Genomic DNA, 41,647 nt, shown 5'->3' on the forward strand with positions numbered 1-41,647 from the left:
TCAAGCCCGCCACCTGTCACACCTTGCGGCATTCCTTTGCCACCCACTTGCTGGAGGCCGGGCAGGACATCCGCACGATCCAGGAACTGCTCGGCCACAAGGACGTGGCCACCACGCAGATCTACACGCACGTGCTCAACCGCGGCGGACACGGTGTGTTGAGTCCGCTGGATCGGAACTGAGCGGCGTCCGCGCGACGAACGCCTCGGGCACCTTCAATGAAACTGGTCGCTCGCCGGCACCCACGAGCTGGACGATGACGCCGGCCCGGCGGGTTTCACCGGCAGCGTGATCACTTCGCAACCCGCTGGCGGCGGGCTGCCGGCGACGCGGGCGGCGGCGCACTCGGCGCTGTTGTCGAACTTCACCATCGGCGCGGGTTGCGCGCTGCTGGTGGCGGCAACGGGCGCGGGCGCAGCCAACGGATTGGCCGGAGCCAGGTTCAGGCGGTCGTAGATCTTCTGCTGCAGCGGTTTGGCCGGTGGATCGGGATTGCCGCAGCCGAACAAGGCGATCGGCAGCAGTGGGGTCACCGCGCACTTGATGCGGATGCCGCGCGGCAGATGGAAGGTGTGGCTGACGCGGGTTTTCTCCACCGCACGGCGCAGCGCGGTGTCGACCGAGCTTTCGCCTTCCGGCGCCCAGTCCTGCTCGAAGCGGGTCGGCTTGTAGCCGATGTTCGGCGCGCCGTGATTCATGATCTGCGTATCGCCATGCGGCTTCAGCTGCACGTAGCTGCCGGGCTGACCCTGCGGCTCGCCTTCCAGCGCACCCTTCAGCGCGCCCTGCGCCGCCCCGGGCTGGTTGCCGCCGGGCTGGCCGAGGCCAGTCTGGTCCTTCGCCGCCGCTTTGCCATGGTCATCCGGCTGCTTGCCCTGGCTGGTCGACTCGGCGGCGGTTGCGGTGCTGGTCGATGGGCGGGTCGCGGCATCCGGCTTGCCGGGGTCGCCCAGGTCGCTGCCCTGCGGCGTGGCATCGGGCGCCCGACTGACGTCGCGGCCGGATGCGGCATCGGCCGGGGCGGGCGCGGGTTGTTCGGCTCTTTCGCTGGCGTCCGGTGCGGGAGCATCAGTCTTCGTGCTGGCGCTTGGCGACGTTGGCGCGGCCGCGGCAACGACTTGCGGTGCGCTCAGCTGGGGGCGTTCGATGGACGGCTGGACGGCTTTCTGCTTCGCGGTATCGGCCACTTCAAGCTTTTCGCTGGGCGTCTGCGGCTCGATCCGCGCCGGTGCCGACGGCGCCAATGGCACGGCCTCGAGTTCGGCTTCGGCCACCTCGATCGCCGGCGCCTGGATCTGCGGCTTTTCGTTCGGCACGGTCGGGCTCGGCACGCTCAACTGGGCCTGCAGGTTCACGCTGGGCGCAGCCTGCGCGGGCAGCGGCACCGGCTGCAGTTCGGGCACCGGCGGTGCGGCGGGAAGCTCGGCGCGCATCGGCGTCACGCTGGCCGGCGCATTCGACTTGGGCACGATCGTGTCCAAGGCGATGCTTGGCGCGCTGATCGGTGGCGCCGCCTGCGGTGGAACTTCCGGCATCGCCAGCGAGGGCGGCGGCAGCACCGGACGATTGCCTTCGAGCTGCGGTTTGCGCACCGACTCGGGCTGGAATTTGGGCGGCACCGGCGCCTGCACGACCGGCGTGGGCAGGTTCACCACCGGTGGCTCACTGGCCAGCGGAATCGGCTTGAGATCGGGGATGGGTGCCGGCTCGGGCAGGCTGACCGGCGCCGGCGGCGCGGCCACCGGTTTCGGTGCAGGTGCCCTGGTCCTGGCCGCCTTGGCTACCACCGGCGGTGCAGGCGCTGCGGCAGGCGTTGCCGCCACCACGGCTTCGGTGTTCGCACTGCGTTCGCTGACTTGCGGCGGTCGACTGCTGCGGCCCTGGTGTCGCGGTCCGCGCTCTTTCGGCGGGATGCCGCGGATCGGCGGCGGGGGTGGCGGTTCGGGCGGCTCGATCAACCGTACCTGCAACATCGTCTGCTTCGGCTCGGGCGGCAACACGACCTGGAACGCGGGGCCAAGCACGAAGCCGAACAGGAACATCAGGTGCACCAGCAGGGCACCGACCATGGCCACGATGCGCAGGATCCGCTCGCGCGGCCGCGGCCTGGTGCGCTGGTGATAGACGCGGGCACGGGTCGCCGCCGCCAGCGGCGAATTCAGCATCACCTGCGCGGGATTGGCGGCGCGTCTGATGGTGGTGTGGGGCGGTGGCGCGGGCATCGTGGGAGTGTAGCGGGCGCGGGCACGAATACGCATGACAGCGGCGACGACTGCACGATCGCCGCTGCGGATCAGTGCCCGCTGGCGGCCCGGCCGGCGCGCTCACGCAACTCGGCGTCGATCGCCCGGTTCGGCGTGTCCACCGGGCAGCCCCACGCCAGCGGTTTGCCGGCGCGATACATGGCGATGCAGGCCTGCTCGCTGGGCGGCGTCGACGCATGGGCGTGACCATCCAGCGATTGCGCCGGCGCCATGCTCAGTCGCTCGTCGCCGTCCTTCGCCGAGGGCTTGGCCGGCGGCTCACCGCTGCAGCCGCCGGCCAGCATGGCCAGCGAGAGCGCGCAATGGATCCGCACGCCGCGCGGCAGCCGGATGGTCTTCTTCAGCGTGGTCTTGTCCACCAGCTTCTGCAGTGCGCTGTCGACGGCATTGCTCTTGCCCCAGTCCTGGTCGAAGCGAGTGGCCTGATAGGTGACCGGGCTGCGGTGCTGCATGATGCGGGTGTCACCCTGCGGCAGGCGCTGCACGTAATCGGGCAGCGCCGTGCTGGCTGCCGCTGCCGGCAACACCAGCTGGCCTTTTTCGTCGTACAGCCGGGGCACGCTGGTCGCTGGGCTGGCCGGCACCTGCAGGCTGATCGCGTCCTTGCGCGCCGGCTCGCGTGCCACCATGACCGCAGGCAGAGGCGGCGGTGTTGGCCGGGCCGGTGCGGGTACGGCGGTGCTGGCCGCGCGCGTAATGAAGCGGATCTGCAGCACTTCCTGCGCCGGCGCGGTCGCCGCCACGACCGGCAGCGAGGGACGCATCTGCTGCCAGATCACCAGCACGAACAGGCCATGCAGCAACACGGCCACGATCAGCGCCGGCCAGTGCTGGCGGCGTTCGCGGCGCGACGCACGCCACGGCTGGCGCCGCGACACGACGGCCTGGATCAGACCGGATGCAAGCGGATCAAGCGGCGACAGCTCCGGTGAGTGCGGAGCGGGCAACGTCGATGGATTCCGGGCGTGCGGCGAACGGGCGATGATGGTGCCTCATGCGTGGCGGGAGCGGGCAGCATGCCGGCCGGTCACTGAACTCACGCCGGTGGCTTTCGCCGGTATCGACAAGCTTGTCTGGCAGGTGAGACCACCTGGCCGTGCCCGCGGTTCCCCGCAGTGCAGCTTGACCGGCCTGGCGCTTGGCTCAAGTCTAGGCGGGCGGCGCGCCGCGCCGCCTCTCCGCCATGACCGCCCCGATTCGCTGATTTCGCCTCGCGCGAACCCGAGGACGAGCATGACGGCCCGCCTGTCGTCAGCCGCCAAGAGCGCGGCCTCGTGCGGCGCCGCAGTTCGTGCCGGCACGATCCGCGCCCCATCATGGGAGGGTCGCATCGTGACGTATTCCACGGAAAACATCCGCAACATCGCGTTCGCCGGACACGCCGGCGTGGGCAAGACCACGCTGTTCGAAGCACTGCTGGCCGCCGGGGGAGCCATCCAGACCGCGGGCAGCGTCGAGCGCGGCAGCACGGTGTCCGACAGCGACAGCCAGGAGAAGGCGCGCGCCCACTCCATCGACAGTTGCGTGGCCAGCCTCGACCACGGCGACTGCCACATGAACCTGATCGACACCGCCGGCTACGCCGACTTCCGCGGCGCCACGCTGGCTGCACTGTCGGCGGTGGAAACCGTGGCGGTGGTGGTCAATGCGATCAACGGCATTGAATACGGCACGCGCCGGATGATGATGCACGCGAAATCGCGCGGCCTCGCCCGCGTGCTGGTGATCAACAAGATCGACTTCGACGGCGCCAATCTGCCGGCCCTGGTCGATGCGCTGCGCGACGAGTTCGGCAGCGAATGTCTGCCGGTGAACCTGCCCGCCAACCGCGGCAACCGCGTGCTGGATTGCTTCTTCCACACCGAGGGCAGCACCGATTTCTCGTCGCTGGCCGAGGCGCACCAGCGCATCCTCGACCAGGTGGTGGAGATCAACGAAGGCGTGATGGATCGCTACCTGGATGCCGGCGAAGGCGCGCTCAGCCCGCAGCAACTGCATGACGCGTTCGAGCAGTGCCTGCGCGAGGGCCACCTGGTGCCGATCTGTTTCGTCAGCGCGCGCACCGGTGCGGGCATTCGCGAGTTCCTCGATCTCGCCACGCGACTGCTGCCCAATCCGGCCGAAGGCAATGCGCCGCCGTTCACCCGCGGCGACGGCACGCCGCTGCTGGTCAGCGCCGAGCCGGCCGCCCACGTGATCGCCGATGTGTTCAAGATCGTCAATGACCCGTTCGTCGGCAAGCTCGGCGTGTTCCGCGTATGGCAGGGCACGATCCGTCGCGACAGCCAGTTGCTGGTCGACGACGGCCGCAAGCCGTTCAAGGTCGGCCATCTGTTTCGCGTGCAGGGCAGGACGCACGTGGAGATCGAGGCGGCGATCCCCGGTGACATCGCCGCGGTGGCCAAGGTGGAGGACATCCATTTCGACGCGGTGCTGCACGATTCGCACGACGAGGACCTGATCACGCTGGCGCCGCTGGCGTTTCCCGCGCCGATGTTCGGGCTGGCGCTGGAACCCAGGCACAAGGGCCAGGAACAGAAGCTGTCCAACGCGCTGGCACGGCTGGCCGAGGAAGACCCGTGCTTCCGCGTCGAACATCACAAGGAGCTCAACGAAACGGTGGTGCGCGGCCTGTCCGACCTGCATCTGAAGGTGATGCTCGAACGCATGCGCGAGCGTTACGGCGTCGAGGTGCAGACGCACCCGCCACGGATCGCCTATCGCGAAACCATCGCCGGCGAAGCCGAGGGGCATCACCGGCACAAGAAACAGACCGGTGGTGCCGGCCAGTTCGGCGAGGTGTTCCTGCGCATCGAACCGCTGGAGCGCGGCGCCGGTTTCGAATTCGTCGATGCGGTGAAAGGCGGCGTGATTCCCGGCCAGTTCCTGCCGGCGATCGAGAAAGGCGTGCGCCAGGCGATGGAGCATGGCGCGGTTGCCGGCTATCCGCTGCAGGACATTCGCGTCACCGTCTACGACGGCAAGTACCACGCGGTGGACTCCAAGGAAGTGGCCTTCATCAGCGCCGGCAAGAAGGCTTTTCTCGACGCCGTGGTCAGGGCCCGGCCCACCGTGCTGGAACCGATCGTCAACGTCGAGGTGGCAATTCCCGAGCACAACGTGGGCGATGTCACCGGCGGGCTCGCCGGCAAGCGCGCGCGCATCCTGGGCACCGATACCCAGCGCGGCGGCGAGCTGGTGATCAAGGCGCAGGCGCCGCTGGCCGAACTGATCGACTACCCCACCGAACTGAAGTCGATGACCGGTGGCCGTGGCCGCTACAGCCTCGACCTCAGTCATTACGAGCCAGTGCCGGCGACCGTGCAGAAGCAGCTCAGTGAGGCATGGAAGCCGCATGCCGAGGAGGACTGAGCGCAAGCGCACATTCCGTTCATCGCGCATCGTCTTGCTGGTCCGAGCCGATCGACACGGAGCATCCCGATGAAGCCTGCCTGCAACCTGTTGTGCGCGATGCCTGGCAGCGCGCAGCCGTAGCTTGACAGCTGCGCGGTGCGCGCGAATGCCGGCAGCGGACCGCCGATGCCCGAAGCCAGCGTCACCCGCGAGCGCAGCGCCTGCTTCGGCAACTGCCCGCCTACGGCGTGACCGTGACTGCCGACGACAAGAAGAGCTTCATCGGCCACGCATCGAGCGACTGGGCGGCGGTAGCGACCAGCAACTGGATTTGCGGCGCTGGATCGGCACGCCGACGTCACCGGGCGTCGAGCACGCGAAGCGCCGAGCCGCCGCGAGGCCCGGCACCGTAACGGTCAGAGCCGGCTGCTGCGCTTCAGCGCAAGGTAGCGCTCGATCAGCGCACCGGACAATTCGCTGCAACTCACGTCGAGGGTGTTGATGCCCTCGCGGCGCAGGCCCTCGTGGACGCGTTCGCGCTCGGCCAGGTAATGCATCGCGGCGGCGCTGCGGATGCTGTCTTCCAGTTCGGCACCGGGCTCGCTGGCGGCGCGATCGAGCGCCAGCTCGCGCAGGCTGACCAGCATCACCAGGTGACGCTTGGACAACATGCTTATCGCCGCGCGCAGTTCCACGTCGTCCTCGTCGCGCACGTTGGTGATCAGCACCACCAGCGCGCGGCGGCGCTGGTGCGCCTGCAGCGCGCTGGCGGCGGCGAGGTAATCCGTCGCCTGCGGCAGCGCCTGCAGGTCGTAGCCGGCGCCGAGCAACATGTCCATGCCCAGGCTGCCCTGCTGCGGTGGCAGCCAGCGCTGCTGTTGCCCCGTGCAGGCGAGCATGCCGACCGCGTCGCCCTGGCGCAGCGCGATGCTGGCCAGCGCCAGCGAGGCGTTCAGTACGTGGTCGAAGTGCACCAGCTGGTCGTCCTGCGCCAGCATGCGCCGGCCGCAATCGAGCATCAGCACCACCTGCTGGTTGCGCTCGTCGCGGTATTCGCGCGAGATCAGCCGGCTGCTGCGCGCGGTGGCTTTCCAGTCGATCTTGCGCAGGCTGTCGCCGACGCGGTAGTCGCGCAGTTCCTGGAACTCGGTGCCTTCGCCGCGTCGCCGCTGCAGCCGCGCGCCGACGCTGCGCGAGGCCAGCTCCACGCTGAGCCCGGCCAGCTCGGCCAGTGAGGCGAAATTCGGATACACGCGCACGGTCGAAGGTGCGCCGATCACGCGTCGTTCGGTCCATGCATGCCACGGCGAGCGCAACTGCACGTGGCAACCTTCGAAGCGGAACTGGCCGCGCGCGTCGGGTATCACCGCATAGTCGAGCAACAAGTCCTGACCCGGCGGCAGACGTACCTCGCGCGGCATGCCGTTGACCACCCAGCCGCCCGGATGCAGGTCGTGCAGGCGCAAGACCTGGGTGCGTCGCGCAACACCGTGCAGGTGCAGGCTGACGGTCGCGGGCGGACCCAGCGGCATCACCGGCATCACCTCGCGCTGCAGCCCGGGTGACTTCACCCGGCGCAGGCGCCAGCCGTCGAGCAATGCGAACGACGCGATCACGCCGCCGGCGGCCAGCCACGCGGACAGCGGCAGCCAGTCGAGACTGGCCAGCACGCCGAGCGCGGTCCAGCCCAGCAGCAACCACAGCAGGAGCGGTGCGGGTCGCATCATTGGCGCGGCGCGGGCACCTTGTGCAGCAGCGCGGTCAGCACGTCGTCCGGCCGCTGCCGTTCGATCAGTGCTTCGGGCGCCAGCAACAGGCGATGACGCAGCGCCGGCAGGGCCACCGCGCGCACGTCATCCGGGGTGACGAAGTCGCGTCCGTCGATCGCCGCCTGCGCGCGCGCCAGTCGCGCCAGCGCCAGCCCGCCGCGCGGACCGGCGCCGCCGATCACGCCCGGCCATTCGCGCGTGGTGCGCACGATGCGCACGGCATAGTCGGTCACCGCCGCATCCATGCGGATCGCCGCCACTGCCTGCTGCACCGCCAGCAACTGCGCCTGGCTCAGCACCGGCTTGACCTGCGACACGTCGAGATCGGCGGCGACCTTGCCGTTGACCACGCTGGCCACCATGCGGCGCTCGTCTTCCAGGTTGGGATAGCCGATCAGCACCTTGATCAGGAAGCGATCCAGTTGCGCTTCGGGCAACGGGTAAGTGCCTTCCTGTTCGATCGGGTTCTGCGTAGCCACCACCATGAACGGCTCGGGCAGCGCGAAGCGGCGGCCTTCGATGGTCACCTGCCCTTCCTGCATCGACTCCAGCAGCGCGGCCTGGGTCTTCGCCGGTGCGCGGTTGATCTCGTCGGCCAGCAGCAGGTTGGCGAACACCGGGCCGCGGCGGATCTGGAAACGTTCGGTCTTCGGGTCGTAGATCGCATGACCGGTGACGTCGGCCGGCATCAGGTCGGGAGTGAACTGCACGCGACCGAAGGTGCAGCCGACCGACGCGGCGAGTGCCCGCACCAGCAGGGTCTTGCCCAGCCCGGGCACGCCTTCGATCAGCACATGGCCACTGGCCAGCAGGGCCAGCAAGGCCTGGTCGAAGACCTCGGCCTGGCCGATGAAGGCGCGGGTGACCTGCTGGCGCAGCGCGCGCGCATGCTCGCCCAGCTCGGTGATCGACAGCGGGGGCAGCGGCGTGGCCGGGGTGGCGAGGGTTTCGGTGCTCATGGGCGGCTCCTGAGTCGGACCAGGGTGAGGATGGAGGCGCGGAACGCCTGCGCGTTCGCGGGTGACTGGAAGGCTTGCGCGACGTGCGCGGGATCGAGCGAGCTGCGCTCGGCCAGGCGCGCGTACAGCGCCTCGCCGTTGAGCATGGCGCAGGCCGGATCGCGCCGGCGCAGGCGCGCCAGCACGGTGTCGCAGGCCAGCCGATGCAGGCTGCGACCGTTGTCGCGGCGATACACGAATTCACCGGCCGCCTGCACATGTTCGAGCAGCGCGCGCCGATGCAGCGCCGGCGCCGGCATCAACGGACCCAGTCGCGCGCTGCGCATCGCCATCCACGCGGCCAGCAGCAGGGTCAGCGCCAGCAGTGCGGGCCACGCGGTGATCCACAGGAATTTCAGGAACGATGGACCGTCCAGGGCGTAGACCAGGTAGATCGTGCCGCGTCCGCGCTCGGGCCCCAGCAGCTGCCAGGCAAACTGCTGGGCCGCGGCCTGCTTCAGCTGGTTGCCCGACAGCGGCGTGAAGCTGGCGAGCAGGCTCACCGTGCCCTTGCCCAGCCGGGTGCGCGCGAACAGATAGCCGTCCTGCGCGTCGCCGATCGCCGCGTCCGTGCGGGCGCCGGTCAAGCGGAAACGCGCACCGCACAGACGCAGCCGGTCCTTCTCGTTCGCGCTGGCCGACCCCTGCACCACGCTGCACGCATAGTCGGCCGGGTGCGCATCAAGCAGGCCCAGCGCGTCGAACATCGGCGTGCGCGAGCTCACCGCCGCGCCCGGCGACAACAACAGGTGGCCACCCTTGCGCACCCAGGCGACGATGCGCGCGGCGGCGCCGACATCGACCCGGCTGGCATCGTCGCCGAGCAGCAAGGTGTCGCCGGGTTTCAGCGGCAGCTGCTGTGGATCCAGCGTGGTCAGCGAACGCGTGGGCAGATCCAGCCGCTGCAGGATTTCCTGCAGCGCGAAGAAGCGGTTGTAACGCGCCTCGCCATGCGCCGGCGTGGTCTCGGTGACGTCCTTGCGTTCAAATGTGGCGAGGAATCCGGCGAGCAGCAGCAACGCCACACCGAGCACGACCAGGCCGATGGTCAAAGTCCGGCGGTTCATGCCGATACTCCCGTCTGCGCCGGCCAGCCGCGCAGCAGCTGCTCGATCGTGGCGTCATCCGGATAGCGCCCGGCGTAGGCGGCGAACTGCCAGGTGCGCACGATCGCCACCACCCGCTGCGCCAGCGCCGGATCCTCGATCGCGCCCGCCCGCCGCAGCCAGTCCGACTCGGTCGCATCCTTCGACGGCGGCAGCTGCAGCAGCTGCGCGGTCTGCTCCACGCAGCCACGATAGAGCAGCGCCAGCGCCTCGCGCCGCCGCTGTGCCTGCCACAGCAGGCGGGTGGCCGTCGCCAGATCCGCCGGCAGCGGCGGCTCGGCCTCGCTGTCGGGCAACAACAGGCTGGATGACGAGGTCGCGGTCGCCTCGTCCGGCTCCGCACGCCAGCGTCCACGCCAGCGCCAGGCGAACCATGCCAGCGTCAGCAGGGCGCCGAGCAGCAGTACCCACAACAGTCCCTTGAAGATGGCCGACAACACTTGGCCAAATAGTGGAAACGGTGCCTGCGTGGTGCGCGGCTGCACGTCGCTTTGGTACTTCAACCGCCAGCGTCGCACGGTCTGCTCGCCACCGAAGCGCGGGTCGCGATAAACCTGCGCGGCGACCTCGGCCAGACGCTGCCGGGTCTCGGGCGCCGGCGCGCCGAATACTTTCTCGACACCGGTGGTGATGGTTTTCTCCGGCGGATGATTCGGCACCTGCGCGTGCGCGCAAGGCAGCAGGCCCGCGCACAACAACACCACGCCCAGCACCTTGCCCAGGGCTTCGATGCGCGTGCGCAGCCGGCGGAAGGCCAGGTCGATGTCCCATGCCTCCAGTTGCGTGCGGCGATTGAGGTACAGCGCGAAACCGCAGGCCACGTACAGCGGCTCGATCGCGCTCATCGCCAGATAGGCCACACCCGCGCCCAGCACGATCCAGGTCGATGACATGCCCGGTGTCCCGCCGCGGAAGAACGCGGTCAGCGACTCCGGTCGCCATTCGTGCGGGATCAGCAGCAAGGCGAACAGCCAGACGCTGAGGAACAGCACCAGCTCGAACTGCAGGCAGCCGTAGGTGAGCAGGCTGACATCGCCGACGATGCGCCGGCGCAGCACCTTCCAGCGCGCCGAACGTTGCTGCCGCGACGCGCCTTCGAGCAGGTCCAGAGGCAGGCGCAAGGCGCGACTGCTGTCGATGCGCAGCCAGGTCAGTCCGGCGATCGTGCTGTGCCAGCTCCACCGGCGCTGGCCGCGGAGGGTTTCGCGCCAGCCTGGTGCGCGGTCGAACACGGCACGCGACAGCACGTACAGCGGCACCCGGTCGAACAGCGGCTTCAACCACCACAGCAGCACCCAGCCCAGCCATGGCAGGCCAAGCAACAAGCCCAGCGCGTTGCACAGCACGAACATCGGCAGGGTGAAGGCGAACCACGCCGACCACACCGGCCACGCGTTGGCGCGCAGCATGGCGGCGCCCAGATCGATCGCCTCGCGCGTCACCCGCGGGCGCAGCACCACGCTGATCCGTTCAAGCTCCATGCTTGGCCGCCCTGCCGCCGCGCCATAACCAGCCCAGCACCAATACCCACAACACCGCGCCGCTGCCGAACTTCACGGCGTCGGGCAGGCTCGCGATCGACGACCAGTAGGCTTCGACAAACGCCGCCACCAGCAGCATCGCGAACGCCCCCAGCGCCAGTTGCGCGCCGATCCAGCCGGCGGCGACCAGCGCCGGTCCGCGACGCCGGCGCCCCGGCGCCAGCAGGGTCAGCCCGAGCTGCAGTCCGGCGCCGCCGGCGATCACGATGGCGCTCAGCTCGAACGCCGAATGGGCGACGACGAAACGCCAGAACGGACCGCCGTAACCGATTGCGGTGAGGTGGCCGGCGACGCCGCCGATCAGCAGGCCGTTGGCGCCCAGCACGTAGATCGCGCCGACGCCGAAGACCAGGCCGGAGGCAAACGTGCGGAACGCGATGCTGACGTTGTTCATCACGTAGTAGCCGAACATCTGCAGGTCGGTGCCGCTGCTGCGGCCGATGTGCGCATTGGCCGGGTCGTACATCTTTTCGAACTGGGCCAGTTGCGCGCTGCTGAACAGCGTATGCGCCAGCTCAGGCCGCACCTGCATCAGCACCAGGGTGACCAGCGCCGGCAGGTAGAACAGCACGGCCGCCGCCAGCATGCAGCGCCACTGCGCGCGCACCAGGCGCGGGAAACCGCCGACCAGGAAGGCAACCACCCGATGCCAGCGCGGCGGCGGTGGCTGGTACAGCACGCGGTGTCCCTGCTGCACGATGCGCTGCAGGCGCTCGGTGACTTCACGGCTGTAACCGCGTCCACGCGCCAGCGCCAGGTGATGGCAGACGCGTCGGTAGGACGCGGGAAATTCCAGTGCCTGATCCTGCCGCAGGGTGCGTTTGGCCTGCCGGTCCAGCGCACTCAGCCACGACTGCAGGCTGTCCCATTCGCGGCTGTGCAAGGCGACGAAACGCTCCTGCTTCATGCGCGTCCCAGCAGCCAGTTGGCATGCGCCACCAGCTGGCGAATGGCGGCGGTGTCGCGCTGCCCGGTCAACGGCGTCAGCAGGTTGGCCAGCTCTTCCTGGCGTTGCACGGTGAGCTGACCGGCGCGCTCGGCGAACTCGACCAGCGCCGCCTGTTCGTCACTGGCCAGCACCAGCGGCAGCGGCAAGGCAGCCAGCGCGGGAATTTCCTGGCCAGCCGGCAAATCCGCGGCGTGGATCACCATGGTGCCGGCCACGATGTCGCCCAGACGCCGCGCATGCGGATCGATCAGGGTGCAGGCCAGGCCGACGCCATACACGCCCGGCAGCGCATCGACCACGCGCAGCAGGTTGCGCACCACCGACGGCAGCCAGGTCACCGGTGTGCCATCGGCGTTGACCACGCGCAGACCCAGTGCGCGCTTGCCCAGGGTTTGCCCGCCCATCCACACTTCGCACACCACCGAGTAGCCCCACAGCAACGCGAAGATCACCAGCATCGCCAGCCCGTTGCCGCCCTTGCCGAAAATCCCCAGCGGAATCATCGCGACGAAGAAGATCGCGAAGCGCAGCAGCAGGTCGACCATCCACGCCTGTGCACGCGGCAGCGCGCCAGCCGCACGCAGACGCAAGGAGACGCCTTCGGGCGTCTCGATCTCGCGTACGGTGTCGATCATCAAACGTCGACGACAATCGTGTCGGCGATCAGGTCGTGGAGGCAGCGCTTTTCCTTGCCGAAAATCAGCAGCGGATCGACCAGGTTCACCAGCTTGAGGAACGGAATCATGCTGAGCACGGTCAACGGCACCACGCGCAGGAAGATGTAGCGTGCCAGGCCGATCCGGCTGCCATCGGTGCGCACCACGGCCATGTCCAGCGCGCGCTTGCCGATGGTCTGCCCGCTCCGATGCAGCATCAGGCAGTTGACCACGACAATCGTGACCATCAGCGCCAGGCCCAGCAGCATCAGCGCCACCATCGGTCCGGCAGGCTTGAGGCCCCGCCTCACATCCAGCGCCATGTAACCGGCCCAGACCACCGGGGCCAGCCAGATCAGGCTGATCAGTCCATCCAGCAAGGCGGCACCAAGACGCTTGCCGCGCCCGGCCTTGCGGTTTTCCAGGTCGTACGCGTCCCATGCACGCACATCGTCGATCGCGGCTGCCGGTGCGGCATACGGATTGTTTTCCATCGAGTCCTTCCCCTTGTTGCTGTCCCTGGTCGCCCTCCCCCATGGCGGACAACCTCGGTGAGTATAAGAGGGGATTTCCGTGCTTGCCTACCGCTTGGGCTTGAGCAGGGTGCCGCTGCAACGCGGCGAACCGCAAAGACAGACCCACAGCTTTTTCAGGCGCGCGGTATGCGGCACGTCGAGCACGATGCCGTAGTCGTAGGTGAGTTCCTCGCCCGGCTTGATGTGGCGGATCGCCTCGATCACCACCTTGTCGCGGCGCGGGTTGCCACTGGCGCTTTCCTCCACCAGCGCGCGGCAGTTCGGCGCGCAGCTGTGGTTGATCCAGCGCGCGCTGTTGCCGTTCTGGTTGGCGTCGATGATGTAGTCATCGTTGAGCGTGAACAGGAAAGTGTGGCCGGTCTCGCCGCCGTCGCCATACAGTTCATCGGCCTCGTCGTGGCTGAGCAGCTTGCCCCTGTATTCGATGATTTCCTCGCCCTTGCCGATCGGGGCGGTGGCGAACACGCCGTTGCCGTGGATCGGCGAGCGGCGCGCAACAAAACGTCGTGACATGCGGTGGAACCCTGCGATGGTGTCGAGCCGTCGATGATGCCCGTTTGCGGTTGCGCGCGAAACCGTTTGGGTCCTGCCCGCGTACAAGGCCAGGCGAGTGCCGCGCATGGCATTTCGCCGGACGCGGTAGCGGGTTCTCGCCGCGATGATTTGCCGCTACTGGCCTGTTGCCCCCCAAACGCGGTTAGAATCAACTTTCAAACGATCGTTTGGAGACTCTGCGATGCGTCTGTTGCGCTGGATCATCCCCGTCCTGTTGCTTGGCCTGGTCGCCTGCGGCCCGGCCAGGAAAAGCGTGTTCCCCCCCGGTGTGAGCATCCAGCAACTGGTGGTGCTGCCCAGTGGCCAATGGCAGCTCACCGTGCGCATCCAGAACAACAGCTATGCCGGCATGAAGTTCACTTCGCTGGATGGTCAGTTGCAGATCGCCGAGAACGTGCCGGTGCGTCTGCAGGCGAACTTCGACCTCGACATCCCGCAGCTGGCCGGCGACGTGATCCGCATCGACGTGCTGCCCACCACCGCAATGCGCCAGTCGCTGCAGGCCATTGCCGACAAGGGCAGTGCCGGCTCGCTGGCCTACCGCATCCGCGGCAGCACCCGCGCCCAACCCGAGCAGGAAAGCACGCCGCGCTCGTTCGACTTCAACGGCAATGACTGGATCTCGGCCGTGCCGGGCATCGCCAACACGTATCGCTGATCACCCCATTAACGAAGGAATCACCATGACCGCTTACAAGGCTCCACTCGACGACCTGCGTTTCGCCCTGTTCGACGTGCTTGACGCGGAATCCACGCTGACCTCGTTGCAGGGTGGCGAAGCGCACAGCCGCGACCTGTTCGACGCCGTGCTGGAAGAGGCCGGTCGGCTCAGCGAGCAGTTGCTGGCGCCGACCAACGGCCCGGCCGATGCCGAAGGCTGCCACTACGACAAGGCCACCCAGACGGTCACCACGCCGAAGTCGTTCAAGGAGGCGTTCAAGCAGTTCGCCGAAGGTGGCTGGACCGGCCTGACCAACCCGGAAGCCTACGGCGGCCAGGCCCTGCCGGGCGTGCTCGGCACCGCCACCACCGAGATCTTCCAGTCCGGCAACCTGGCCTGGAGTCTGTACCCGCTGTTGTCCGAAGGCGCCACCCACGCGATGGAAATGCATGGCGAGGAATGGCAGCGCGAGCGCTACATGAAGCCGATCGTCGAAGGCCGCTGGACCGGCACCATGTGCCTGACCGAACCGCAGGCCGGCTCCGACCTGGGCCTGCTGAAGACCCGCGCCGAACCGGCCGGGGCGGACGCGGACGGCCACGCCGTCTACAAGCTCAGCGGCACCAAGATCTTCATCAGTGCCGGCGAACACGACCTCACCGAGAACATCGTGCACCTGGTGCTGGCGCGCCTGCCCGACGCGCCGGAAGGCAGCCGCGGCATCTCGATGTTCATCGTGCCGAAATTCAAGCTCAACGCCGATGGCACGCCAGGCGAGCGCAATACCGTCGCCGCCGGCGCGATCGAACACAAGATGGGCATCCATGCCTGCTCCACCTGCGTGATGAACTTCGATGGCGCCGAAGGCTATTTGATCGGCAAGCCGCACAAGGGACTGGCCGCGATGTTCACCATGATGAATGCAGCGCGCCTGTCGGTCGGCGTGCAGGGCCTGGCGCTGGCCGAGCGTGCGCTGCAGAACAGCCTCAACTACGCCCGCGAGCGGCTGCAGTCGCGCTCGCTGTCCGGCGCGAAATTTCCCGACAAGCCGGCCGACAACCTGCTGGTGCAGCCGGACGTGCGGCGCATGCTGCTGACCCAGCGCGCCTTCGTCGAAGGTTCGCGCGCACTGGTGCTGTACACCGCGCTGCAGACCGACATCGAACATCGCTCCACCGATGAGGCCGCCCGCCAGAAGGCCGGCGAGCTGGTCGCCTTCCTGATCCCGATCGCCAAGGGCATGACCACCGAGCTGGCCCAGGAGTGCACCAAGGAAGCGCTGCAGATCTACGGCGGCCACGGCTACATCGCCGAGAACGGGATGGAGCAGTTCGTCCGCGATGCCCGCATCATCACCTTGTACGAAGGCACCACCGGGATCCAGGCAGCCGACCTGCTGGGCCGCAAGATCCTCCAGTTGCAGGGCATCGGTGCGAAGCACTTCCTGCAGGAGATCAGCGCGTTCTGCCAGCAGCACAGTGCCGACGCCGCGCTGCGCAACCTGATCGGCCCGCTGGCCATCGCCACGAAAGAATGGAGCGACCTGACCGTGAGCCTGGCCCAGCGCGTGCAGGCCAATCCGGAGGAACTCGGCGCCGCCGCCACCGACTACCTGTACTACTCCGGCTACGTCACCCTCGCCTACCTGTGGGCGCGCAGCGTGGCCGCCGCCGAAGCCGGCACGCAATCGGCCGCGTTCAAGCAGGCCAAGCGCGATACGGCCGCGTTCTACTTCGCGCGCATCCTGCCGCGCACGCTGATGCACAAGGCGGCGATCGATGCCGGTGTGGCCACCCTGCCCGAGATCGCCTGATCCATCACCAGGCGGTCTGAATGACCAAAGCCCGGGCTGGTCCCGGGCTTTGCCTTGACTGGAGCTTCTCAGAAGCGGCCGGATGTGCCCTTTCGGGTCAGCTTTTGCTCCGCAAGGCCAGCAAGGTCAGCGGCCGTCGCCGGCGACGCCGTGCATGCGCACGTATTGCCTGATCCAGTCTTCGTGGGCTTCGGCGACCAGCAGCAGCTCGCTGGCCAGTGCCTCCTGCGCGGCCGCAACACGGGACGGACTGCGCGCCGGTACCGGCGGCGCCTTGGCCACGCGCAGCACCGGTGGCTCGGCCAGGGCCGCGTCGCCGTCCAGCAGGTAACTGATGTCGTAGGCATGGTCGCTCATGCCCTGATCAATGCAACAGTCTTGCCAAACCTCGCTGTCGCGGTGGCGCGGCAACAGGTTTACTCTCGCGGGAGTTCATTCAAGGGGATCCACCATGACGTCGAGCCGATTCATTGCGGGCATCAGGCCTGCGCTCTTTGCGGCACTGCTGACCGCAGCAGGCCTGCTCCAGGCAGCCGATGTGCCGCAGGCGAAATATCCCGACTATCCCAGCGAAACACCGGCGAAGTTCGTGCCGGCCACCGCCGGCTTCGACTACGTGCAGCGCGACGTGATGATCCCGATGCGCGACGGCGTGAAGCTGCACACCATCATCCTGATCCTGAAAGGCGCGCAGCACGCCGGCATCCTGCTCACGCGCACGCCCTACGACGCCAAGGCACTGACCACGCACACGATGAGCGGTCATCTCGGCCCGATGCTGCAGGGTTACGATAACGCTACCGACGTCATCGTCGAGGACGGCTACATCCGCGTGGTGCAGGACGTGCGCGGCAAGTACGGCTCCGAAGGCGACTACGTGATGAACCGGCCGGTGCACGGACCGCTGAATCCCACGCCCGTCGACGACGCCACCGACACGTACGACACCATCGACTGGCTGGTGAAGAACATCCCCGAGTCGAATGGCAAGGTCGGCACGCTGGGCATTTCCTACGACGGCTTCGAGCCGCTGATGGCGCTGATCAATCCGCATCCGGCACTGAAGGTGTCGGTGCCGATGAACCCGATGGTCGACGGCTGGATGGGTGACGACTGGTTCCACAACGGCGCGTTCCGCCAGCAGAACCTCAGCTATGTCTACGAGCAGACCGCCAGCCGCGACAACAGCATCAAGTGGTGGACGAACTACCACGACGACTACGACCTGTTCATGCACTACGGCTCCGCCGGCGCACTGGCCGACGCCTACGGCATGCAGCAGCTCGGCTTCTGGAACAAGATGCTGGCGCATCCAGCCTACGACAGCTTCTGGAGCGACCAGGCGGTGGACAAGCTGCTCGCCGCGCAGCCGCTGAAAGTGCCAGTGATGCTGGTGCACAGCCTGTGGGATCAGGAAGACAGCTATGGCGCGCTGGCCGTCTACCGCGCGATCAAGCCGAAGGACAGCAGCGGCAACATAGTCAAGCTGGTGATGGGCCCGTGGCATCACGGCCAGGAGATCGACGAAGGCAGTTCGCTCGGGGCGATCCGGTTCGGCAGCGACACGGCGAAGTATTTCCGCGAACACATCCTGCGCCCGTACCTCGCGCAATACCTCAAGGACGGCGCGCCCAAGGCCGACCTCGCCGCGGTCACCGCGTACCAGACCGGCAGCAACCAATGGCAGCGGCTGGATCGCTGGCCGCTGGCCTGCGCGACCGGCTGCCCGACGAAGAGCCGCGCGCTGTACCTGGAAGCCGGCAACAAGCTCGGCTTCACCGCGCCCGCCGCCGGCGCCGACTACGACGAGTACGTGTCCGATCCCGCGCACCCGGTGCCGTACCGCGCCCGGCCGATCCAGCCGATGGGTTACGACGTCGGCCAGACCTGGTCGCAATGGCTGCTCGACGACCAGCGCGAAGCCTCCGGCCGCACCGACGTATTGAGCTATGTCTCCGACGTGCTCACCACGCCGCTCACCATCAGCGGCGCACCGCAAGTGAACCTGGTCGCCTCCACCAGCGGCACCGACAGCGACTGGGTGGTCAAGCTGATTGATGTCTATCCGGACCAGGTCGCCGAGCAACCGGAGATGGGCGGCTACCAGCTCGCCGTGGCGATGGACATCTTCCGCGGCCGCTACCGCGAAGGCTTCACCGAAGGCAAGTCGATCGCGGCGAACCAGCCGCTGCCCTACCGCTTCGCCCTGCCCGCCGCCAACCACGTGTTCCTGCCCGGCCACCGCATCATGGTGCAGGTGCAGTCCAGCTGGTTCCCGTTGTACGACCGCAACCCGCAGACCTTCGTGCCGAACATCTTCCTGGCCAGGCCGACGGACTACGTGAAGGCCACCCAGCGCGTCTACCATGCTCCCGCGCAGGCCAGCTTCATCGCGTTGCCGGTGGTCGGGGGCTGACATCGGGACGCTGCACGGCCAGCGCTACGTTTTCGACGTGCGGTCCGTCCCGGCCACCGTTTCAGTCCGCGCCGTTCGCCGCCCGCGCGGGCGGTGACTGCTTGCGGTTGGCAGCCTGCAGTTGCAACCGCAGGATCCGGCGCAACTCCAGGATCGCCGCGGGGGTTTCCTGCACGCTGTGCCATGACGGAATGGCCAGCTCGGAATCGGCGCCGTCGAGGTGAGCGCTCTTGTAGGGCACTACGCCATCGCTGCTGTCTTCCAGCGGCCCCTTGCTTTTGTAGATGCCGACGATGGTGTGGTAGTGCACGCGCGGCGAGATCGGCAGCTCGGCGGCAGCCATGATGAAGGGGTCGGTATCGCTGAGGTTGTCGATGCTGTTGGGAATGCGCAGCAGCGGCGCGTTGTTGCTTTCGTCGCCGTCGCTCTTGATCAGTTCGGTGAGGCTGGCCATTTCCTTCAGCACGCCGACCGGCAGACGAATCAGGTTGCCGATCCAGCGGGCGAGGCGGTGTTGCGCATAGGGCGTGCCGCGGTGCGGCGAGGCGAGGAACACGGCGCGATCCACCTGCGGCAGCGGGGTGAACTGCAGGTAGCGGCTCAGGCGTGCGCGAAAACGGGCGCGCTTGGCGGCGGGAAGGTTCGCGCGCAGCGGAATCAGGTCCCACAGCCTGTCACCACTGGATGACACCAGCAGGCGCGCGATGACACCACCCATGCTGTGTCCGATCAAGGTAAGGTTCTGCGAGGCGCGCGCCTGGCCCGAAGGGTCGTAGTGCCGCAACGTGGCGTCGAGCGCGCTGCGGATGTTGGCAAGGTTGACCGCGACCGGCGCATTGGTCGGGTAATAGACCTCCCACACCTGGTAGTGGCGGCGCAGCTCCTCGTCACCCATCACATCGTTGGCGACGTTGATCCACGCCTCCGGGCTGCTGGCCAGGCCGTGCAGCATCACCACCACCAGCCGGTTCGGGTCGTACGGTTGCATCAACAGCACGCGCGGGGTCTGGATGCCACCCTCGCGGCCCAGCAAAGACCGGATCGACTGACCGGCAAAACCCGAACGGGCCAGCCATACCCCGTAAGCCGCGGTGAAGTTGGCGCCCAACGGAACGCTTCGCCCGGCGATCGTGATGGTGTCGTCGCGATAGGGATCGCGCACCAGCAGCTGCACCCGCCTGGTCGCCAGCACCGCGGCCAGGGTGTTGCCATCGAACACCAGCGCACCCGTCATCGACACGTAGTCCGGATCGCGCCAGGCCACCTCGCGGGCGGATGCATGCGGTGGTGCAATGGCGACGAAGTCCGAGCCGAAGCCGTCGCGCTGGTAGACATTGCGCAGGCCCTGGAAGCGCAAACCCGCAGCGGGAATGAGCTCAGCCGGCACCGTTGCGCCATCGACCAGTCGCAGATCGGTCTGCGGTCGCAACACCGTCCAGCCGGCCAGATGGGTCTGCGTCCATTGCGAACCCAATGCCGGCAACGCCTCGAAGAACCGGCTCACCGCGCGCTGCACGGCATAGTTGTAGAAACCGATCACCTGCATCTGGCGCAGGTCGAAGGCGCGCTCGGCCAGCGGGCGCTCGGTATGGAACAGGTAGGCATAGGCATAGCGCGCGGATTGCAGATACGCATCCAGGGTTGCCGGAGCCATCGGCAGCCGGCCGTTCGCCTGATCGGCGCCAATGGCCTTGCCCATCCACAATTCCGACAGCGTGGAAAGCCGCTGCTCGTCGGTCAGTCCGGCCGAGTGCGCAACGGTGTTCGTGCATGCGGCGAATTCGCGCCGACAACGGTCGACGGTCAAGGCCACCACGTTCAACGCCTGCACGGTGCTGTCGCTCAGGCGTGCCGCGCCGATCACGTCGGCACGCCGCTCGTTTGCGTAGTCGTGGTGCTTGACGCGGCTCACCCCGACCATCGCGCAGGCATTCAGGCACAGCAGCGCGGCAACGACGAGTCCATGGATCGCCTTGCCGCGCATTCGGGCTACCGGGGAAAGCTGATTCCATTCGCTCATCGGTGAATTGTAGCGGCGCCGCGGACACCGATTGCCTTGCCTTGGTCAAAGCCCCACGCTGGCACGATGAAGCGTCAGCGGGGGAAAGCGATGAAGCACAAGCTGCAGATGATTGGACGGATGCTGCTGGTCGGCCTGGCCGTGCTGGTCACGCTGTGCTCGGGCGCATGGGGCACGCTGGCCCTGTGGTACCAGTTGCCCGGCGGCACGGGCGCACGAATCCTGGGCAGCGTGCTCTGGTCGCTCACGGTGATCGCGCTGGCCGGCGTGGCGATCGGCCGACGCAGCTGGCTGCCGCTGGGCATCTACGTGGTGCTGTACGCGCTGCTGCTGCTCTGGTGGAGCACCATCGCACCGTCCAACCTGCGCGACTGGGCGACCGACGTGTCCCGTCCGCTCACCGGCCGCATCGAAGGCGACCAGGTCGTCCTCGACAACGTGCGCGACTTCACCTGGCGCAGCGATGAGGACTACGACGCGCGCTGGGAAAGCCGTCGCTACGACCTCGACCACCTCGCCAGCGCCGATGCCGTGCTGTCCTATTGGGGCAGCAAGGCGATCGCCCACGCGATGATCTCGTTCGGTTTCGACGACGGCCGCCACGTGGTGTTCTCGGTGGAGATCCGCCGTGAGCGCGGCGAGCAATACTCGGCGATCGGCGGCTTCTTCAAGCAGTTCGAGACGACCCTGGTGGCGGCCGACGAGCACGACATCATTCGTGTGCGCACCAACGTGCGCGGCGAGGACGACTACCTGTATCCGTTGCGCATGGACAAGCCAGCGATGCGCGCGCTGTTCCTGTCCTATGTGCGCGCCGCCAACGTACTGGCGGCGAAGCCGGCGTTCTACAACACGATCACCTCCAACTGCACCACGATCGTCTATCACATGGCCCGCCAGATCGAACCGGGCCTGCCATGGGACATCCGCCTGCTGGCCACCGGCTACCTGCCGGAATACCTGCACGAGGTGGGCGCGGTGGATCGCAGTGTGGCGGTCGATGCGCTGCGCAAACGCAGCCGGATCACCGAGCGTGCCCGCAACAGCACCACCGATGAGGATTTCTCGCGGGTCATTCGCGACCGCTCGCGCTGACTTGCGCGGGAGCCCGGACTAACCGACCAGTTCGAAACGGGTCACTCGCCGCGACGGATCGGCCTCGACCAGCTTCACCCTCACGTCGGCGCCCAGCGGCAGCTGCGCGGTGCCGGACACGCTGGCCTCGATGGCCGGATCGCGCACGATCACCACGCCCTTGGTCGAGGCATTGGCGGCGACCTCGACGATCGCGCCGTCGAACGTCTCGCCCACCCGCGTGGCCAGCGCGGCGGCCTCGGCCAGGTCCAGCACCGCCCGTTCGTACTGACTGGCCCGATGGCCGGACGCCTGCATCGTGGCGGGCAGGCCCGGCAAAGCGGCGAGCACCCAGTCGGGCACCGGCTGTTTCGCGCACAGCGCCAGGCAGACTTCGCCGGTGTAGCGGTCGACCAGCCGACGCAGCGGCGCGGTGGCGTGGGTGTATTCGGCGGCCAGCGCCCACTGCTCCGGCTGCGCCGGCAAGTCACCATTGAACGCCGCGTAGCCGGCGCCGCGCAGCACCGTGGTGCAGGCAGTGAGCATGGCCACGTGGCTGTCCTTCGACGGATCCAGCGAGCGGATGAAATCGGCATAGCCTTGCTCGGCCGGCCAGTTGATGCCGAGCTTCCGCGCGGTGATGCGCAGGCGCTGCAGCGACTTCGGCTCGGGCGCGGGCAAGGTGCGCAGCAGGCCGACTTTCGCCTGCACCATCAGTTGCGCGGCGGCCATGCCGGTCAGCAGCGAGATCTGCTCGTTCCAGTCCTCCACCGCCAGGCGGGCGCGGAAGGCCAGCGTCCAGCGGCCGTCCTCGACACTGACCTCCTGCTCGGGCAATGGCAAGCTGATGCCGCCACGCGCCTGTTCGCGCTGTTTGCGCCGCTCACCGATCTCGCGCAGCACCGCCCACATCGGATCGGTGCTGCCGGCGTCGATCTGCCGTTGCACGCCGGCATAGTCGAGCTTGGCGCGGCTTTTCACCCGCGCGCGCCGCACGTCGATGGCGGCGATCTCGCCGGTCGGGTCCAGCTCGATCGTCCACAGCAGCGCCGGGCGCATTTGATCGGGCAGCAGCGAAGTGGCGTTCTCGGACAACACCTGCGGATGCAGCGGAATCTTGGCATCGGCGCCATACAGCGTCTCGCCGCGCCGATTCGCTTCGAGGTCGACCGGGTCACCGGCGCTGACGAAGGCGGCGACGTCGGCAATCGCGTAATACACGCGATGGCCCTCGCCGTGGCGTTCGACGTACATCGCCTGGTCAAGGTCCATCGACTCGGGCGGGTCGATCGTGACCAGCGCGATGTCGGTGCGATCCAGCTCCGGCAGCCGCGGGCTGGCGGCGGCCCGCGCCGCCGCCGCCTCGACTTCCGCCGGGAATGCCTGTGGCAGTTTCAGCTGAGCCTGGATGTCGCGCATGCCCCGCGCCAGCAGGTCGTCGCCATCGGGCTGGATATGGATACGGCGGGTAGTGGATGGCATCGGGACTTCCTTGCGTGGTGGCGTTCGGTACCGCGGGATGCCGGCAGGCCCGCCGCAGCCCGCGCTTGCCGAAGGCACGAAGATATACCCAGGCCACACGGGACTACCACGGCCGCGATGCAAGGTGTAGAAACGGCAAGGTCCGTTCCGCCAGTGACCGATCCCATGACCGAGCCCACCCTGATGATTCGTCTGGCCGAAGAGGAAGACGACGACTTCATCCTCGAACAGGCGCCGCGATTCGTGGATTTCGCGCTGCCGCCCTGGCGGCGCCGACACGAATGCATCGAGGGCATCCGCAGCGACCTGCTGCGGCACCTGGAGGACCAGCCACCGAACAGTTACCTGTTCGTGGCCGAGGACGTGGATGGCGAACGCGCCGGCTTCATCCACCTGCAGCGCACCACCGACTTCTTCACCGGGCGCAGCAATTGCCATGTCTCCGATATCGCCGTTGCCTCCTCGCATGAGGGACAAGGCGTGGGCAGGCTGTTGCTGGCGCATGCTGAAGCCTGGGCGAGCGAGCATCACTGCCAGCTGGTGACGCTGGCGGTGTTTCCCGGCAACGAACGCGCCCGCGCGCTGTACGACGCGGCTGGCTACATGCCCGACCTGCTGCGCCTGGCCAAGCCGGTGCGCTGAGGCTGGATGCGAAGAAGCCGCCCGCGGGCGGCCTCTTCGCGCACGCGAATCTGACCGGAACGATCAGTTCGTGATCTTGCCTGCGGCTTCTTCGGCCTGCTCGCGCACGTCGAGGCGCTGCGCAAGGCGGTCGACGTTGGTCAGCGACAGCAGGTGGGCATAGACCCAGCCGAGCACGCCTTCACGCATGAACTCGTGGGTGGTCTTCTCGTCCAGCGCACGCAGCTTTTCCTCATTGACCACGAACAGGCCATTGAGGTTGATCGACTTGCCCTGCTCACCGTTCTTGCCCTGCTTCTGCAACTGCACATTGCGCGGCTCAAGCAGGTCGTGCTTGTTGAGCTGCTCCATGAACCAGCGCGTGCGGGTCACGTTCTGCTGGAAGTCGCCCAGGAAGCCCACCGCATTGGTCAGCAGTTCGGTGTCGGTGCCGTCTTCCTTGAACAGGCGCTCGCCTTCGCTGGTGTTGAAGCCTTCATACTTTTCGTCGAGGAACACGGTGAAGTCGTCGCCTTCCTGACCCGCCGGCTTCTCGGCCAGCACGAACGGATAGCGACGCACGAACGCCGGGACGTAGGTGTTCGGCGCCCATTGACCCTCGGCGTCGACATAGAGATTTTCGTTCTGGCGCAGGCCCAGCAGGGCAACCGGACCGGCGTCGGCGATGCTGTTGCCGGCAAACACGATCAGCAGGTCGCGCGCGGCGAGGCCGAACTCCACTCCGGTCAGCGGCACCGAATGGGCATTCATGGCGAACTTCACGTTCGGCACGACTTTCATGCGCAGGTCTTTGTGCTCGGTACGGTTCAGCGGTACCGGATTCTCGTAAAACAGAACTTCAGCCACGTTGTTCACCCTTGCCCACCGCCGTGCCGGGTCACCACCAAGCGCCCCTACCAAACCCGGCGTCGGGTCTGTGTTGACTGCCAATCATAACAGTGCCCCGGCGTCCCGGCGACTGCCTCCCCGGGCCGTCCGGAACGGGGCAAGCATGCGAATTGCAACGAAATTGTTCTATGCTGGCTACGGACAAGCATTCCGCATTGCCTGAACCACCTGTCGACGCCCCTGGCTGAAGGACGGTTTTACATGCCGATGGAAGTGCCAAGTCGCGCAGATATCAACGCGACCCGCGTGTTGTCACTGGACGCTGCCGGTCGCATCCTCGACTGGATCAGCTGGCAGGACGCGGTTTGCCTGTATGTCCGCGATGCGGTGGCCTGGACGCTGGGCGACCCCTGCCTCACCGTGCATGGCGGCCATAACCGGGTGCTGGGGGCGCAAAGCCTGCTGCAACTGCATCCGATCATCGCCAGCACCGGTCATTGCCGCGAACACGCCATCGATCCCGCCCCGGCGCTGACCAATACCGCGCTGTTCGCCCGCGACCGCCACATCTGCCTGTACTGCGGCGAGCACTTCACCCGCGCCGACCTCACCCGTGATCATGTGATGCCGATTTCCCGCCACGGCAAGGACGAATGGGAAAACGTGGTCAGCGCCTGCCTGGCCTGCAACCTGAAAAAGAGCAACCGCACCCCGCAGCAAGCCAACATGCCGCTGCTGGCGGTGCCGTACCGGCCCAGCTGGGTCGAGCACCTGATCCTGTCCAACCGCAACATCCTGGCCGACCAGATGGAATTCCTGGTCAGCCGGCTGCCGCGCGACCGACGCCCGATGAACACGCTGGTGGCCGCCTGAGCCCGGCGGGGCTGATCAGCGGACCGCGGCGTCCCTGCCCTCATCGTTGTGCATATCCCTGATCTGCGTTTCGATGGCTGACAGGTCGTCATGGGCCTCATGCGCCAGCTTGCAGTAGTGCTTGCGGATGCGGTCGAGCTCCTCCTCATCCAGCTCCTCCAGATTCAGCAGCGCGTTGTGCGCCTGGCTGGTGCGGATCAGCTCGTCCAGCTTGATCTGCAACGCCGCGGTATCGCGGTTCTGGCTGCTCTGGATCAGGAACACCATAAGGAAGGTGATGATCGTGGTCGAGGTATTGATCACCAGTTGCCAGGTGTCGCCAAAGCCGAACAGCGGCCCGGTGGTCGCCCACAGCAGCACCAGTCCCGCGGCCAGGATAAAGGCCATCGGCTTGCCGGCCTGGCGTGAAGTGGCCTCGGCGAAACGGCGGAACAGCTTGCGCATGGGCATGGCGGACTCCCTGATAAATGGACTGTGCAAAGCGTCATCTGGCGTGCGTGTGCGCGGCGTGCAGACCGGCTGCCAGCTGGCGTTCACATGCCCGCCCTTGCCCCGCCCTGCCGCTGGGCCAACAATACGCAGATGAACGACCTCTCCAGCTACCCCCATCTGGCGGCCATCGAAGCACCGGCCGACCTGCGCCGCGTCCCCGACGACGAGCTGCCGGCCGTTGCCGACGAACTGCGCCGGTACCTGATCGAGTCGGTGGCCAGTTCCGGCGGCCACTTCGGCGCGGGCCTGGGCGTGGTCGAGCTCACCGTTGCGCTGCACCACGTGTTTGACACGCCGCGTGACCGCCTGGTGTGGGACGTGGGCCACCAGTGCTACCCGCACAAGATCCTCACCGGCCGCCGCGACCGCATCACCAGCATCAAGAAAAAGGATGGCCTGGCGCCGTTCCCGCGGCGCGAGGAAAGCGAGTTCGACACCTTCGGTGTCGGCCACTCCTCCACCTCGATTTCGGCCGCACTGGGCATGGCGATTGCCGCGCAGCGCCGGGGGGACCATCGCAAGGTGGTGGCGGTGATCGGCGACGGCGCAATGACCGCCGGCATGGCCTTCGAAGCGCTGAACCACGGCGGCGACGTCGAGCCGGACATGCTGGTGGTGTTCAACGACAACGGCATGTCGATCAGCGAGAACGTGGGCGCGATGACCAAGATGATGGCGCGCGCGATGGCCAGCCGCCGCCTGAACCAGTTGCGTGAACGGGCCAAGCGGGCGATTCCGAAGCAGTCCTTCATGGGCCGCTTCTTCAAGCGCTGGGAAGAACACGCCAAGGGCATGTTCGTGCCCTCGACCCTGTTCGAGGAACTGGGCTTCCACTACACCGGCCCGATCGACGGCCACAACATGCCGCAACTGCTGCAGGCGCTGCGCACGGTGAAAAGCCTGTCCGGCCCGCAACTGCTGCACGTGATCACCACCAAGGGCAAGGGCTACGCCCCGGCCGAACAGGCGCAGATCGAATACCACGCGGTGGGGCCGTTCGATCCGCAGGCAGGCCTGGTGAAGAAGAACGCGCCGGCCAAGCCCACCTATACCGACATCTTTGGCGACTGGCTGTGCGACCAGGCCGCGGCTGACCCGCGCTTGCTGGCGATCACCCCGGCGATGCGCGAAGGTTCCGGCCTGGTGCGTTTTTCCAGGGAATATCCCGACCGCTATTTCGACGTCGCGATCGCCGAGCAACATGCGGTGACGCTGGCCGCCGGCATGGCCTGCGAAGGCGCCAAGCCGGTGGTGGCGATCTACTCCACCTTCCTGCAGCGCGCCTACGACCAGGCGATCCACGACGTGGCGCTGCAGAACCTCGACGTCACCTTCGCGATCGACCGCGCCGGCGTGGTGGGTCCCGATGGCGCCACCCATTCGGGCAGTTTCGACCTCTCGTTCCTGCGCTGCCTGCCGAACTTCGTGATCATGGCGCCCGCCGACGAGAACGAGTGCCGCATGATGCTCTCCACCGGCTTCGAATACGCCGGCCCCGCCGCCGTGCGCTACCCGCGCGGCAGCGGGCCCGGCGTCGCCATCAACCAGCAACTCGACACGCTGCCGATCGGCAAGGGCGAACTGCGTCGTCGCGGCCGCGGCCTGGCCCTGCTCAGCTTCGGCGCGATGCTGCCTGCCGCCACCACGATCGCCGCCGAACTCGACGCCACCCTGGTCAACATGCGCTTCGTCAAACCGCTGGACGAGGCGATGATCGTGGAACTGGCGAAGACCCACGACGCCTTCGTCACGCTGGAAGACAACGCGATCGCCGGCGGCGCCGGCTCGGCCGTGGCCGAATGCCTGGCCGCCCGCGGCATCACCCAGCCGATCCTGCACCTCGGCCTGCCTGACCTTTACCTCGAACACGGCAGCCGCGAGGAAGTGCTGAGCATGGCCGGCCTGGATCTGCCCGGCATCCGCCACGCGATCCATGCGCGCTTCCCGCAGTTCTGCGCCGTCAACGTGGCCAGCGCCGGCTGACGCGTCACCGGGTACGACCCCGAATGTGATCCGGCGCACATCATCGGCGCTGGTCGGCAACATCGTACAAACCCCGACTCAGGCGGGACCTGCGTTGCACTAAGCTTCGCCGTGACCAGAAATCTCCACGGAAGGAGTTGCGATGACGTTGGCGACGTCGATACAGGGCTCATGGAGCCAGTTTGAGCACTGGGCAGGCCGACAGGTCTCCAGCGTCCGTGGCCAAGCCAGACTCATCTCGGCCCGCGCCGACTGCCTGCAACTTGCCCTCAAGCTTTCCGAAGGCCTCGCGGTCTACCGCATTCTTCGCGACTTCCAGCACCTCGACCTCAACGAAGTCGTCAACGACATCGTCGAAGTGCTGCGCCAATGCCTGATCGTGATGCTCACCACCACCGGTGGCGGCGCACTCATCGGCGGCGTCGCTGGCGGCGTCTTCGGCGTGGGCGTCGGCGCCGTTCCGGGGATCGCCATTGGCGCAGCAGCCGGCGCGCAGATGGGCGAATGGATCCTCATCTTCATGGGGCTCAAAGCACTCAGCGAATACATCGTCCGGGACATGCCCGACATCGCCCGCGCCTACTGGGATGGCATCCGCCTGGCCTGGTCCGCCGCCACGGCGCCACCGCTGCCCCAGCAACCGGTTCGCATCGACGCCTTCGCGATCCGGCACGCCGCCGAAAAGATCGCCCGTGCCCACGTCGCCATGTTCGTCCTCCTGTTGATGGGCATCGTCGCCTACCTGGCCAAGGGCCGCGGCGACATGGGCCAACTGGCCGAAGGCGTCCGCAGCAGTAGGATGGGACCGAAGTTCGCTGAGTGGATGGTGAGGAATGAGGGGAAGCTGAAGGCGGAGCCGCGGCTGCAACCAAAAGCAGCCAACGCTTTAGAAGATCCGCCGCCTCCCGCCAAGCCAAGAACCAATCCGACACAACGTCCACGCCCGCCCGCTGCAAGCAAGCCAACCCCGGTAACCGCGGACAAGCCCGCATTCCGTGGCACCATCAAGTACCGCTCAGCCAAAGATGCCAACACCGAATTGTTTGATCGCGGATTTGCCGACCCAGCCCATCCGCCATTCAAGGCCGGAACGCAGGTGACAGATCGCATCATGTCACCCGGTGAAAAAGTCAACATGCTAGTCGACAGTAAACAACTGGGGCAGCTGCAAAACCTGAAATCGCCGTTCGGCCTCGGTGGCTGGGGCTCCCCGGATAGTTTCTCAACTCAATCGCAGGGCCTCGAGCGCATGGGCATTACGAGTGGCCCCGGTGGCTTCAAACCCAACGGCATCCAATACCAAATTGAGCTACAAGCCGTGAAACCACTTCGCGTGCTCGAAGGTACGGCCGGCCCTCAAGGGGTGCTGGCAGGCGGCGGGCAGCAAACCTACCTGGACGTAGCCCCATCAGTGCGACGAAGCGTACTCAAACTCGTCAAAGTTACGCCACTACCACGACCATAGAGAAATCAGGCGCATGATCCACAACTTTGTTTACATTCTAAACAACGGCATCAAAACCGGAGTGGGCGAATTCCTTCCCGACATACCACTGCTTCAGCAAATAAACGACCCGGAGTACCAACCAAAAGCGTACGAATGGGAGAGCGACGGGCAAATATTCACACGACCGATTGATGACTGCGACACATTGACTGCGTGCCTTATGCCCGATGGCGGCAGCATCGCCGTTCTCCAGAGTGAAGAGCACTATGGTTCCGATAACGTTGTCGTCCTGGATGCCAAGAACGAACTGCTTCGACGCATCGTTAATCCCTACCGAAGCTCAAAATTCTTCACGGCAGGTGACAAATTTTCGTTCTATGGCGTCACGGTAAGCGGTGACGATGCCATCTTGCACATTCAGGTGCACCGCAAACTACCGGGAAAGCCCTATGATGCCGCACCAATCTATGAAGCAAGTTACGACCCATCGACATGGGACTTGAAAAAGATCGTGTGGAAACCTGTGACATAGATAATCGACCGGCGAGTTAAATTCTGAAATGCACCACCCCAAGTGATAGAACCATACGGAACAATCATCAAGGCCGTCCTTCGCGATTTCGCAAGCCTGAATCTTGTCATTGAAAGTGATAGCGAGTACCAGGTGACCATGTCAGGCGAAACGTATTCTCTGACGATATCCACTGAAAATGGCTACCAGCCATCCATAGCCGCCCACATCAGCAATAACGGGCAGAAATTCGAAATAGGGCTGTCTGCCCGGATATTGGACGAGCAACAGTTCGACATCGACATGAAGGAGCTTTCTGAAATCAAGGAGATATATCATCTCGACACTGGCAAAGGTAATCCATCCGTCAGACCCAGTGGGGTATACCTTTATGTCAAGGTAGCTGTCGGGCAAATCCTTGAATTTACCTCGAAATTTGGCCATAAAATAAGGACTGACAACAAACCGTTTTACGACGAATATCTTTCCAGAGAACGAGCACTTATGCATGGTCTTGGATTATAGCCACACAAAATTCATGGCTAATCGCATGCAGCTCTCACCCTTCTTGTGCTCGTCAAAAATGATCAATGAATTGATGCAAAGCCACGTAAGGATGCCGCATAGTCCGGCAATACACGGCTTCATTAGCGATGATGACGAGGCCGCTCTGTTCTGATGAATCGCTCCCGCATACCGCAAGAATGCTGCCCCACGATCTGGCGCGATGAAGCCTTGGCATCAATCAGGAACGCCTTGGCATTGCTTGCTGTTCGCCTGGCGAAGAACTCCGATTACGGAATCTACGTCCACGCCAACGAGCAACTGACTCGCATGATAGTGGAACTCGGCTACCCATTCCGGCCATTTTCAGCGAGCCGCGAATGGGTCGATATCGGCCTCATGGCGGCCAAGGAGCTCGATGACACGGATCCCGAATTCGCCAACGCGCTCATGCAGGCGGACTTCGACTTCAAGCATGCCGAATAGTGCATTGAGCACCGCTATAACGGAGTTCGGAGGCTGATTCAACTCCGAAGCGCAGCGCGTTTGAACGACAGCTCGAACACTTCTTGCGGTGTACCTCGGCATGAAGGCGCACATCGGCGTGGATGTGGAATCGGGCTTCGTCCACACGGTCATCACGACAGCAGCAAACATTGCCGATGTGGTTGAGGTGGACAAGCTGCTGTATGGCAAGGAGAATAACGTCCACGCTGATGCCAGATATATCGGTGCCGGGAAGCGCTCGCCCATAGGCGGGAGTCCATGACATGTCTATTGCTTACCTAGAGAAAATACTCGATATCAATGGCCACAAAGCCTTTATGAACGCCAACATTGTGGAAGTACTGGCCGTGGATGATCTTGTCATTGTTCGTATAGATGATGGTAAAACGCATGGCTCGGGTGACAAATCCATGAACCGAAACGTGCTGGCATTCGACCAAAACGCGAAACTCGTCTGGACTATTCAAGAAGCGCCACATGGAGGCGACGAGTGGCCTAAACCCTATACGCACGTCATAAAACGTGGACGCCAGTTAATTGCCGGCACATGGATCGGCGTCGACTACGTAGTCGACCAGAGAACCGGGAACGTCGATGCGGGTGAAAGTGAAGGCCGTCCGTGGTAGCGACGATCAGCACCGCCCGCCGCTCACCCGATCACGCAACTCCAGATCCTGCGCCGTGAACACCTCGGCATAGCCGGCCGCTGCGAGCATTGCACGGGCGGCGGAGCCCTGGTTCCAGCCGTGCTCGAACAACAGCCAGCCGCCGGGGTGCAGGTGGTGACGGGCGTCGACGAGGATGCGGCGGATGTCGTCCAGGCCGTCGTCACCCGAGGCCAGTGCGCTGGCTGGTTCGTGGCGCAGATCGCCTTGCACCAGGTGCGGGTCGGCAGCTTCGATGTACGGCGGATTGGAAACGATCAGGTCGAACCGCTGGCCGGCCAATGGTGCCAGCCAATCGCCATGCACGAAGGTGACGTTGTCGAGGTGGTGGCGTTGCGCGTTGCGCCTTGCCACTGCCAGTGCGGCGGCGCTGGTGTCGGTGGCGATCACTCGTGCCTGCGGGCGTTCGCTGGCGATCGCCAGCGCGATCGCGCCGCTGCCGGTACCCAGGTCGACCACGTCGACAGGCACCTTTTCGGGCAGTCGCTGCAACGCAAGCTCGACCAATAGCTCGGTCTCCGGGCGCGGAATCAGGGTGGCCGGGGTCACCTCCAGGTCCAGCGTCCAGAAGCCGCGGCGGCCGGTGAGGTAGGCCACCGGCTCGCCTGCTTCGCGCCGCGCGACAAGCTCATAAAAAGCCGTCTGGACGTCCGTCGTCAGCTCGTCGTCGACGTGGGTGAACAGCCAGCTGCGCGACTGCTGCAGGACGTGCAGCAACAGCAGCTCGGCGTCGACGCGTTCGCCGAGTCTTGTCGTGGCATCAGCCAGCACGCTGCGCAGATCAGCCACGCGGCGGCTCCGTGGTCGAGGGCGGCAACTGCGGCGGTGTCACGCCGGGTTTCGGCGCTGGCTTGCACCAGTAACCACCGCGCGTCCACGCGTCGAATGCCCAGCGCAGCCAGCCGATCAACGCATTGGCCAGCCACAGCGCCCAGGCCAGCATCGCCAGCTTGTAGTACCACAGCGAGACGCTGAGCACGCCGGCGCCCGGCAGCGCATCGGCGCTCTGGTCGGCGAACCAGCGCAGGCCCCAGGCATGCGAGCCGTTGCCGGCCACGTGCATGTCGGGCAGGCCGAGCAGGCCCTTCGGCACCGCGCCGATCAAGACCACCAGCGCCAACAGGGTCAGCAGCGCAAGCCCCAGCTGCATCAGGTTGAAGCGGGGGCTGCCCGAGGATTCCGGCATGGCGTGGCGCGCACGCAGGCCCAGCAGGATCAGCCACAGCACCACCAGCGCGTAGGCACTCCAGGCGAACGCGGAGAAGCCCAGCCCCAACAGCAGCCAATGGCGGAAGCGCAGCGGCGTGGGCGCGTACCGCGCCAGCAGCCACGCGGCAAGCAGCAACACGACCAGCTGCGACCAGTACAGCACGGCCGGTCCGGTGGTCGGGCCCCAAGTCCACAGCACCCAGCGGTCCTGCGGCAGGTTCAGGTTGAGGTCGATGTTCGCCACCGGTGCATGCAGGGCGAACGAGGGTGCCTGCGTGCGCACCCCGATACCCTGCGACTGGCGTACGCGCACGCTGTAGTCGTGCTCACCCGGCAGCAGCGGCAGGCTCAACGCGCCGTCGCGCACGGCCAGGTTGATCGGCTCGCCATCCCGGCTGGCATCGAGCAACTCCGCCCCGGGCGGCAGGGTGATCGCATGTTCGCCACCGCGCGTGCTGCGGGCGTGCAGGCCCAGCGTGGTTTCGGTGGCGCGCTCGCCCACCCGGCTGATCACCTGCACGGCATCGAACGCCAGGCTGTCGCCAACCAGCGCCACCGGCTGGCTGAAGGCCAACTGCAGGTTCTCGCCGGGCAGTGGCTGGTACAGCAGGCCATCATCGCTGGCACTGGTCGGCACGCCCTTGGCATCCACATGCCACATCGGCGCCGCCTGGATTTCCCACACCTCGGCCCGTTCGCCCAGAACGGGCGCCTTGAGCGTCAGCGTGGTCGCGTGATCGAGGCGGCTGCTCCAATGCGCCACCGCGCTGTTCGCAGTGAAGGTGATATTGACGCGACCATCCTTCACCAGCACGTCGTCACCCAGCGGGTGCTCGCCCGGCAGCAGCGGCAGGCTGACGCTGAAGCCACCATCCCTCGGCGCGATCCGTTCGACCGTATTCTCGACGGTCCAGTCGAGGCCCAGACCCAGGCGGCGGGTCAGTCGCACGTACGGCGGAAAATTCTGCGCCGGCGCCGCGTCCTTGCCATCGCCAGCCACGCGCACGCGTTGCAGGGCGAGGCTGTCGCCCAGCAGGCGGCCGTCGTCGACCCCGGCCAGCGACCAGCCTTGGCCGCTGAATACGACCCGTTGCGGGCGCAGCACAAAACGCAGGCTGGCGTTGTCCGAGGTGCCGATGCGGTAGCGCAGGCTGACCCGGTGCACGCCGCGATCCAGCCGCAGCAGCAGCTGGTCGCCGCGACGACTCAGCGGCGCGTCGGCATGCCCGTCCGCAGTCACATCGAGCAACTGCAGTGCATCGTCGGTCTGCGGCAGCGGCAACGCGACGGCAGCACCGACATGCGCTTCCAGTTCCACCTCGAGCGCATCGCCACTGGCGCGCACTTGCGCCTGCGCCACCACGGCACAGGCTGGCGCGCATGTCGGCGCCTCGGTCAGCCGGTCGCGCAATTGATTGAGCAGTTCCGGGCTGGGCAGGTTCTGCGCGTGTCCGGCCACCGGCAGCAGTGCGATGGCCAGCAGCAGCGCGCTCACCGCGCCGCCACCGCGCCATTCCCGCCAGCGACCACGCCAGGGCGACAGCAGCGGCGGCACCAGCTTCGCCAGCAGCAGTGCCAACGCGCCGACCATGAGCAGTCGCAGCAGGCGCACCAGCCACGCCGGCGCAATCACCAGCCGCGTGCTCTGTTGAGGCGTCACCGGACCGGACCAGCCGAGCCGGTAGTTGTTGCCCTGATCCCAATGCGGCGTACCGGCGCCGGCCTGGGTCACGTTGCGGCTGTCCAACTGGCGATTCGCTTGTCCCGCGATGGACTGCCCTCGCCGCGCCACTGGATACCGCGCCAGTTCGCTCGCGCTCACTCTGCCCCCGGATATCCGCTGGTTCGCTTCCAATGCCGGCAAGGCATCGGCCGTGACGGTCGTCGACATTTCATCGACCTTGGCCGCCGCTGGCGCAGCAGGTGGCGGCGCCATCTGCCGGATGATCTTCGGCGGTGGTTGCTTCGGCGCGCCAGCAACCTCGTTGCCCTCCATCTCCGGCGCCATGTACTGCGCCGAGACGATCCGGCCCTGATTCCCATCCTCCAGCTGCGGATGCAAGGCGTACTGCAATTGCGTCGCGGCGAACGGCAGCGTCCACAGCAAGGCCAGCGCGAAGATTGCCAACGCAGCCGCGCGCGCGGCCGAGCGCAGCCGGCCTTCCGGCAACGCACGCAGCAGCAACGCCAGTGCCAGCGTGACCGCCAGTGTCCACAACGGTGCGCTGCTTTCGTGCTGCGCCAGCGCCAGGTAGCCGGCTGCCAGCAGCGCCCACGGCCAGCCCAGCAGACGCCCGGCCAGCAGGGCGATCAGGGCCAGCACGAACAGGTCGAGCAAGGTCCATTGCCCGACCCACGAATCGGGCGAACGATCCACGCCAGTGCTGCCGAGCAGGCGGTAGCCGTGGGGCAGATGCAAGGTCGCGTCGATGCGTTCCAGCGGCAGTTGCCAGCCGGTGCTGGGGATCGCGCCGGCATGACCGGGCAGGCGCAGCCCGGCGTCGAGTTCGAGCTGCCGGTCGCGCAACTCGACGCCACTGCGACCGGATTCGCCCTTGCTGATCAGCAGCGGCTCGCCCGCCTGACTGGCCCGCTGCAGTTGCCACGGTGCCACCACATCGAGGCGCTGGTGATGCCGCAGTTCGCCGCCGAGGCGATCGACCACGCTGAGGCCGCCGCCGTCGAAATCCAGCCACAGCTCGCGCTGCAGGTGCAGTTGGTCGCCCTTGCCACCCTCGTCGCCGCGCGTGCCCTGCTCGATCGCCAGGCCAGCGCCGTCGTCCAGCACGAACGCCGGCAACTCACGCCATTCGCCGGGCACGCCGGCCTGCGCCGCGTCGGTGGCGTTGCCCTCCACCCGGGTGCTGCGCAGCGCCGGATCGTCGTCGTAGCTCCACACTTCCTGGCGCGGCCACGGCGCCGCCGGCAACTTCAATGCCACCTTGTGCAGCGGTGCGAGGCTGCGCGCGTCGAGGGTGACGGTCCATTGGCCCGGGCGCAGTTGCACGCGCAATTGCCCATCCTTTTCCAGCCGGGCGGGAAGATCACCGGACAACGCCGTGGCCACGAAGCCCGCGGGCAATACCGGGCCGAGCGCCTGCTCGCGCGCGCTGCCGGTGACGTTGAATTGCAGCTGCGTTTGCAACGTGGCCGGCAGGCCGTCGGCCAGCCGGCGATAGACGCGCAGCGACAGCGCGTCGGCGGCGCGCTGCGCGGCGGCCGCCTCGCCCAGGGTGAGCTGGCTGCCGTTGCGTTCGATCCGGTTCACCACCGCGCCATCGACGCGCAGCGCCACCAGGCCGATGGCCACCGGCACCGGCAAGCGCGACGGCCGCGCCGTCCACGGCAGGCTGCCGCGCAATTGATAATCACCAGCTGGCAGCCACAGCATCGGCACACCGTCGCGCTCCAGCACGGTGGCCGGCTGATTGTTTGCGCTGACCTGTTGCGGCCAGCTCTTCGCATCGCCCGGCAGTGCCACCCAGCTGGGTGCGTCCACGTGCACGTCCAGGCTGAAGCGGCCGCCGTCGGCGTCAGCATCCAGCGTCAACCGACCTGGCCAGGCGCACTGCCAGCTGCCGGCATTCGGCGCCTGGTTGGCAAGGAACGGACAGTCGTGCTGCGGCACATCGTGCAGAACCCAGCCCTGCCACGCCTGCAGCTCCGGCGGAATCTGCTGTGCCGGCAGCGGTGTCGCCAGCAACAGCCACATGGCACCCAGCCAAACGAAACCCGACAATCCCGGCGATCGACGACGCATGCCTTTCTCCCTGTGTGCCTGCTGGCCGGCACAGTGTAGGTGGAACACGGCAGGCATACATCGGCGCCTGCATCCTCTGGCGGCCCTGACCCGTAGGTATCAGTGACTGCCCTCCGCTACATGCAACGCAGCGCGCGGGGCGAAGGGGTTGCACTGCCCACATCGCCCGCCCGCACAGGAATCCGCATGTCGCCGCAAAGCTCCCCAACCAGGTCACCGCCTCCCCGCCGCAGCGTGCTCGGCACCCTGCTGTTGCTGCTCGGCAGCAGCCTGCTCGGCGGGTGCCAGGCCACCTTGTTCCGCGGCCTCAACGCCAGCGCCGGCGCATCCGGGGTGGTCGTGCAGCACGACGTGACCTACGCTACGGCGCACAATCTGGCGCTGGATGTCTATCGCCCGCGCGATGCGCGCAATGCGCCGGTGGTGGTGTTCTTCTACGGTGGCAGCTGGAAATCCGGCCGGCGGCAGTGGTATCGCTGGGCCGGCGAGGCGCTGGCGCAGCGCGGCATGGTGGTGGTGATCCCCGACTACCGCCAGTGGCCGAACGTTCGCCTGGAGGGTTTCATGCAGGACGCGGCGCAGGCCGTGGCGTGGACCCACGCGCACGCCGCCGGCTATGGTGGCGACCCCGCCCGCTTGTTCGTGATGGGCCACTCGGCCGGCGCCCACATCGGCGCGCTGCTGGCCACCGATGCGCACTGGCTGGCCGGCGTGGGCATGCAGCCACGACAACTGGACGGCTTCATCGGCCTGGCCGGACCGTACGATTTCCTGCCGTTGACCGATCCCGATTTCATCGACATGTTCGGCAGCACGCATGCAGCGCAATTGCGCTCGCAACCGGTGCACTACGTCGATGGCGACGAACCGCCGATGCTGCTGATGCAGGGCAGCAGCGACAAGGTGGTGTGGCCGCGCAACGCGACATCGCTGGCGGCAGCCTTGCAACGCGAAGGCGAACCGGTCGAGCTGAAGCTGTATCCGGACATCGGCCACGCGGCGATCCTGCTGTCGCTGTCGCGGCCGTTTCGCGGGAAATCGAGTGCTCTCGAGGACAGCGTGCGCTTCATCCTGCAACATGCCGGGGTTGCCCGCACCGCGGCCACAGCCTCCCCTTGAGCAGCGGGCGCGCGGCCGCCGTGCCGACACGCGTGCGGATGGGTCACAATCGGGCGTGACCGCCATCGGCGCTCGATGCGCGCCATCCTCCGGAATCCACGCGATGACCACAGCCAACCTGTTCGACCTCTCCGGCAAGATCGCCCTCGTCACCGGCGCCAGCCGCGGCATCGGTGCGGAGATCGCCCGCCTGCTCGCCGCCCACGGGGCGCACGTGATCCTCTCCAGCCGCAAGCAGGCTGACTGCCAGAGTGTGGTTGACGAGATCGCCGCCGCCGGCGGATCGGCCGAGGCGTTTGCCTGCCACATCGGCGAGCTGGAACAGATCGCCGCGCTGTTCGCCCATGTCGAGCGGCAGCATGGCCGTCTCGACGTGCTGGTCAACAACGCCGCCACCAATCCCTATTTCGGACCGATCACCGAAACCGATCCGGCGATCTTCCAGAAGACGGTGGACGTGAACATCCGCGGCTATTTCTACATGTGCAGCCACGGCGCAAAACTGATGGCGAAGCGCGGCGGCGGCTCGATCATCAACGTGGCTTCGGTCAACGGCGTGGTGCCGGGCTTCCAGCAGGGCATCTACTCGATCACCAAGGCGGCGGTGATCTCGATGACCAAGGCCTTCGCGGTCGAGTGCGCCGAAGCGGGCGTACGCTGCAACGCGTTGCTTCCGGGGCTTACCGACACCCGGTTCGCCTCGGTGCTGGTCAACACCCCGGCCATCCTCAAGCAGGCGCTGGCGCACGTGCCGATGCGGCGCGTGGCGCAGCCGTCGGAGATGGCTGGCGCGGTGCTGTACCTGGCCTCGCCGGCGTCGTCGTACACCACCGGCAGCACACTGAACGTGGACGGTGGCTACCTCTGTGTCTGATCCCCCGCCCATGCCCGGAGCTTCCCCATGACCAGGATTTCCGCCCATCGCGTCGCCGGCAAGAAGGCCTTCATCACCGGCGCCGCCGGTGGCCTTGGCGCCGCCACGGCCCGCATGCTGGCCCGCCACGGCGCGCTGGTGTTCCTCACCGACATCGGCGAAGAGGCGGTCTATGCCGTGGCCGGCGCAATCAACGCCGAGCACGGCCGCACGGTGGCCTGGTCGGCCGCCCAGGACGTGCGCGACGAGGCACGCTGGCAGAGTGTGCTGGCCGAAGCGGAGGGCTCGATGGATGGCCTGTCGGTGCTGGTCAACAACGCCGGCATCGGTGCGATCGGCGGCGTCGAGAGCCTCACGCCGAAGGAGTGGGCGCGGGTAATGAGCGTCAACGTCGAGGCCATCTACCTCGGCTGCAAGTACGCCCTGCCATTGCTGAAGCAGCACCAGCCCGCCTCGATCATCAACATCTCCTCGCTGGCTGCCTTCAAGGTCGATCCCGACTACACCGTCTACAACGCCTCCAAGGCGGCCGTGGCATCGCTGAGCAAGTCGATTGCCGTCGACTGCGCACGCCAGCAGGTCGACGTGCGCTGCAACTCGGTGCACCCGGCCTTCATCCGCACCGGCATCGTCGAGCCGTTCTTCGCGCAGCTCGGCGAGCAGGAGGCGGTGCGCAAACTGACCCGTGGCGTGCCGCTGAAACGCCTTGGCGAGGTTGATGACGTGGCGTACGCGGTGCTCTACCTGGCCTCCGACGAGAGCCGCTACGTCACCGCTGCCGAGCTGCGCGTCGACGGCGGCGCTTCGGCCGTCTAGCCGTCCCGCCGCACACCCGCGACGCTTGCGCCACCCCCTATTCCCCGGAGAAACATCATGTCCCTGATCAACCGCCAACTGCGCCTCAAGACCCGCCCCGACGGCCTCGTCCAGCGCGACAATTTCGATCTGGTCGAGCAGCCCGTACCCGAACTCAAGGACGGCGAGGTACTGGTGAAGGTGCTGTACCTGTCGATGGACCCCACCCAGCGCGTGTGGATGCGCGACGTCCCGCAGTACCTGCCGCCGGTGGCGATCGGCGAGGTCATGCGCGCGCTGGGACTGGGCCGCGTGGTGGCCTCGCGGTCGGCGAAGTACCGCGAAGGCGATCTGGTGCAGGGCGTCACCGGCTGGCAGGACTATCTGCTGCTGCACGAAGACGCCAAGGGCTACGTATGCCTCCCCGCCGACCCCGGCATCCCGCTGCCGACCTTGCTCGGCGCGGCCGGCATGAGCGGCGTCACCGCCTACTACGGCATGACCGACATCACCCCGGCGCAGCCTGGCGAAACCGTGGTGGTCTCCGCCGCCGCCGGCTCGGTCGGCTCGATCGCCGGCCAGATCGCGAAGATCCAGGGCGCCCGCGTGGTCGGCATCGCCGGCGGCGCGGACAAATGCCGCCATCTCGTCGACGAGCTCGGCTTCGACGCCGGCGTCGATTACAAGGCGGCCGACTTCAAGCAGCAACTCAAGGCCGCCACCCCCGACGGCATCCACGTGAACTTCGAGAACGTCGGCGGCGAAGTGATGCGCGCGGTGCTGTCACGCATGGTGATCGGCGGGCGCGTGGCGCTGTGCGGGCTGATCTCCGGCTACAACAGCGGCGAAAAGCCAAGCGACGACTTCGGCCCGTTCATCATGAAGCGACTCAGCATGCGCGGGTTTCTGGTGCTCGACTACACGAAGACGAAGGAAGCCGTCGGCGCCATCGTGGGGTGGATTCGCGAGGGCAAGTTGAAGACCGAGGAGACGGTGGCGGAGGGGTTGGAGAATGCACCGGAGGTGCTCAATCGGTTGTTTGACGGGAGTCATCGGGGGAAGCTGGTGTTGCGGGTGGACCCGCAGGCCTGATCAATATTTTGTCACTTCGCCAGGTAACAAATATGAAAGAGCACATTTGCTCAAGCCTCTTGGGGAAAGGCGATGCTTGACTCGTACTTTAAGTATTTGTCTGTTGCCGGTGCCACAGCTGTTTTAGCCGGCCGAACTCTTCGATGGACCACATGCCCCAACTTCAATGATCCATCAGACATGCAAATTGATTTGGGCATCGAGGTTGATCGAGATGAAGTTGCTGCGCGCACTCTGGAACTGATGTGGCGCCGCATTGATGGCGACGCCGCCCCCTCAGAGAGCCCAGTTGCACAGCTACTCGATCAGAATAGAAATGTATTCTTTGCGATGGGACGTCATGGGTTAGATGAGCATTTTCGCCCCGCCATACTTAAATCTCTGGACAAATTGCAGGGAGCCACAAAGAAGTTCTGCGATGAACTTAGGGGGCCTCTGTCTACATCAAAGGTTATCTGTTTCAGCGCACGTAAAGACAGCATCTTGATGTGGTCGCATTACGCGGAGTCTCACGCTGGCTTGGTTCTTGAATTCCGCAACATTGATGGGCTCGACAGCCCGTACAAGGTAGCTAAGCCCATTCATTACAGCGAACGAGCCCCGCAATTTGCTGAAGCAGCCGAGCTTTCTGCATTGCTCGCTGGTGAGTCAGGAATTGACGATGCAATATTTGATCGTATGGTTTATACAAAGGCTGCGGAGTGGCGTTATGAGGAGGAATGGCGCGTACAGTCCGGCCAAGGCCGGGAACCTGGAAAGCCGTACGAGGATGTACCGTTTGCCATGGAAGAGTTGCACGCAGTCTATTTTGGCTGCAAGACGAGTCAGACTACGAAAAATCATTTGCAGCCACTCATTCGTCACGCCTTTCCTCACACTGAAATATGGTGCGCTCGACGCGAAACCCATACATATGATCTCGCGTTTGATCGCGTAACATTTGGTGACTGACCGGCGTGCGATATACGGCATAAAAAAGCAAGAGCTTTCGTGCGCCTTCGGCGCGCGAGTTACTTTCTCTTTGCGTGGCTGTATGGACCGGAGACATGGGTGACACATGTACCAGGACATGGGTAACAGTTTAGGCCGTTTTACCCAGGTCAATTTCCATCAGTCGATGGTGGGCAAAGTAGAGCGCGTAGATGCCCTCCT

The 41,647-nt window shown here is 66.3% G+C and carries 36 protein-coding genes and 1 pseudogene; 20 read left to right on the forward strand and 17 right to left on the reverse strand.

Going from position 1 to position 41,647, the window contains the following annotated elements; genetic code table 11:
- Positions 1 to 182: tyrosine-type recombinase/integrase (locus ACQGNJ_RS02285; RefSeq protein ID WP_426687612.1), on the forward strand; the 182-nt coding region annotated here is incomplete at its 5' end.
- Positions 183 to 215: 33 nt separating this feature from the next.
- Here the strand turns inward: ACQGNJ_RS02285 and ACQGNJ_RS02290 are convergent.
- Positions 216 to 2,258 (reverse strand): hypothetical protein, encoded by a 2,043-nt coding sequence (locus ACQGNJ_RS02290; protein ID WP_426687613.1) that lies wholly within the window; start codon positions 2,256 to 2,258, stop codon positions 216 to 218.
- A 35-nt stretch (positions 2,259 to 2,293) separates the two neighbouring features.
- On the reverse strand, positions 2,294 to 3,211 hold the full coding sequence (locus ACQGNJ_RS02295) for a hypothetical protein (protein WP_426687614.1): 918 nt from the start codon (positions 3,209 to 3,211) through the stop codon (positions 2,294 to 2,296).
- Positions 3,212 to 3,596: 385 nt separating this feature from the next.
- Between ACQGNJ_RS02295 and fusA the strand changes: the two genes are divergently transcribed.
- Positions 3,597 to 5,636, forward strand: coding sequence for an elongation factor G (gene fusA / locus ACQGNJ_RS02300; protein WP_426687615.1), 2,040 nt, complete (start codon positions 3,597 to 3,599; stop codon positions 5,634 to 5,636).
- 398 nt (positions 5,637 to 6,034) lie between these two features.
- Here the strand turns inward: fusA and ACQGNJ_RS02305 are convergent, their stop codons facing one another.
- The 8 genes from ACQGNJ_RS02305 to ACQGNJ_RS02340 form a co-directional block, all read right to left on the reverse strand.
- Positions 6,035 to 7,342, reverse strand: coding sequence for a DUF58 domain-containing protein (locus ACQGNJ_RS02305; protein WP_426687645.1), 1,308 nt, complete (start codon positions 7,340 to 7,342; stop codon positions 6,035 to 6,037).
- Positions 7,342 to 8,346, reverse strand: coding sequence for an AAA family ATPase (locus ACQGNJ_RS02310; RefSeq protein ID WP_426687616.1), 1,005 nt, complete (start codon positions 8,344 to 8,346; stop codon positions 7,342 to 7,344). Before ACQGNJ_RS02310 ends, ACQGNJ_RS02305 begins: the two co-directional genes overlap by 1 nt.
- Entirely contained in the window at positions 8,343 to 9,452 is a 1,110-nt protein-coding gene (locus ACQGNJ_RS02315; protein ID WP_426687617.1) for a DUF4350 domain-containing protein, read from the reverse strand. Before ACQGNJ_RS02315 ends, ACQGNJ_RS02310 begins: the two co-directional genes overlap by 4 nt.
- Positions 9,449 to 10,972 carry a DUF4129 domain-containing protein gene (locus tag ACQGNJ_RS02320; RefSeq protein WP_426687618.1) on the reverse strand — a complete coding sequence of 508 codons (1,524 nt, stop codon included), beginning with the start codon at positions 10,970 to 10,972 and terminating at the stop codon, positions 9,449 to 9,451. Before ACQGNJ_RS02320 ends, ACQGNJ_RS02315 begins: the two co-directional genes overlap by 4 nt.
- The gene (locus ACQGNJ_RS02325; protein ID WP_426687619.1) at positions 10,962 to 11,939 is read right to left on the reverse strand and encodes a stage II sporulation protein M; all 978 of its coding nucleotides are present in this window, start codon (positions 11,937 to 11,939) and stop codon (positions 10,962 to 10,964) included. The genes ACQGNJ_RS02320 and ACQGNJ_RS02325 overlap by 11 nt, the downstream gene beginning before the upstream one ends.
- Positions 11,936 to 12,616: an RDD family protein gene (locus tag ACQGNJ_RS02330; RefSeq protein WP_426687620.1), complete on the reverse strand. Its 681-nt coding sequence runs from the start codon at positions 12,614 to 12,616 to the stop codon at positions 11,936 to 11,938. The genes ACQGNJ_RS02325 and ACQGNJ_RS02330 overlap by 4 nt, the downstream gene beginning before the upstream one ends.
- Positions 12,616 to 13,131 (reverse strand): RDD family protein, encoded by a 516-nt coding sequence (locus ACQGNJ_RS02335; RefSeq protein WP_426687621.1) that lies wholly within the window; start codon positions 13,129 to 13,131, stop codon positions 12,616 to 12,618. Before ACQGNJ_RS02335 ends, ACQGNJ_RS02330 begins: the two co-directional genes overlap by 1 nt.
- Before the next feature lie 87 nt (positions 13,132 to 13,218).
- Complete coding sequence (locus ACQGNJ_RS02340) at positions 13,219 to 13,686, reverse strand: SET domain-containing protein (RefSeq protein WP_426687622.1); 468 nt, start codon at positions 13,684 to 13,686, stop codon at positions 13,219 to 13,221.
- Positions 13,687 to 13,909: 223 nt separating this feature from the next.
- On the opposite strand from ACQGNJ_RS02340, the gene ACQGNJ_RS02345 reads away from it, so the two are divergent.
- Both ACQGNJ_RS02345 and ACQGNJ_RS02350 read left to right on the forward strand, forming a co-directional pair.
- Positions 13,910 to 14,386 carry a hypothetical protein gene (locus ACQGNJ_RS02345; RefSeq protein WP_426687623.1) on the forward strand — a complete coding sequence of 159 codons (477 nt, stop codon included), beginning with the start codon at positions 13,910 to 13,912 and terminating at the stop codon, positions 14,384 to 14,386.
- A 25-nt stretch (positions 14,387 to 14,411) separates the two neighbouring features.
- Positions 14,412 to 16,202 (forward strand): acyl-CoA dehydrogenase C-terminal domain-containing protein, encoded by a 1,791-nt coding sequence (locus ACQGNJ_RS02350; protein ID WP_426687624.1) that lies wholly within the window; start codon positions 14,412 to 14,414, stop codon positions 16,200 to 16,202.
- A 126-nt stretch (positions 16,203 to 16,328) separates the two neighbouring features.
- On the opposite strand, the gene ACQGNJ_RS02355 is transcribed toward ACQGNJ_RS02350, so the two are convergent.
- Positions 16,329 to 16,559, reverse strand: coding sequence for a hypothetical protein (locus ACQGNJ_RS02355; protein WP_426687625.1), 231 nt, complete (start codon positions 16,557 to 16,559; stop codon positions 16,329 to 16,331).
- A 94-nt stretch (positions 16,560 to 16,653) separates the two neighbouring features.
- On the opposite strand from ACQGNJ_RS02355, the gene ACQGNJ_RS02360 reads away from it, so the two are divergent.
- A complete protein-coding gene (locus ACQGNJ_RS02360) occupies positions 16,654 to 18,618 on the forward strand; it encodes a CocE/NonD family hydrolase (protein WP_426687626.1) in 1,965 nt (654 codons plus the stop codon).
- 61 nt (positions 18,619 to 18,679) lie between these two features.
- Here ACQGNJ_RS02360 and ACQGNJ_RS02365 read toward each other — a convergent pair whose 3' ends face one another.
- Positions 18,680 to 20,602, reverse strand: a complete 1,923-nt coding sequence (locus ACQGNJ_RS02365) for an esterase/lipase family protein (RefSeq protein WP_426687646.1) — start codon at positions 20,600 to 20,602, stop codon at positions 18,680 to 18,682.
- Between the two features lie 126 nt (positions 20,603 to 20,728).
- On the opposite strand from ACQGNJ_RS02365, the gene ACQGNJ_RS02370 reads away from it, so the two are divergent.
- The gene (locus tag ACQGNJ_RS02370) at positions 20,729 to 21,733 is read left to right on the forward strand and encodes an Lnb N-terminal periplasmic domain-containing protein (RefSeq protein ID WP_426687627.1); all 1,005 of its coding nucleotides are present in this window, start codon (positions 20,729 to 20,731) and stop codon (positions 21,731 to 21,733) included.
- An 18-nt stretch (positions 21,734 to 21,751) separates the two neighbouring features.
- Here ACQGNJ_RS02370 and ACQGNJ_RS02375 read toward each other — a convergent pair whose 3' ends face one another.
- Positions 21,752 to 23,194 (reverse strand): RNB domain-containing ribonuclease, encoded by a 1,443-nt coding sequence (locus ACQGNJ_RS02375; RefSeq protein WP_426687628.1) that lies wholly within the window; start codon positions 23,192 to 23,194, stop codon positions 21,752 to 21,754.
- Between the two features lie 165 nt (positions 23,195 to 23,359).
- On the opposite strand from ACQGNJ_RS02375, the gene ACQGNJ_RS02380 reads away from it, so the two are divergent.
- Positions 23,360 to 23,836: a GNAT family N-acetyltransferase gene (locus ACQGNJ_RS02380; RefSeq protein WP_426687629.1), complete on the forward strand. Its 477-nt coding sequence runs from the start codon at positions 23,360 to 23,362 to the stop codon at positions 23,834 to 23,836.
- 63 nt (positions 23,837 to 23,899) lie between these two features.
- Here the strand turns inward: ACQGNJ_RS02380 and ACQGNJ_RS02385 are convergent, their stop codons facing one another.
- On the reverse strand, positions 23,900 to 24,682 hold the full coding sequence (locus ACQGNJ_RS02385; RefSeq protein WP_426687630.1) for a SapC family protein: 783 nt from the start codon (positions 24,680 to 24,682) through the stop codon (positions 23,900 to 23,902).
- A 243-nt stretch (positions 24,683 to 24,925) separates the two neighbouring features.
- On the opposite strand from ACQGNJ_RS02385, the gene ACQGNJ_RS02390 reads away from it, so the two are divergent.
- Complete coding sequence (locus ACQGNJ_RS02390; protein ID WP_426687631.1) at positions 24,926 to 25,537, forward strand: HNH endonuclease; 612 nt, start codon at positions 24,926 to 24,928, stop codon at positions 25,535 to 25,537.
- Between the two features lie 15 nt (positions 25,538 to 25,552).
- On the opposite strand, the gene ACQGNJ_RS02395 is transcribed toward ACQGNJ_RS02390, so the two are convergent.
- Positions 25,553 to 25,987 carry a low affinity iron permease family protein gene (locus ACQGNJ_RS02395; RefSeq protein ID WP_426687632.1) on the reverse strand — a complete coding sequence of 145 codons (435 nt, stop codon included), beginning with the start codon at positions 25,985 to 25,987 and terminating at the stop codon, positions 25,553 to 25,555.
- A gap of 132 nt (positions 25,988 to 26,119) precedes the next feature.
- On the opposite strand from ACQGNJ_RS02395, the gene dxs reads away from it, so the two are divergent.
- The 7 genes and pseudogenes from dxs (at position 26,120) to ACQGNJ_RS02430 (ending at position 31,607) form a co-directional block, all read left to right on the forward strand.
- Positions 26,120 to 28,012, forward strand: coding sequence for a 1-deoxy-D-xylulose-5-phosphate synthase (gene dxs / locus ACQGNJ_RS02400; RefSeq protein ID WP_426687647.1), 1,893 nt, complete (start codon positions 26,120 to 26,122; stop codon positions 28,010 to 28,012).
- 142 nt (positions 28,013 to 28,154) lie between these two features.
- Positions 28,155 to 29,477 carry a DUF6861 domain-containing protein gene (locus tag ACQGNJ_RS02405; protein WP_426687633.1) on the forward strand — a complete coding sequence of 441 codons (1,323 nt, stop codon included), beginning with the start codon at positions 28,155 to 28,157 and terminating at the stop codon, positions 29,475 to 29,477.
- A 13-nt stretch (positions 29,478 to 29,490) separates the two neighbouring features.
- The gene (locus ACQGNJ_RS02410; RefSeq protein ID WP_426687634.1) at positions 29,491 to 29,991 is read left to right on the forward strand and encodes a hypothetical protein; all 501 of its coding nucleotides are present in this window, start codon (positions 29,491 to 29,493) and stop codon (positions 29,989 to 29,991) included.
- A gap of 42 nt (positions 29,992 to 30,033) precedes the next feature.
- Complete coding sequence (locus ACQGNJ_RS02415) at positions 30,034 to 30,495, forward strand: hypothetical protein (protein ID WP_426687635.1); 462 nt, start codon at positions 30,034 to 30,036, stop codon at positions 30,493 to 30,495.
- Between the two features lie 153 nt (positions 30,496 to 30,648).
- Entirely contained in the window at positions 30,649 to 30,960 is a 312-nt protein-coding gene (locus tag ACQGNJ_RS02420; protein WP_426687636.1) for an immunity protein Tsi6 family protein, read from the forward strand.
- A gap of 91 nt (positions 30,961 to 31,051) precedes the next feature.
- Positions 31,052 to 31,222: pseudogene (locus tag ACQGNJ_RS02425) on the forward strand (transposase); the annotation flags it as partial.
- A 22-nt stretch (positions 31,223 to 31,244) separates the two neighbouring features.
- Positions 31,245 to 31,607, forward strand: a complete 363-nt coding sequence (locus ACQGNJ_RS02430; RefSeq protein WP_426687637.1) for a DUF7957 family protein — start codon at positions 31,245 to 31,247, stop codon at positions 31,605 to 31,607.
- A gap of 6 nt (positions 31,608 to 31,613) precedes the next feature.
- Here the strand turns inward: ACQGNJ_RS02430 and prmC are convergent, their stop codons facing one another.
- Together prmC and ACQGNJ_RS02440 are read right to left on the reverse strand one after the other, a co-directional pair.
- Complete coding sequence (gene prmC, locus ACQGNJ_RS02435; RefSeq protein WP_426687638.1) at positions 31,614 to 32,435, reverse strand: peptide chain release factor N(5)-glutamine methyltransferase; 822 nt, start codon at positions 32,433 to 32,435, stop codon at positions 31,614 to 31,616.
- Positions 32,428 to 36,615, reverse strand: a complete 4,188-nt coding sequence (locus ACQGNJ_RS02440) for a hypothetical protein (protein ID WP_426687639.1) — start codon at positions 36,613 to 36,615, stop codon at positions 32,428 to 32,430. The genes prmC and ACQGNJ_RS02440 overlap by 8 nt, the downstream gene beginning before the upstream one ends.
- 186 nt (positions 36,616 to 36,801) lie before the next feature.
- On the opposite strand from ACQGNJ_RS02440, the gene ACQGNJ_RS02445 reads away from it, so the two are divergent.
- The 5 genes from ACQGNJ_RS02445 to ACQGNJ_RS02465 all read left to right on the forward strand — a co-directional run bounded on the left by ACQGNJ_RS02445 (position 36,802) and on the right by ACQGNJ_RS02465 (position 41,446).
- On the forward strand, positions 36,802 to 37,734 hold the full coding sequence (locus ACQGNJ_RS02445) for an alpha/beta hydrolase (protein WP_426687640.1): 933 nt from the start codon (positions 36,802 to 36,804) through the stop codon (positions 37,732 to 37,734).
- Positions 37,735 to 37,837: 103 nt separating this feature from the next.
- Positions 37,838 to 38,608, forward strand: coding sequence for an SDR family oxidoreductase (locus tag ACQGNJ_RS02450; RefSeq protein ID WP_426687641.1), 771 nt, complete (start codon positions 37,838 to 37,840; stop codon positions 38,606 to 38,608).
- A 27-nt stretch (positions 38,609 to 38,635) separates the two neighbouring features.
- Positions 38,636 to 39,424, forward strand: a complete 789-nt coding sequence (locus ACQGNJ_RS02455) for an SDR family oxidoreductase (protein WP_426687642.1) — start codon at positions 38,636 to 38,638, stop codon at positions 39,422 to 39,424.
- A 57-nt stretch (positions 39,425 to 39,481) separates the two neighbouring features.
- Positions 39,482 to 40,495 carry an NADP-dependent oxidoreductase gene (locus tag ACQGNJ_RS02460; protein WP_426687643.1) on the forward strand — a complete coding sequence of 338 codons (1,014 nt, stop codon included), beginning with the start codon at positions 39,482 to 39,484 and terminating at the stop codon, positions 40,493 to 40,495.
- 180 nt (positions 40,496 to 40,675) lie between these two features.
- Positions 40,676 to 41,446, forward strand: coding sequence for a DUF2971 domain-containing protein (locus ACQGNJ_RS02465; RefSeq protein WP_426687644.1), 771 nt, complete (start codon positions 40,676 to 40,678; stop codon positions 41,444 to 41,446).
- The last annotated feature ends 201 nt before the right edge of the window (positions 41,447 to 41,647 follow it).

It is taken from the genome of Rhodanobacter ginsengiterrae (assembly GCF_050026815.1).
GTDB classification, from domain to species: Bacteria; Pseudomonadota; Gammaproteobacteria; order Xanthomonadales; family Rhodanobacteraceae; genus Rhodanobacter; species Rhodanobacter ginsengiterrae.

Bases quoted from the DNA above. Each gene is read 5' to 3' on its own strand.
- ACQGNJ_RS02290 (WP_426687613.1), bottom strand. From the start codon at position 2,258: ATGCGTATTCGTGCCCGCGCCCGCTACACTCCCACGATGCCCGCGCCA.
- ACQGNJ_RS02305 (WP_426687645.1), bottom strand. From the start codon at position 7,342: ATGCGACCCGCACCGCTCCTGCTGTGGTTGCTGCTGGGCTGGACCGCG.
- ACQGNJ_RS02310 (WP_426687616.1), bottom strand. From the start codon at position 8,346: ATGAGCACCGAAACCCTCGCCACCCCGGCCACGCCGCTGCCCCCGCTG.
- ACQGNJ_RS02315 (WP_426687617.1), bottom strand. From the start codon at position 9,452: ATGAACCGCCGGACTTTGACCATCGGCCTGGTCGTGCTCGGTGTGGCG.
- ACQGNJ_RS02320 (WP_426687618.1), bottom strand. From the start codon at position 10,972: ATGGAGCTTGAACGGATCAGCGTGGTGCTGCGCCCGCGGGTGACGCGC.
- ACQGNJ_RS02325 (WP_426687619.1), bottom strand. From the start codon at position 11,939: ATGAAGCAGGAGCGTTTCGTCGCCTTGCACAGCCGCGAATGGGACAGC.
- ACQGNJ_RS02330 (WP_426687620.1), bottom strand. From the start codon at position 12,616: ATGATCGACACCGTACGCGAGATCGAGACGCCCGAAGGCGTCTCCTTG.
- ACQGNJ_RS02335 (WP_426687621.1), bottom strand. From the start codon at position 13,131: ATGGAAAACAATCCGTATGCCGCACCGGCAGCCGCGATCGACGATGTG.
- ACQGNJ_RS02340 (WP_426687622.1), bottom strand. From the start codon at position 13,686: ATGTCACGACGTTTTGTTGCGCGCCGCTCGCCGATCCACGGCAACGGC.
- ACQGNJ_RS02345 (WP_426687623.1), top strand. From the start codon at position 13,910: ATGCGTCTGTTGCGCTGGATCATCCCCGTCCTGTTGCTTGGCCTGGTC.
- ACQGNJ_RS02350 (WP_426687624.1), top strand. From the start codon at position 14,412: ATGACCGCTTACAAGGCTCCACTCGACGACCTGCGTTTCGCCCTGTTC.
- ACQGNJ_RS02355 (WP_426687625.1), bottom strand. From the start codon at position 16,559: ATGAGCGACCATGCCTACGACATCAGTTACCTGCTGGACGGCGACGCG.
- ACQGNJ_RS02360 (WP_426687626.1), top strand. From the start codon at position 16,654: ATGACGTCGAGCCGATTCATTGCGGGCATCAGGCCTGCGCTCTTTGCG.
- ACQGNJ_RS02365 (WP_426687646.1), bottom strand. From the start codon at position 20,602: ATGCGCGGCAAGGCGATCCATGGACTCGTCGTTGCCGCGCTGCTGTGC.
- ACQGNJ_RS02370 (WP_426687627.1), top strand. From the start codon at position 20,729: ATGAAGCACAAGCTGCAGATGATTGGACGGATGCTGCTGGTCGGCCTG.
- ACQGNJ_RS02375 (WP_426687628.1), bottom strand. From the start codon at position 23,194: ATGCCATCCACTACCCGCCGTATCCATATCCAGCCCGATGGCGACGAC.
- ACQGNJ_RS02380 (WP_426687629.1), top strand. From the start codon at position 23,360: ATGACCGAGCCCACCCTGATGATTCGTCTGGCCGAAGAGGAAGACGAC.
- ACQGNJ_RS02390 (WP_426687631.1), top strand. From the start codon at position 24,926: ATGCCGATGGAAGTGCCAAGTCGCGCAGATATCAACGCGACCCGCGTG.
- ACQGNJ_RS02395 (WP_426687632.1), bottom strand. From the start codon at position 25,987: ATGCCCATGCGCAAGCTGTTCCGCCGTTTCGCCGAGGCCACTTCACGC.
- dxs (WP_426687647.1), top strand. From the start codon at position 26,120: ATGAACGACCTCTCCAGCTACCCCCATCTGGCGGCCATCGAAGCACCG.
- ACQGNJ_RS02405 (WP_426687633.1), top strand. From the start codon at position 28,155: ATGACGTTGGCGACGTCGATACAGGGCTCATGGAGCCAGTTTGAGCAC.
- ACQGNJ_RS02410 (WP_426687634.1), top strand. From the start codon at position 29,491: ATGATCCACAACTTTGTTTACATTCTAAACAACGGCATCAAAACCGGA.
- ACQGNJ_RS02420 (WP_426687636.1), top strand. From the start codon at position 30,649: ATGAATCGCTCCCGCATACCGCAAGAATGCTGCCCCACGATCTGGCGC.
- ACQGNJ_RS02430 (WP_426687637.1), top strand. From the start codon at position 31,245: ATGTCTATTGCTTACCTAGAGAAAATACTCGATATCAATGGCCACAAA.
- ACQGNJ_RS02440 (WP_426687639.1), bottom strand. From the start codon at position 36,615: ATGCGTCGTCGATCGCCGGGATTGTCGGGTTTCGTTTGGCTGGGTGCC.
- ACQGNJ_RS02445 (WP_426687640.1), top strand. From the start codon at position 36,802: ATGTCGCCGCAAAGCTCCCCAACCAGGTCACCGCCTCCCCGCCGCAGC.
- ACQGNJ_RS02450 (WP_426687641.1), top strand. From the start codon at position 37,838: ATGACCACAGCCAACCTGTTCGACCTCTCCGGCAAGATCGCCCTCGTC.
- ACQGNJ_RS02455 (WP_426687642.1), top strand. From the start codon at position 38,636: ATGACCAGGATTTCCGCCCATCGCGTCGCCGGCAAGAAGGCCTTCATC.
- ACQGNJ_RS02460 (WP_426687643.1), top strand. From the start codon at position 39,482: ATGTCCCTGATCAACCGCCAACTGCGCCTCAAGACCCGCCCCGACGGC.
- ACQGNJ_RS02465 (WP_426687644.1), top strand. From the start codon at position 40,676: ATGCAAATTGATTTGGGCATCGAGGTTGATCGAGATGAAGTTGCTGCG.